53 protein-coding genes (2 of these 53 cut by a window edge) are annotated in these 55,620 nt (G+C 68.3%); 26 read left to right on the forward strand and 27 right to left on the reverse strand.

The window, feature by feature from the left end; genetic code table 11:
- The 4 genes from nagZ to AC1DSZ_RS03115 all read right to left on the reverse strand — a co-directional run.
- Window positions 1–788, reverse strand: partial view of a beta-N-acetylhexosaminidase gene (gene nagZ / locus AC1DSZ_RS03100; RefSeq protein ID WP_476836912.1) — the 5' portion only. 232 nt of this gene lie to the left of the window's left edge; only the first 788 of its 1,020 coding nucleotides appear in the window; the start codon lies at window positions 786–788; the stop codon falls past the left edge of the window.
- Window positions 789–903: 115 nt separating this feature from the next.
- Entirely contained in the window at window positions 904–2,421 is a 1,518-nt protein-coding gene (locus tag AC1DSZ_RS03105) for an SPOR domain-containing protein (RefSeq protein ID WP_476836913.1), read from the reverse strand.
- A gap of 151 nt (window positions 2,422–2,572) precedes the next feature.
- Window positions 2,573–4,330 (reverse strand): arginine--tRNA ligase, encoded by a 1,758-nt coding sequence (argS, locus tag AC1DSZ_RS03110; RefSeq protein WP_476836914.1) that lies wholly within the window; start codon window positions 4,328–4,330, stop codon window positions 2,573–2,575.
- Window positions 4,331–4,683: 353 nt separating this feature from the next.
- A complete protein-coding gene (locus tag AC1DSZ_RS03115) occupies window positions 4,684–5,895 on the reverse strand; it encodes a deoxyguanosinetriphosphate triphosphohydrolase (RefSeq protein ID WP_476836915.1) in 1,212 nt (403 codons plus the stop codon).
- A gap of 154 nt (window positions 5,896–6,049) precedes the next feature.
- Between AC1DSZ_RS03115 and erpA the strand changes: the two genes are divergently transcribed.
- From erpA to AC1DSZ_RS03150, 7 genes are all read left to right on the forward strand, one after another.
- Complete coding sequence (gene erpA, locus AC1DSZ_RS03120) at window positions 6,050–6,391, forward strand: iron-sulfur cluster insertion protein ErpA (RefSeq protein WP_188519657.1); 342 nt, start codon at window positions 6,050–6,052, stop codon at window positions 6,389–6,391.
- 79 nt (window positions 6,392–6,470) lie between these two features.
- Entirely contained in the window at window positions 6,471–7,364 is an 894-nt protein-coding gene (locus tag AC1DSZ_RS03125) for a sugar kinase (RefSeq protein ID WP_476836916.1), read from the forward strand.
- A 105-nt stretch (window positions 7,365–7,469) separates the two neighbouring features.
- The gene (locus tag AC1DSZ_RS03130) at window positions 7,470–9,434 is read left to right on the forward strand and encodes a hypothetical protein (protein WP_476836917.1); all 1,965 of its coding nucleotides are present in this window, start codon (window positions 7,470–7,472) and stop codon (window positions 9,432–9,434) included.
- A 501-nt stretch (window positions 9,435–9,935) separates the two neighbouring features.
- The gene (locus AC1DSZ_RS03135; protein WP_476836918.1) at window positions 9,936–10,763 is read left to right on the forward strand and encodes a tetratricopeptide repeat protein; all 828 of its coding nucleotides are present in this window, start codon (window positions 9,936–9,938) and stop codon (window positions 10,761–10,763) included.
- Window positions 10,764–11,148: 385 nt separating this feature from the next.
- Window positions 11,149–11,865, forward strand: a complete 717-nt coding sequence (locus tag AC1DSZ_RS03140) for a DUF1028 domain-containing protein (protein ID WP_476836919.1) — start codon at window positions 11,149–11,151, stop codon at window positions 11,863–11,865.
- A complete protein-coding gene (locus AC1DSZ_RS03145; protein ID WP_476836920.1) occupies window positions 11,862–12,587 on the forward strand; it encodes a DUF1028 domain-containing protein in 726 nt (241 codons plus the stop codon). Before AC1DSZ_RS03140 ends, AC1DSZ_RS03145 begins: the two co-directional genes overlap by 4 nt.
- A 93-nt stretch (window positions 12,588–12,680) precedes the next feature.
- Window positions 12,681–14,039: a PQQ-dependent sugar dehydrogenase gene (locus tag AC1DSZ_RS03150; RefSeq protein WP_476836921.1), complete on the forward strand. Its 1,359-nt coding sequence runs from the start codon at window positions 12,681–12,683 to the stop codon at window positions 14,037–14,039.
- Window positions 14,040–14,320: 281 nt separating this feature from the next.
- Here AC1DSZ_RS03150 and AC1DSZ_RS03155 read toward each other — a convergent pair whose 3' ends face one another.
- Together AC1DSZ_RS03155 and AC1DSZ_RS03160 are read right to left on the reverse strand one after the other, a co-directional pair.
- A complete protein-coding gene (locus AC1DSZ_RS03155; protein ID WP_476836922.1) occupies window positions 14,321–16,498 on the reverse strand; it encodes a xanthine dehydrogenase family protein molybdopterin-binding subunit in 2,178 nt (725 codons plus the stop codon).
- Between the two features lie 9 nt (window positions 16,499–16,507).
- Window positions 16,508–16,963, reverse strand: coding sequence for a (2Fe-2S)-binding protein (locus AC1DSZ_RS03160; RefSeq protein WP_476836923.1), 456 nt, complete (start codon window positions 16,961–16,963; stop codon window positions 16,508–16,510).
- 219 nt (window positions 16,964–17,182) lie between these two features.
- Here AC1DSZ_RS03160 and AC1DSZ_RS03165 point away from each other — a divergent pair, with 219 nt between their 5' ends.
- Entirely contained in the window at window positions 17,183–17,968 is a 786-nt protein-coding gene (locus AC1DSZ_RS03165; RefSeq protein WP_476836924.1) for an SDR family NAD(P)-dependent oxidoreductase, read from the forward strand.
- Window positions 17,969–18,132: 164 nt separating this feature from the next.
- On the opposite strand, the gene AC1DSZ_RS03170 is transcribed toward AC1DSZ_RS03165, so the two are convergent.
- The 8 genes from AC1DSZ_RS03170 to AC1DSZ_RS03205 all read right to left on the reverse strand — a co-directional run bounded on the left by AC1DSZ_RS03170 (window position 18,133) and on the right by AC1DSZ_RS03205 (window position 26,095).
- Window positions 18,133–18,420 carry a DUF3072 domain-containing protein gene (locus AC1DSZ_RS03170; protein WP_476836925.1) on the reverse strand — a complete coding sequence of 96 codons (288 nt, stop codon included), beginning with the start codon at window positions 18,418–18,420 and terminating at the stop codon, window positions 18,133–18,135.
- Window positions 18,421–18,502: 82 nt separating this feature from the next.
- Window positions 18,503–19,531: an SIS domain-containing protein gene (locus tag AC1DSZ_RS03175; RefSeq protein ID WP_476836926.1), complete on the reverse strand. Its 1,029-nt coding sequence runs from the start codon at window positions 19,529–19,531 to the stop codon at window positions 18,503–18,505.
- Window positions 19,524–20,477, reverse strand: coding sequence for a carbohydrate kinase family protein (locus AC1DSZ_RS03180; RefSeq protein WP_476836927.1), 954 nt, complete (start codon window positions 20,475–20,477; stop codon window positions 19,524–19,526). Before AC1DSZ_RS03180 ends, AC1DSZ_RS03175 begins: the two co-directional genes overlap by 8 nt.
- Window positions 20,474–21,535: an ABC transporter ATP-binding protein gene (locus AC1DSZ_RS03185; RefSeq protein WP_476836928.1), complete on the reverse strand. Its 1,062-nt coding sequence runs from the start codon at window positions 21,533–21,535 to the stop codon at window positions 20,474–20,476. Before AC1DSZ_RS03185 ends, AC1DSZ_RS03180 begins: the two co-directional genes overlap by 4 nt.
- Window positions 21,535–23,046, reverse strand: a complete 1,512-nt coding sequence (argH, locus tag AC1DSZ_RS03190; RefSeq protein ID WP_476836929.1) for an argininosuccinate lyase — start codon at window positions 23,044–23,046, stop codon at window positions 21,535–21,537. The genes AC1DSZ_RS03185 and argH overlap by 1 nt, the downstream gene beginning before the upstream one ends.
- A gap of 4 nt (window positions 23,047–23,050) precedes the next feature.
- Window positions 23,051–23,887: a carbohydrate ABC transporter permease gene (locus AC1DSZ_RS03195; protein ID WP_476836930.1), complete on the reverse strand. Its 837-nt coding sequence runs from the start codon at window positions 23,885–23,887 to the stop codon at window positions 23,051–23,053.
- On the reverse strand, window positions 23,887–24,813 hold the full coding sequence (locus AC1DSZ_RS03200) for a carbohydrate ABC transporter permease (RefSeq protein WP_476836931.1): 927 nt from the start codon (window positions 24,811–24,813) through the stop codon (window positions 23,887–23,889). Before AC1DSZ_RS03200 ends, AC1DSZ_RS03195 begins: the two co-directional genes overlap by 1 nt.
- A gap of 13 nt (window positions 24,814–24,826) precedes the next feature.
- Window positions 24,827–26,095: an extracellular solute-binding protein gene (locus AC1DSZ_RS03205; protein WP_476836932.1), complete on the reverse strand. Its 1,269-nt coding sequence runs from the start codon at window positions 26,093–26,095 to the stop codon at window positions 24,827–24,829.
- A gap of 232 nt (window positions 26,096–26,327) precedes the next feature.
- Here AC1DSZ_RS03205 and AC1DSZ_RS03210 point away from each other — a divergent pair, with 232 nt between their 5' ends.
- From AC1DSZ_RS03210 to uxuA, 7 genes are all read left to right on the forward strand, one after another.
- Window positions 26,328–27,101 carry a ferredoxin--NADP reductase gene (locus tag AC1DSZ_RS03210; RefSeq protein WP_476836933.1) on the forward strand — a complete coding sequence of 258 codons (774 nt, stop codon included), beginning with the start codon at window positions 26,328–26,330 and terminating at the stop codon, window positions 27,099–27,101.
- 266 nt (window positions 27,102–27,367) lie between these two features.
- The gene (locus AC1DSZ_RS03215) at window positions 27,368–28,360 is read left to right on the forward strand and encodes a TRAP transporter substrate-binding protein (RefSeq protein ID WP_476836934.1); all 993 of its coding nucleotides are present in this window, start codon (window positions 27,368–27,370) and stop codon (window positions 28,358–28,360) included.
- Window positions 28,361–28,567: 207 nt separating this feature from the next.
- Window positions 28,568–29,068: a TRAP transporter small permease gene (locus tag AC1DSZ_RS03220; RefSeq protein ID WP_476836935.1), complete on the forward strand. Its 501-nt coding sequence runs from the start codon at window positions 28,568–28,570 to the stop codon at window positions 29,066–29,068.
- The gene (locus tag AC1DSZ_RS03225; protein WP_476836936.1) at window positions 29,068–30,345 is read left to right on the forward strand and encodes a TRAP transporter large permease; all 1,278 of its coding nucleotides are present in this window, start codon (window positions 29,068–29,070) and stop codon (window positions 30,343–30,345) included. Before AC1DSZ_RS03220 ends, AC1DSZ_RS03225 begins: the two co-directional genes overlap by 1 nt.
- 7 nt (window positions 30,346–30,352) lie before the next feature.
- Entirely contained in the window at window positions 30,353–31,057 is a 705-nt protein-coding gene (locus AC1DSZ_RS03230) for a GntR family transcriptional regulator (RefSeq protein ID WP_476836937.1), read from the forward strand.
- A complete protein-coding gene (locus AC1DSZ_RS03235; protein ID WP_476836938.1) occupies window positions 31,054–32,547 on the forward strand; it encodes a mannitol dehydrogenase family protein in 1,494 nt (497 codons plus the stop codon). The genes AC1DSZ_RS03230 and AC1DSZ_RS03235 overlap by 4 nt, the downstream gene beginning before the upstream one ends.
- Before the next feature lie 29 nt (window positions 32,548–32,576).
- Window positions 32,577–33,773: a mannonate dehydratase gene (gene uxuA / locus AC1DSZ_RS03240; RefSeq protein WP_476836939.1), complete on the forward strand. Its 1,197-nt coding sequence runs from the start codon at window positions 32,577–32,579 to the stop codon at window positions 33,771–33,773.
- 163 nt (window positions 33,774–33,936) lie between these two features.
- Here uxuA and AC1DSZ_RS03245 read toward each other — a convergent pair whose 3' ends face one another.
- Window positions 33,937–34,932, reverse strand: coding sequence for a DnaJ C-terminal domain-containing protein (locus AC1DSZ_RS03245; RefSeq protein ID WP_476836940.1), 996 nt, complete (start codon window positions 34,930–34,932; stop codon window positions 33,937–33,939).
- Window positions 34,933–35,091: 159 nt separating this feature from the next.
- Entirely contained in the window at window positions 35,092–35,550 is a 459-nt protein-coding gene (locus AC1DSZ_RS03250; RefSeq protein WP_476836941.1) for an RT0821/Lpp0805 family surface protein, read from the reverse strand.
- 81 nt (window positions 35,551–35,631) lie between these two features.
- Here AC1DSZ_RS03250 and pdxH point away from each other — a divergent pair, with 81 nt between their 5' ends.
- The 4 genes from pdxH (at window position 35,632) to AC1DSZ_RS03270 (ending at window position 38,123) form a co-directional block, all read left to right on the forward strand.
- The gene (pdxH, locus tag AC1DSZ_RS03255) at window positions 35,632–36,234 is read left to right on the forward strand and encodes a pyridoxamine 5'-phosphate oxidase (protein WP_476836942.1); all 603 of its coding nucleotides are present in this window, start codon (window positions 35,632–35,634) and stop codon (window positions 36,232–36,234) included.
- A gap of 77 nt (window positions 36,235–36,311) precedes the next feature.
- Window positions 36,312–37,064, forward strand: a complete 753-nt coding sequence (locus AC1DSZ_RS03260) for an SDR family NAD(P)-dependent oxidoreductase (protein ID WP_476836943.1) — start codon at window positions 36,312–36,314, stop codon at window positions 37,062–37,064.
- A complete protein-coding gene (locus tag AC1DSZ_RS03265) occupies window positions 37,045–37,527 on the forward strand; it encodes an NUDIX hydrolase (RefSeq protein ID WP_476836944.1) in 483 nt (160 codons plus the stop codon). Before AC1DSZ_RS03260 ends, AC1DSZ_RS03265 begins: the two co-directional genes overlap by 20 nt.
- Window positions 37,524–38,123, forward strand: a complete 600-nt coding sequence (locus tag AC1DSZ_RS03270) for a TIGR02301 family protein (RefSeq protein ID WP_476836945.1) — start codon at window positions 37,524–37,526, stop codon at window positions 38,121–38,123. Before AC1DSZ_RS03265 ends, AC1DSZ_RS03270 begins: the two co-directional genes overlap by 4 nt.
- On the opposite strand, the gene AC1DSZ_RS03275 is transcribed toward AC1DSZ_RS03270, so the two are convergent.
- Entirely contained in the window at window positions 38,120–39,619 is a 1,500-nt protein-coding gene (locus tag AC1DSZ_RS03275; protein ID WP_476836946.1) for an NAD(P)H-hydrate dehydratase, read from the reverse strand. The genes AC1DSZ_RS03270 and AC1DSZ_RS03275 overlap by 4 nt on opposite strands.
- A 205-nt stretch (window positions 39,620–39,824) precedes the next feature.
- On the opposite strand from AC1DSZ_RS03275, the gene AC1DSZ_RS03280 reads away from it, so the two are divergent.
- On the forward strand, window positions 39,825–40,163 hold the full coding sequence (locus AC1DSZ_RS03280; protein WP_476836947.1) for a P-II family nitrogen regulator: 339 nt from the start codon (window positions 39,825–39,827) through the stop codon (window positions 40,161–40,163).
- Window positions 40,164–40,246: 83 nt separating this feature from the next.
- Window positions 40,247–41,656 carry a type I glutamate--ammonia ligase gene (gene glnA / locus AC1DSZ_RS03285; protein ID WP_476836948.1) on the forward strand — a complete coding sequence of 470 codons (1,410 nt, stop codon included), beginning with the start codon at window positions 40,247–40,249 and terminating at the stop codon, window positions 41,654–41,656.
- Window positions 41,657–41,940: 284 nt separating this feature from the next.
- On the opposite strand, the gene AC1DSZ_RS03290 is transcribed toward glnA, so the two are convergent.
- Window positions 41,941–42,141, reverse strand: coding sequence for a hypothetical protein (locus AC1DSZ_RS03290; RefSeq protein ID WP_476836949.1), 201 nt, complete (start codon window positions 42,139–42,141; stop codon window positions 41,941–41,943).
- 142 nt (window positions 42,142–42,283) lie between these two features.
- Here AC1DSZ_RS03290 and parE point away from each other — a divergent pair, with 142 nt between their 5' ends.
- The 3 genes from parE (at window position 42,284) to AC1DSZ_RS03305 (ending at window position 45,418) form a co-directional block, all read left to right on the forward strand.
- On the forward strand, window positions 42,284–44,383 hold the full coding sequence (gene parE, locus AC1DSZ_RS03295) for a DNA topoisomerase IV subunit B (RefSeq protein WP_476836950.1): 2,100 nt from the start codon (window positions 42,284–42,286) through the stop codon (window positions 44,381–44,383).
- Window positions 44,384–44,548: 165 nt separating this feature from the next.
- Window positions 44,549–45,085 (forward strand): cytochrome b, encoded by a 537-nt coding sequence (locus AC1DSZ_RS03300; protein ID WP_476836951.1) that lies wholly within the window; start codon window positions 44,549–44,551, stop codon window positions 45,083–45,085.
- A gap of 81 nt (window positions 45,086–45,166) precedes the next feature.
- The gene (locus AC1DSZ_RS03305) at window positions 45,167–45,418 is read left to right on the forward strand and encodes a hypothetical protein (RefSeq protein ID WP_476836952.1); all 252 of its coding nucleotides are present in this window, start codon (window positions 45,167–45,169) and stop codon (window positions 45,416–45,418) included.
- Here AC1DSZ_RS03305 and AC1DSZ_RS03310 read toward each other — a convergent pair.
- The gene (locus tag AC1DSZ_RS03310) at window positions 45,415–46,170 is read right to left on the reverse strand and encodes an alpha/beta fold hydrolase (protein WP_476836953.1); all 756 of its coding nucleotides are present in this window, start codon (window positions 46,168–46,170) and stop codon (window positions 45,415–45,417) included. The two genes, AC1DSZ_RS03305 and AC1DSZ_RS03310, sit on opposite strands and share 4 nt — an antisense overlap.
- 198 nt (window positions 46,171–46,368) lie before the next feature.
- Between AC1DSZ_RS03310 and AC1DSZ_RS03315 the strand changes: the two genes are divergently transcribed.
- Both AC1DSZ_RS03315 and AC1DSZ_RS03320 read left to right on the forward strand, forming a co-directional pair.
- Entirely contained in the window at window positions 46,369–47,916 is a 1,548-nt protein-coding gene (locus AC1DSZ_RS03315; protein WP_476836954.1) for a DEAD/DEAH box helicase, read from the forward strand.
- 140 nt (window positions 47,917–48,056) lie between these two features.
- Window positions 48,057–49,061 (forward strand): GGDEF domain-containing protein, encoded by a 1,005-nt coding sequence (locus AC1DSZ_RS03320; RefSeq protein ID WP_476836955.1) that lies wholly within the window; start codon window positions 48,057–48,059, stop codon window positions 49,059–49,061.
- Window positions 49,062–49,085: 24 nt separating this feature from the next.
- Here the strand turns inward: AC1DSZ_RS03320 and AC1DSZ_RS03325 are convergent, their stop codons facing one another.
- The 8 genes from AC1DSZ_RS03325 to AC1DSZ_RS03360 form a co-directional block, all read right to left on the reverse strand.
- Window positions 49,086–49,442, reverse strand: a complete 357-nt coding sequence (locus AC1DSZ_RS03325) for a TfoX/Sxy family protein (RefSeq protein ID WP_476836956.1) — start codon at window positions 49,440–49,442, stop codon at window positions 49,086–49,088.
- A 13-nt stretch (window positions 49,443–49,455) separates the two neighbouring features.
- Window positions 49,456–49,836, reverse strand: coding sequence for a HesB/IscA family protein (locus tag AC1DSZ_RS03330; protein ID WP_476836957.1), 381 nt, complete (start codon window positions 49,834–49,836; stop codon window positions 49,456–49,458).
- A 130-nt stretch (window positions 49,837–49,966) separates the two neighbouring features.
- The gene (locus AC1DSZ_RS03335) at window positions 49,967–50,335 is read right to left on the reverse strand and encodes an SUF system Fe-S cluster assembly protein (protein WP_188518295.1); all 369 of its coding nucleotides are present in this window, start codon (window positions 50,333–50,335) and stop codon (window positions 49,967–49,969) included.
- Window positions 50,336–50,352: 17 nt separating this feature from the next.
- A complete protein-coding gene (locus AC1DSZ_RS03340; RefSeq protein ID WP_476836958.1) occupies window positions 50,353–51,591 on the reverse strand; it encodes a cysteine desulfurase in 1,239 nt (412 codons plus the stop codon).
- Window positions 51,592–51,791: 200 nt separating this feature from the next.
- Entirely contained in the window at window positions 51,792–53,114 is a 1,323-nt protein-coding gene (sufD, locus tag AC1DSZ_RS03345) for a Fe-S cluster assembly protein SufD (RefSeq protein WP_476836959.1), read from the reverse strand.
- 7 nt (window positions 53,115–53,121) lie between these two features.
- On the reverse strand, window positions 53,122–53,871 hold the full coding sequence (gene sufC, locus AC1DSZ_RS03350; RefSeq protein WP_476836960.1) for a Fe-S cluster assembly ATPase SufC: 750 nt from the start codon (window positions 53,869–53,871) through the stop codon (window positions 53,122–53,124).
- A gap of 98 nt (window positions 53,872–53,969) precedes the next feature.
- Window positions 53,970–55,439, reverse strand: coding sequence for a Fe-S cluster assembly protein SufB (gene sufB, locus AC1DSZ_RS03355; RefSeq protein WP_476836961.1), 1,470 nt, complete (start codon window positions 55,437–55,439; stop codon window positions 53,970–53,972).
- Between the two features lie 56 nt (window positions 55,440–55,495).
- Window positions 55,496–55,620, reverse strand: the 3' end of a protein-coding gene (locus AC1DSZ_RS03360; RefSeq protein ID WP_476836962.1) for a cysteine desulfurase family protein. Its footprint extends 1,078 nt past the window's final position; the window shows 125 of its 1,203 coding nt (coding positions 1,079–1,203); its start codon lies off the right edge, out of view — the gene reads right to left on this strand; it ends in the stop codon at window positions 55,496–55,498.

Here is a 55,620-nt window from a genome sequence, read left to right on the forward strand (position 1 = left end):
CCGCTCAGCGCCTTCATGGAGATGTCGTCGCTCATCACCAGCCCGTCATAGGCCAGCGCGCCGCGGATCACCTGCTCGAACACGATTGGCGACGTGGTGGCGGGCGCATCCGGGTCGATGGCCGCATAAACAACGTGGGCGGTCATCGCCATTGGCATGTCGGAGAGGATCTCGAAGGGCGCGAAGTCGCGCCCGGCGAGATCGTGCAGCGCCGTCTCCACGGTGGGCAGCGCCTCGTGGCTGTCCGCCCGGGCGCGGCCATGGCCAGGCATGTGCTTGATCACCGGCAGCACGCCGCCCGCCATCAGGCCCTCGGCGGCGGCGCGGCCCAGCACCGCGATGGTCTCCGGGTCCTGCGCGTAGGCGCGGTCGCCGATGATGCCGTGCGCACCCGGCACCGGCACGTCCAGCACGGGCAGGCAATCCACCGTGATGCCGACGGTCAGGAGGTCATGCGCGATCAGCCGGCCGGCGAGCCGCGTCAGCTCGCGCCGGGTCAGCGGGTCGTTGGCGGCGAGTTCGCCGAGGCGCCGGGCCGGCGGGTAGGCGCGCCAGTGCGGCGGCCCCATGCGCTGCACGCGCCCGCCCTCCTGGTCGATCAGCACGGGCGCGTCGGCGCGGCCCACCGCATGGCGGAACTCCGACGTCAGCGTCAGCAGCTGCTCCGGGCTCTCGACGTTGCGCCGAAACAGGATCAATCCCCACGGGTTCGCCTCGTGAAAGAACGCGATCTCGTGCGGGGTCAGGACCGTGCCGGCGCAGCCGGCGATAAAGGCGCGAATGCTCATGCGCCAAGGGCTAATGGCGGGTCACGAGCCGGTCAACCCGGCCCATCATTGCATCCGCTCCAAAAGCAAAAAGCCGCGGCGAACCGCGGCTTTTCACGTTGAAGTCGAGAAGAACTCAGTTCTTCGCCACGAAGCACTGGCCGCCGGCGCCCTGCAGCTTGGTGCACAGCGCGGTGGCGTCGTCCTTGGAGAGGCCGCCGACGCGGACGCGGTAGATCGTCTTCCCGTTGACGTCGGCCTTGCGGACGCCGGGCCGCATCCCGCTGAGCTCGTCGGCGAAGCGCTTCTGCAGCTTGGAGATGGCGTCCTTGGCCTCGCCCTCGCTCTGCGGCGCGGCGAGCTGCACCGCATAGCCGCCCGAAGCGGGCTCGGCGATCGAGGACGTGGCGGCCGGCGTCGTGGCGGGCTGCACGGATGCGACCTGCTGGCGCGGCGCGGCCGGCGCGGGCCGGGGCGCGGCCGGAACGCTCGCCGTGGTGGCGGCCGAGGCCTCCTCGATGGTGCGGGGCTTGGGCGCCGGCGAGGTGGTGGCGGTGGTCAGCGGCGAAGCGGGCTTCGGCCGGGCCGCCGGCATCGGCGTCGCGCCCGTGGAGGTCGGCGTCGAAGGCGCGACCGTCGGCGCGACGGCGCCGAGCGAGGCGACGCGAGTCGGCACCGGCTCGGAATCGATGATGGTGCCATCGGGACGAACCGACACGGTCTTGACGCGCCGGGGCTCGCCCAGCTGCGGCAGGCCGGACGCCGGAGCCGGCGGCTTGGGCGCCGAAACGCCGCCCGTTGTCGTGGTGGCGGCGACGGTGGCGGGCGCCTCGGCCGGAATGTCGCGCCGGGTCACCTGCTCCACGTCGAGCGGCTGCTCGGTGCGGCCGGAGATCTTCACGGTCTTCAGGTCCTCGGGGGCCTGCGCCTTGTCGTAGATCCGGCGATCCTGGTTCGGCACTTCGAGGCCGCCCGGGTTCGCGGGCTGAATCTTGGAGGGGCCGGTCTCGGCCTTGATCAAGGGCGGCGCGCCGCCGGCCATCTTCAGGGGCGAGTTGCCGCCCTTCCACGCATAGGCGCCGCCGCCGACCACCACGAGGCCGGCCGCCACCGCGGCGAACATCGCGATCTTGCTGCGCTTGCGGGGCGGCTCCTCGAAATTCTCCTGGTGCGGCGGCAACTGGCCCTGCGGCTCGTAAACCGGCTCGGCTTCCGCCTGGGCGTACCGCTCGTCATAGATGCTGTGAGCGGCCGGGGCCTCGCGCTCGTCGGCGGCCGTGCGGGCGTCCCAGCGCTGCTCGTCGGCGTCGTGGGCGGCGGGTTGGCGCAGCTGGTACGGCAGGTTGCCCCGGTACGCGCCCTCGGTCTGATAAGCGGCGAGCTGCTCGTCGAACGACTGGGCGCTCGACTGCGGGACGGCCTGCATGGAGGGCTCGACCCGGCCGGCGCCGTCACGGCCGTTCCAGAGCGACTTGAAGGGATCGTCCTGGCCGACGATGCGGGCCAGCTCGGCGAGCGGGTCGTCGTTGCGCTGCGGCTGCGAGGCCACGGGCTCCTCACGCGCCGAGTTGCGCGGACCAGCGGCTTCCCGCAGCTGGCGCTCGAGCTCGTCGAGGTCGATCACCGGCCGCTGCTGCCTGTTCAACTCGTTCATGGACACACCCGCTTTAACCCGCACCGATTGGCTCATGCGCCATCGGGCTCCCCGCGCGAGATCGCCGGGCCGCGTCTGAATGGTGTGATCCATTCTGGCACGATACAAGTCCGTCCGAAGACGGATGCAGTGCCGCCACGAGCCCCGCGCGCTAGCGCATTTCGTCCGGCGCGGTCACCCCGAGGATGCCGAGTCCGGCAGCAAGAACCGACGTCACGGCGTCAACCAGCGCCAGCCTTGCATAGGACGAATTTCGATCAGTCTCGATAACAAAGCGTAAATGCGGCGCTTCTTTGCCTCTGTTCCACAAGCCGTGGAAGTCACTTGCCAAGTCATACAGGTAAAAAGCGACCCGATGCGGCTCATGCGCCAGAGCTGAAGCTTCCACGATCCGCGGAAATTGGGAGAGGCGCCGAATCACGTCCAGCTCGGCCGCGTCGGTCAGGACCGAAAGATCGGCGTCGCGCAGCGCGTCCCGCTCGAAAGACGCGCCCGGGAAGGCCGTTTCGGCCTGCCGGAACACCGACCGGCAGCGCGCATGCGCGTACTGGACGTAGAAAACCGGGTTTTCCTTGGACTGCTCGATCACCTTGGCGAGGTCGAAGTCCAAAGTCGCGTCGTTCTTTCGAAACAGCATCATGAAGCGGACAGGGTCGCGACCCACTTCTTCGATCACGTCGCGCAGCGTCACGAACTCGCCGGAGCGCTTCGACATCTTCACCGGCTCGCCATTGCGCAAGAGCCGCACGAGCTGGCAGAGCTTGACGTCCAGCGCGCCCTTTCCGCCCGTCACGGCCTTCACGGCCGCCGCCATGCGCTTCACGTAGCCGCCATGGTCGGCGCCCCAGACGTCGATCATCGTCGTAAAGCCGCGATCGAACTTCGACGCGTGGTACGCGATGTCCGAGGCGAAATACGTGTAGGAGCCGTCCGACTTCAGCAACGGGCGGTCCACGTCGTCGCCGAACGCGGTGGCGCGAAACAGCGTCTGCTCGCGATCTTCCCAGTCCTCCATCGCCGCGCCCTTGGGCGGCGGGAGACGGCCCTCATACACGAGGTCGCGGGCGCGCAGATCCTCGATCGTGGCCTTGATCTGGTCCGGCGCAGACGACAGCGACCGTTCGGAGAAGAACACGTCGTGGTGGATGTCGATGGCGGCGAGATCATGCCGGATCATATCCATCATCATGTCGATCGCGACCTGGCGTACGGTGGGCAGCCATTCGGCTTCCGGCTTGCCGAGCAGTGCGCGCCCGTGATCGGCCGCGAGCTTCTGGCCGACCGGCACGAGGTAGTCGCCCGGGTAGAGCCCCTCGGGTATTTCGCCAACCTCTTCGCCCAGCGCTTCGCGGTAGCGAATGAAGGCGGAGCGGGCGAGCACGTCCACCTGCGCGCCGGCGTCGTTGATGTAGTATTCGCGGGTAACGTCCGCGCCCGCAAAGGCCAGCAGGTTGGCGAGCGCGTCGCCGAACACGGCGCCGCGACCGTGGCCGACATGCATCGGGCCCGTCGGATTTGCCGAGACGTACTCGACATTCACCTTCTCGGGCGCCGCATGAACGATCTGTCCGAAAGCCCTGCCGGTGCTTACGATTGCGCGCACGACCTCCTGGTACAGCGAGACGTCGAGGCGGATGTTGATGAAGCCCGGCCCGGCGATCTCGACGCCCGTGACGCCCGGCTCCTTGGCGAGCTCGGCCTGGATCAGCGCCGCAACCGCGCGCGGGTTCGACTTCGCTTCCTTGGCGAGCACCATGGCGGCGTTGGTGGCGAGGTCGCCATGCTGCGGGTCGCGCGGCGGCTCCACCACCACCTTGGCGGCGTCGAGGCCCGCCGGCAGCGCGCCCTCGCTCCCGAGCCGCGCGATGATGGCGGCGAGCCGGCGCTGGAAGTCGTCGAAGATGTTCATGGCCGTCCGAACTCTATGGGCCGCGTCTGCGCGCCCCCGTGATCTCTTGGCGCGCCTCCTATCACACCGGCGCGCCGCATGGCCACTCACAGCCGTTTCGAGGCCCGGCAGGCCCTCACCCTGTCCCTCGTGAACAAGTGGCGACGCTCTCTCCGCCAAGCCCCTCATCCTGAGGAGCAGGCCCGCTTGGGCCTGCGGTCTCGAAGGACGAGGGAGTCCAGAAGGCTGAACCATCGGGCGCGCTGGAGTCCCTCGTCCTTCGAGACGCATCGCCAAGCAGCGATGCTCCTCAGGATGAGCGTTATTGTTGCGATCAGATGATGCTGCGGAGGAATTCCGGACTTCTTGAACGCCTACCGCAGCTCCGGCGTCGTCTCGAAGAGCCGACGGAGCTCATTCAGCGCGTAGCCGTCCGTCATGCCGGCGATGTAGTCGGCGACGCGGCGGGCGCGACGGGGTTCGTCGGCGGCGTCGAGGTCGTCTCGCCATTCGCCGGGCATGAGCGAGGGCGTCTCGAAGAACCGGCCGAACAGGTCGCGCACCACCTGGTCCGCCTGTCGGCGCACCGCCACCACGCTGGGCGCCCGATACATGTTCGGGAAGAGGAAGCCCTTGATGGCCCGGTCCGCCTCCGCCATCGCGGGCGAGAAGCACACCACCGGAGCGGATGCCAGGCGGATCGCGTCGGCGTCGGCGGGTTCGAGCGCCGCAATGCGGCGTTCGCTCTCGGCGATGCCATCCTCGACGAAGCGCGTGATGATGCGGCGGCCAAGCTCGTGAATGACGCGGCTGCGCTCCAACCCCGGCCAGCGCGCCTCGATCTCGTCCAGCAAGGCTGCCAGGAAAGGGACCTGCCGCAGCGCTTCCAACTCGAAAAGGCCGGCGCGCAGGCCGTCGTCGATGTCGTGGGCCCCATAAGCGATGTCGTCCGCGATCGCGGCTGCCTGCGCCTCGCCGCTCGCATGCGTGTCGAGCCACAGATCATGCCGGGCGTTGTATTCCAGGATCGCGCCCGGGATGCCGCGACGCTGATAACGTGCGGTGGGCCGGCCCTCCCCGTCCATCAACGGCCCGTTGTGCTTGACCAGCCCTTCCAGGGTCTCCCAGGTCAGGTTCAGCCCATCGAAATCGGCGTAGCGCTTCTCCAGCCGGGTGACGATGCGCAGCGCCTGGGCGTTGTGGTCGAACCCGCCATAGGGCGCCATGCAGTCTTCCAGCGCGTCCTCGCCGGTGTGGCCGAAGGGCGTGTGGCCAAGGTCGTGCGACAGAGCCAGCGCCTCGGCGAGGTCCTCGTCCAGCCCCAGCGCGCGGGCCAGCGCGCGGGCGATCTGCGACACCTCGATCGTGTGGGTGAGGCGCGTGCGGTAGTGGTCGCCCTCGTGGAACACGAAGACCTGCGTCTTGTGCTTCAGCCGCCGAAACGCCGAGGCGTGGATGATGCGGTCGCGGTCGCGCTGGAAATCACTGCGCGTCGGCGAGGACGCCTCGGGATAGAGCCGCCCGCGCGTGGCGGCGGGATCGGCCGCATAAGGCGCGCGCCAGCGATCGAAGCGGCTTTGCGACACCGGAACTCCCCATGCGTGAGGCGGCGCCCTGCCCGGCCGTTGAAACAACCGCCCGCGCCCCTTACGTTTGCAATGCGATATACAGCACGGCGACGATTTCGCCAGCGTCCCGCGCCTTTACGGGACGCCGCTCCAGAAAGATGCCGCGATGACCATGGTCGATGCGCCAACCGCCCCCTTCGCCGTCACCGAACGCGCCGCCCGGCGCATCGGGAAGGTGCTCGCCGGCGAGCCCCAAGGCGCCATGCTGCGCCTCGCCGTGAACGGCGGCGGCTGCTCGGGCTTCCAATACGACTTCTCGTTCGACACCGCCCGCGCGCCCGACGACCTCGCGATAGAGCGCGACGGCGTCACCGTGCTGGTCGATTCGGTGTCCCTGCCCTTCCTGGAAGGCGCCACGCTGGACTTCGTCGACGACCTCATGGGCCAGTCGTTCAGGGTGGAAAACCCCAACGCCACGGCGGCCTGCGGCTGCGGCACGAGCTTCTCGATCTAGGCGGCGGCGGGGGCGGGTTCGCCCCGATCTTGCCCGGCGCAGGCCGCTCGCCGATGATGCGGGCTCGCAGGAGCACCGCATGGACGCGCTTTTCATCGGCCAGACCTATATTGACGTCACGTTTCTGGCGGACCACATGCCCAGCGGCGACGACAAGACCGTCGCGCGGGACTACGCCGTCTCGTTCGGCGGCAACGCCGTCACGGCCGCCTTCTGCTGCGCCAAGCTGGGCGTGGTTCCGGATCTGCTCACATCGCTGGCTGACGACTGGCTCGGCCGCATGTTTCTCGACATGGCGGCCAAATACGCCATTCCGGTGCATGGCCGGAAGGTGCGCGAGAGCTCGCTCTCCTTCGTGCTGCCCAACAATGGCAAGCGCGCCATCATCCGCTGCCGGGACGACGATTATCTCCACCCCTTCCCGATGCTGAACACGGCCGGCTGTCGCGCCCTGCACCTCGACGGCCACCAGGGTGACGCTGCCCTCCACTACGCCCGAGCCTGCCGCGAACGCGGCGTGATGACATCGCTGGACGGCGGAGGCCTGCGTGACAACACGCACGAGCTTCTGGAATTCATCGACATCGCGATCTGCGCCGAGCGCCTCGCCGAGCAGCTCGAGGTCACGCCCGAATCGCTGCTCGACCTTCTGAAGCAGAAGGGCGTCCGCATCGGCGGCGTCACGATGGGCGACCGCGGCATGATTTGGTACGACGAGACCGGCGAGGTGCGTCATCAGCCGGTGCTGAACGTGCCCTCCTCGGTGATCATCGACACCAGCGGCGCCGGCGACGTGTTCCATGGCGCCTATGTGGCGTCCTATCTGCAGCGCCCCGGCCTGTCCTGGGCCGAGCATTTCGACTTCGCGCGCGCGGCTTCGACCTTCAAGATCCAGCACCTCGGCAACGAGGCCGGGCTGCCGAGCCAGGCCGACATCGCGGCCATCCGCGACCGTTTCGCCGAGGCCGCGTGAACCCGCGCGCAGGTTTCGCCACGCGCGAATAGCGGTTTCGACATCTTTGGCGAGTAACAACGACGGCAAGGCCCGAAACCGGGCCACAGGGATGCGGAGGCCGACATGAGGCGTGGACACCACTGGATGGCGCTGGCGGGCGGCGTATCGCTCGTCGCCGTGACGGCCCATGTCGCGCTTCACCGCGCCATGGTGGGCGAGGCCCGGCAGGCCATTGCGACCTTCGCCCCAGACGCCCGGATCGACGCGGATCCCTGGTCCGGCCGCGTCACCCTGCGCGACCTCGCCTGGACGAGCCCGTCCGGCGTGACCCTGTCGGTCGGCCGCGTCGCCTTATCGGGCGCTCGCGCGCTGGTGTCGCCCGCCCATGCGGCCGATACGATCACGCTGGAGAACGTCACCGTCGAGGGCGGCGGCGCCACCTATGCGATGAAGCGCATCGACGTCACGGGCGCGAGCGTCAGCCGCGATGACGTTGCGGCGATCTTCGACAAGACCGCCGCGACGCCCATCGCCGAGCGCCTCGCCCGCATCACGGCCGAGCAGATCGCGATCCCCGAGATCGCGGTGGCGCAGAAGAAGTTCAACACCGCCAGCGCGGCCACCTATCGCGACCTGCGCCTCGTAGGCGTCGATAAGGGCGTGGTGAAGAGCTTCGCGGCCTCCGGCGGCGCCTTCGACACGCGTGGCGAAAAGGAAGGCCTGAAGGGCACCGTCGGCCCCATGGCGGGCACGAACGTGGACGCGCCGCTGATCGCCCGCATCTACACCGACAAGGCCGGCCCGAACGAGACGGAGCCCCGCACGGCCTATGGGCTCTTCACGATCGACGCCGTGTCGGCCACGGCCGACAAGGGCGGCGGCTTCGACATCGGCCGCATCACGGTGAAGAACTTCAAGGCGAGGCCAACCAAGGAGCCCATGCTGGCCTTCATGGAGGAGTTCGCCGGAAAGGGCGACGTCGCCAAGCTGCCCGGGCCCGAGCGCGCCCGCTTCGTCAACGGCATCGCGGACATCCTCGAGGCGTTCTCGGTGGAGCTCATGGAAGCCACCGACATCACCGCCAAGGCGCCGCCCGCCGACCGCGACAAGGCCGCCGTGAAGATTGCGCGCATGAGCTATTCGGGCGCGGCGATGGGCCGGCCCAACGACATGCGCCTGGAGGGCCTCGACGTCACGGCCGCACGGGGCTATGGCCGCATCGGCGCGATCTCGCAGACCGGCTGGTCGTTCAAGTCGACGCTGGACGCGCTGCGGGCCACCGTGGGCGACCCCGACAACGACCTGTCGGCGATCGACCCGCGCGTCTTCATCCCGGATCTCGGCACGTTCGCGGTGCGCGACGTCGACCTCAACGTGCCCGACGAAAAGAACAAGGATCCCAAGGCGCCCAACATCAGGGTCGGGTTCAGGAGCTTCGAACTCGCGACCGCCGCTCCGCTGAAGGGCGTGCCCACCGCGCTGCGCGTCGGGCTGGACCGGCTGACCATGGCGATCCCGCCCAACTCGCCCGAGACCGGTTTCCGCGACCTTCTGTCGATGGGCTACCGCGACCTCGATCTCACCTTCGGCCTCGACAGCCGCTGGGAGGAGAACGCCGCCGAGTTCCGCATTGGCCAGCTGGCGCTGCAGGGCGTCAACATGGGCGCGGTGACCCTCAAGGGCGTGATGGGCAACGTCACCCGAGACGTGTTCGCCGGTGACCCGACCGCCGCCCAGGTCGCGCTGCTCGGCGCCACGGTCAAGCAGGTCGGATTCACGCTGGAGAACAAAGGGCTCGTCGAGAAGCTGCTCGACCGCGAAGCAAAAAAACAGAAGAAGAGCGTCGACCAGCTGCGCAAGGAGCTCGGCGGCATGGCGCAGGTCGGCATCCCGGCGATGCTGGGCGGCGGCGCCAACGCCAAGGCGCTCGGCTCGGCCGTGGCGCGCTTCCTGGTGAAGCCCGGCCGCCTCGTCATTTCCGCCTCGGCGCGCGACCCCGGCGGCCTCGGCCTCGCCGACTTCGCGATGGCGCAAAGCGATCCTATGTCGCTCCTCGAGCAGGTGACGCTCACGGCGACGGCCGAGTAAGCAGGCGCGGAATTCTCCGTGGAGTCGCGCGCCGTCACACATGACGGCGCAGCAAGCCATCGGGGCGGCGGGCTCCTCAGCCCGGCGTCCGCATCGCTCAGCTTTTTGCTCGCAAGAATTGCAAGGCGTAGGGCAAGCGACCGCATCTTTGTTGCTGGCCCGCCACAGTCACAATCCAACTGCAGGACTCCATGGGGCTGGCGCGAACGCGCCCAGAAGCCGCCATAAACCGCGCCGAAACATAGCCAACTGCAATGAACTGAATTTGCTTTCGTTTTCCTTGGCGGTGACGTCGTTAACCGACAAACCGTAAGCTCTGAACGCGTGATCCTGCGATGTTGCTTGCCGCCCAGAAGGCGTGGCACACAGCGCGAGCTTCACCGGCGATCGGGCAGGCAGGTCGAAGTGATGGATGGGCGCGTGAACAAGACGACAAACAAGCCGGGCCGGCGCCAGAACGGGCGCAGCCGGGTCCTTTGCCTGGCCCGGACCATCTGAGCCATGAGCCCGCGCATCACCCTTTGCATCGGCCTGACGGCGTTCTGCGCCACGGTCGCGGCCAGCCCGGCCCTGGCGCTCGACCCCAAGGCGCAGGGCCAGATCACGGCCGCCATTCCGCTCGAAGCCTTCAAGTCCACCAGCGACGCGCTGCGCTCCGGCGTGAAGGACTACAACGCCGGCGACAAGCTCGGCGCCGTGAAGGCGCTGGAATACGCCGCCCAGCAGGGCCACGCTCTGGCGCGCTGGAAGCTCGGCCGCATGTATGCGGACGGCGATGGCGTGCCGCAGAACGACCTCAAGGCGTTCCAGTATTTCTCGCGCATCGCGGACGAGAACGCCGACGAGAGCCCCGAATCGCCCAGCGCCCGCGTGGTCGCGACCGCCTTCGTGGCGCTCGGCTCCTACTTCCTCGACGGCATCCCGAATTCCGAGGTGAAGCCCAACGCCGCCCGCGCCCGCGACATGTTCCAGTACGCGGCGAGCTACTTCGGCGACCCGGACGCCCAGTACAACCTCGCCCGCATGAGCATCGAGGGCCAGGGCGGCCCCAAGGACCCGCGCCAGGCGATCCGCTGGCTCAGCCTCGCGGCCGACAAGGGCCACGTTCCCTCGCAGGCGCTGCTCGGCCACATGCTGTTTTCCGGACAGGCCGGCTCCCGCCAGAAAGCCCGCGGCCTCATGTGGCTGACCATCGCGCGCGACGCCTCCAACCCCGAGCGCGACGCCTGGATCACGGAACTCCACGACAAGGCTTTCGCGGAAGCCGCCGACACCGACCGCCAGGCCGCCATCGTCTACCTCGACCAGCAGACCCGCCGCCGTCCCTGAGGGGACTTTTTTCTTCACCGGCGAACAGCGAGCGAGCGATATAGACCATCTCGCCGTCATCCCCGGCGGCGCGCAGCGCCGGGAAGGGGATCCAGGAGTGAGCGCCTTTGCTCTGGTTCCCCTTCCCGACCTGCTGCGCAGGTCGCCGGGGATGACGGCGTCGTGTGAGCACAGCATCGAGTTGCTTGCCCGCATTCCCTGCGCCACCCTCCCCGTCATCGCGAGCGACAGCGAAGCGATCCAGTCTAATGGCCGGGCCGGTAGACGGGATTGCTTGGTCTTCGGCTCGCAATGACGGCGAGGCCAGCCCGCATGACGAAACGGTTGCGGCGGCAGCGCGCGATGGTGTCCAATCCGGGCCTGAAATCACGCGGAGGAATGTCGCTTGACCTGGTCCATCGTCGCCAAGGATCCGCAGACCGGCCATTACGGCGTCGCCGTCGCGACCCGTTTCTTCGCCGTGGGGGCGCTGTGCCCGCATGGGTCCGGCGGCGTCGGGGCCCTCGCCACGCAGGCCTTGATCAATCCGCTTTATGGCTACAAGGGCCTGCGCATGCTGGCCGACGGCATCCCGGCCGAGCAGGTCGTTGCGGCGCTCACCGCGCAGGATGACGGCCGCGACCAGCGGCAGTTGCACGTCATCGACCGGCAAGGGCGCAACCACGCCTGGACGGGCTCGGCTTGCGTCGACTGGTGCGGCCACAAGCTGGCGGACGGCGTCTCGGTCGCGGGCAACATGCTGGCCGGTCCCGCCGTGGTGGCGGATACGCTTTCAGCCTATCAGAACAACATGGACAAGCCCTTGGCCGAGCGCTTCATCCTGGCGCTGGAGGCCGGCGAGGCGGCGGGCGGCGACAAGCGCGGCAAGCAATCCGCCAACCTGAAGATCTGGACCACCGAGGAATACCCCATCCTCGACCTGCGCGTGGACGATCACGCCGACCCGCTGGCCGAGCTGCGCCGGCTCTGGACCGTCGCGCATGAGCGCTACATCCCGTTCTCGGCCGCCTTCGCGACGCGCGAGAACCCGGCCGGGATCACCAGCCGGCCCGAGATCGACAGGCTGATCGAAACATTCCACGCGGGGCGAGCAGACGCATGACCTGGTCCATCGTCGCGCGCGATCCCGCCACCGGCGCCTTCGCGGTCGCGGTCACCACCTGCGCCTTCGCGGTCGGGGCGCGCGTGCCCTACGGATGCGGCGGCGTCGGCGCGATCGCGACGCAGTCGGTCGTGAACCCGTTCTACGGCGTCGATGGCCTGCGCTTCCTGCAGGAAGGCCGTTCGGCCGAGGACGTCCTCGCGATCCTGGTCGCCGCGGACCCCGGCGCGGCGTTGCGCCAAGCCCATGTGATCGATCGGGACGGCCGAATCGCGGTCCACACGGGCGCGGGCTGCGTCGGCTGGGCCGGCTCCGTCGCGGGCCCCGACGTTTCCGTAGCCGGCAACATGCTGGCCGGGCCGGCCGTGGTGGAAGACACGCTCGCAGCCTATCTCGGCCATGAGAGCCTCGACTTCGACGACAGGCTCATCACGGCGCTGGAAGCCGGCCAGCAGGCGGGCGGCGACAAGCGCGGCAAGCAATCCGCAGCAATCAGGATCTGGCGGACGGAGCCCTACCCGGCGATCGACATCCGCGTCGACGATCACGCCGAGCCGCTGGTGGAGCTGCGCCGGCTCTGGCGCAAGGCGCACCAGCGCTACATCCCGTTCCAGGCCGCCGCCGCAACGCGCTCCCGGCCGGGCGGCGAGCTCGATCCCGAGCGCCTCGACGCCACCTGCGCTGCCTACACGGACGGCTGGAACCGGCGGCATCCGGAATAAACCGCTGTCGCTGCGCCCTCGTGCCGCACGATTGGACGCAACGAACCCGCGATCCCGCGATTGCATGGAGCGAAGCCCGATCGAGGTCCGCCCATGTCCAAGCTCACCCTCTCCGCCCCGCGCGCCCGCCTCTTGGCCAGCGCCGCCGCGCTCTCGCTGCCGCTCGCCCTGGCGGCCTGCGGCGACAGCTCCAAGATCCCGGCCGAGCAACAGTTCGGCTCCAATCCGACCCTGCCTGCCCCCAACGCGTCGCTGATCCCCACCATCCAGGTCGCGGACGCCAAGGGCTGGCCGGAAGGCGGAAAGCCGACGCCGGCCGCCGGCATGACCGTGCAGGCCTACGCCACCGGCCTGCAGCACCCGCGCACCGTCCGCATGCTGCCCAACGGAGACGCCATCGTGGCCGAGAGCGATGCACCGCCGAAGCCGGACGACGGCAAGGGCGTGAAGGGCTTCTTCATGCACATGTTCATGAAGAAGGCCGGCTCCAACAGCCCGAGCGCCAACCGCATCACGCTGCTACGCGACAAGGACGGCGACGGCGTAGCCGAGACCCGCTCGGTGCTGCTGTCTGGCCTGAACTCGCCCTTCGGCGTGGTGCTGTCGGGCGAAACGCTCTACGTCGCCAACACGGACGCCGTGTGGGCCTACCCCTACAAGGAGGGCGACACCACGATCTCGGCCCAGGGCCGCAAGGTGGCGGACCTGCCGGCCGGCACCATCAACCATCACTGGACCAAGGACATCACGGCGAGCCCGGACGGGACGAAGCTCTATGTGACGGTCGGCTCCAACAGCAACGTGGCCGAGAACGGCCTCGACGCCGAGAAGGACCGCGCCGCCGTGCTGGAGATCGATCCCGCCACCGGCAAGAGCCGCGTCTTCGCGTCCGGCCTGCGCAACCCCAACGGCATCACGTACAACCCGGTGACCAAGGAGCTCTGGGTCGCCGTGAACGAGCGCGACGAGATCGGCTCGGACCTCGTGCCCGACTATATGACGTCGATTCGCGACGGCGAGTTCTTCGGCTGGCCGTTCAGCTATTACGGCAACCACGTCGACACGCGCGTGAAAGAGCAGCGGCCGGACCTCGTCGCCAAGGCGAAGATGCCGGATTATGCGCTCGGCACGCACACGGCCTCGCTAGGCCTCGTGTTCAACACCGGCGAGGCTTTCCCGCCCGACTACAAGAACGGCGCTTTCGTGGGCCAGCACGGCTCGTGGAATCGCAAGCCGCCGAGCGGCTACAAGGTGATCTTCGTGCCCTTCGTGGACGGAAAGCCCTCCGGCCAGCCCCGCGACGTGCTCACCGGCTTCCTGAACGACAAGGGTGAAGCCCAGGGCCGGCCCGTCGGCGTCGCCATCGACAAAGCCGGCGCCTTGCTGGTGGCCGACGACGTCGGCGGCGCGATCTGGCGGGTGACGCCGTCCGCCAAGGTCGGGATGAACTAAACGGAGGGCGTTGAGCCTCGCGCTTGCCGCTTGCAGATACCCTCTCCGTCATGGCCGGGCTCGTCCCGGCCATCCACGCGCGAGCCCAGCACGTTGATCCCGGGTCAAACCCGGGGATGACGGGGGAGCGAATGCGCCAGAGCGCAAAAAGGCAGTGATCGTTACCGCCACCCTCCCGTCATTCCGAGCGACAGCGAAGCAATCCAGTCTGATGCCTGGCATACAGGCTGGACTGCTTCGCCTCCGGCTCGCAATGACGGCGAGGCGCTGAACCCTCCGCCTCACACCCGGCGGAGGTCGTCCGTCTTGATCGGCATGTTGCGCAGGCGCTTGCCGGTCGCGGCCGCGATGGCGTTCAGCACGGCCGGGGCGGCGACGAAGATGGTGGGCTCGCCCACCCCGCCCCAGAAGCCGCCGGACGGCATCAGGATCGTCTCCACCCGCGGCATCTCGGCCATCCGGATCACCGGATAGGTGTCGAAGTTTTCCTGCTCGACCTTGCCGTCCAGGATGGTGATCTCGCCATGCAGGGCTGCGCTGAGCCCATACGCGAAAGAGCCCTCGATCTGCGCCGCGACCTGCTGCGGGTTGACGATGTGCCCGGGGTCCGTCGCCGCCACGATGCGCAGCACCTTCACGGAGCCGTCCGCCTCGACGCGGACCTCCGCGCAGGCCGCCACGTAGCTGCCATAGCCCATGTGCTGCGACAGGCCGCGGAAGACGCCCGCCGGCGCCGGCGTGCCCCAGCCGGCCTTCTCGGCCACGGCGTTCAGCACGGCGAGATGCTTGGGGCTTTTGGCCAGCAGCGCACGGCGGAACTCAAGCGGGTCTTTGCCGGCCGCGCTCGCGAGCTCGTCGACGAAGCACTCCAGGTAGAGCGCGTTCTGGTTGTTGTTGACGCCGCGCCAGAAGCCCGGCGGGATCGGCGGGTTGCGCATGGCGTGGTCGATCAGCAGATTCGGCACGGAATAGCCGAACACGCCTTCCGCCCCGCCCGAGTTGAGCCCCTGGAAAGCCGCCGGATCCTTGCCGTTCTGCAGCCCGGCCGGGTTGATGGAGGCCAGGATCGACTGCCCGGCCAGCCGCATATGGAGGCCGACGAGGTTGCCGGACGCGTCCAGCGCGCCCGTCATCTTCGCCATCGTGATCGGGTGGTAGCGGCCGTGGAGCATGTCCTCCTCGCGCGACCAGATCAGCTTCACGGGCGTGCCCGGCATTTCGCGGGCGATCAGCACCGCCTGGCGCACGAAGTCGTGGCTGGACGAGCGCCGGCCGAAACCGCCGCCGAGATGCAGCCGGTGCACGTCGCATTTCTCGATCGGCAATGCGGCGGCCTGCACGGCGGTCGCGAGCGCCGCCTCGGCGTTCTGCGTGGCGGTCCAGACCTCGCACTTCTCCGGGCTCCAGAGCGCCGTGGCGTTCATGGGCTCCATGGTGGCGTGGTGCTGGTAGGGGAAGCTGTAGGTCGCCTCCACCACCTTGGCCGCGCCCGCGAAGGCGGCCTTCACGTCGCCCGCTTGGTTGCCCACGAAGGCCTGCTCGGCCGTGAGCCCTTCCTTCAAAGTCTCGGCGATGGCGGCGCTTGAAAGCTTGGCGTTTGGCCCCTCGTCCCACACCACCGGCAGGGCGTCGAGCGCGCTTTTCGCCCGCCACCAGGTGTCGGCGATCACCGCCACGCCGGTGTCGCCGACGCGTACGACTTTCCTGACGCCCGGCATGCCCTCGACCTTGGCGGCGTCGAAACTCTTCAGCTTGCCGCCGAAGATCGGGCAGTCGCGGATGGCGGCGTTCAGCATGCCGGGCAGCTTCACGTCGATGCTGTAGACCTGACTGCCGTTGAGCTTGCCGGCCGTGTCGAGCCGCTTGAGCGGCTGGCCCGCGATGGTCCAGTCCTTGGGATCCTTGAGCGGCGGATCCTTGGGCGCCTCAAGCCGGCCCGCCGCCTCCGCGACCTTGCCGTAAGTGACGCTGCGGCCGGAGCCCACGTGGGTGATCACGCCCTTCTGCGCCCGGCACTCGCCGGCGGGCACGCCCCAGTCATTCGCGGCGGCCTGCACCAGCATCATGCGCGCGGCCGCGCCGCCCTTGCGGACATAGTCCTGCGATTCGCGGATGCCACGGCTGCCCGCGGTGGAGAAATTGCCCCACACGCGCTTGCGGGCGAGGTTCTGCCCCGGGGTCGGGTATTCGGTGGTCACCTTGGACCAGTCGGCCTCGAGCTCTTCGGCTGCGAGCTGGGCGAGGCCCGTCAACGTGCCCTGCCCCATCTCGACGCGAGCGATGCGGATCACCACCGTGTCGTCGGGTTTCACCACCACCCAGGCGTTCACCTCGGGCGGGGCGGACTGCGCCAAGGCCTCGCCGACAAGCGGCACATGGAAGCCGAGCGTCAGCCCGGCGGCGGTTGCGGCGGAGCCGGCGAGGAACCCGCGGCGGGACGTCTTGAAAATTGTTGTCATGGTCGCCCCTCAGCCGGTGATGCCGGCGGCCTGCCGGATGGCGGCGCGGACGCGGTTATAGGTGCCGCAGCGGCAGATGTTGGTCATCTCGGCCGCGATCTCGTCGTCGGTGGGCTTGGGGTTCGAGGCCAGCAGCGCGGCCGCAGCCATCAACTGGCCGGACTGGCAATAGCCGCATTGCGGCACGTCGTGGTCGAGCCAGGCTTTCTGGAGCGCGTGCGACGAATCCGGCGACAGCCCCTCGATGGTGAGGATGTTCTGGCCCGCCTTCACCTCGCTCACCGGCAGGGAGCAGGAGCGTGTGGCGACACCGTCGATGTGCACCGTGCAGGCCCCGCAGGCGGCGACGCCGCAGCCGTATTTGGTCCCGGTCAGGCCCACCTGCTCGCGCAGCACCCACAGCAAAGGCGTATCCGGCTCGGCGTCGACCTCGCGCACGGTCCCATTCACGGTCAGCCGCAGCATCAGCATCCTCCGTCGCCCTTGCTCCGCCCCTGGCGGGCGGTTGGCCGACATCAGACAAGACCCATCAACCAGACGCAAGCCACCGGCTTAATCACATTGGCGCGACGGCGCAGGCCGATCGACGCAGCCCTGTCGCGCAAGCGCCCGGGGGTGACGGCGGCCGCGACGGCGGGCTAGCGTCTGGCGACAACGACGCGACCGCCTAGCAGGAGAACACGCATGCAGAACGCCACGCCCAAGGTCGCGTTGGTCACGGGCGCGGCCCGCGGCATCGGCCTGGCGATCGCGAAGCGGTTCCTTGCAGATGGCTGGAGCGTCGGCCTCCTCGACATCGACGCCGACGGGCTCGCCCGCAGCGTGGCGTCGCTCGGAGAGCTGGACCGGGCTGTCGCCCTGCCCTGCGACGTGTCCGTCGCCGCGCAGGTGAATGAGGCTGTCGAGACGATCAAGTCGAGGTTCGGCCGGCTCGACGCGCTGGTGAACAACGCCGGCGTCGCGGTGTTCAAGCCGCTGATGGACACCACCGAGGCCGAATGGAACCGCGTGCTGGCCGTGAACCTCACGGGTCCATTCCTCACCGCCCAGGCGGCCGTGCCGCTCATGGCCGAGACCGGCGGCGCGATCGTCAACATCACGTCGATCTCGGGCCTGCGCGCATCGACGCTGCGCGTGGCCTACGGCACCAGCAAGGCCGCGCTGGCCCATCTCACCAAGCAGGAAGCCGCAGAGCTCGCCGGCCTCGGCATCCGCGTCAACGCGGTCGCGCCGGGCCCGGTCGACACCGCCATGGCCAAGGAGGTGCACAGCCCCGCCATACGGGCCGACTATCACGACGCCATTCCGCTCAACCGCTACGGCCTGGAGGAGGAGATCGCCGAGGCGGTGTTCTACCTCTGCGGCGACAAGGCCTCCTACATCACCGGCCAGACGCTGGCCGTGGACGGAGGCTTCGACGCCGTCGGCATTGGCCTTCCCACGCTGCGCGGGCAAGGGCGGAATGGTTGAAGGAAGGCGCTTTTCCCGAGAGAGAACGCTCGGCAAGCCCACTCCGTCATCCCCGGCGGCGCGGAGCGCCGGGAAGGGGATCCAGGGCCGAGTGTTTTTGCTCTGGATCCCCTTCCAGACCTGCTTCGCAGGTCGCCGGGGATGACGGCGAGGCGGTTGGGGCGCTAGAGCCCGGCCTTCTCCTTCAGGGCGTCGATGCGCTTGGAGGCTTCGGCCTTGTCGAGCTTCGGGTCGAAGGCCTCCGGCTCATGCGCCTCCTCTGAGAGCGTCTTCAGATAGGACGCTTGAGCGCCCGTCATGGGCTCGCCGCCCGAGACCCAGTCGTCCGGGTCCTTGATCTGGTTGGAATTGGGCGGCGCGGCCTCGCTGGGCATCTTCGGGTTCTCACCCGTAAACGGCGCGTCCTGGGGATTGCGGCTGTGCGTATCGCGCGGCGACGGCTTCGATGACATGTGTGCGTTCCTCTTTCGTTCGCAAGAGAAACGTCGGGCGGGAGGGGAAGTTCCGAGGAGGCGGCGAGCCGCGAACGCGCACCTACACCGTCTGCGTCACCTTGCGCAGATGCGGGGGATTATCCGGGTCCAGTCCGCGCGCCGCCGCCAGGGCGGCGATACCGCCGTAAAAAGCGCGAGCCTGCATCAGGGGCGCGAGCGCTGCGGGGGCCGATGACGGCAGCGGTAGCGGGCGGCCGGGGCAGCCGGGCGTGAAGCCGGCGTAGCGAACCTCGGCGCCGAGCGACACGAGCGTTTCGGCGATCGCGCAGGTGCTCGCCGAGCCCTCGTCGGCCGGGTCCAGAACCAGCGCCGGAAAGCCAGGGCCGGCGAGCGCCATGGGGCCGTGCTTCACCTCGGCGGCGCTGAAGGCCTCGGCGTGAATGCGGCAGGTCTCCTTGAATTTCAGCGCCATCTCCTGCGCGACGCCGAGGCCGAGGCCGCGGCCGATCACGAAGAGGTTCGCGGCGTCCTTCAGCGACAGGAGCTCCGGGCCCCAGTCGCACGCGCCGGCCTCGTCCAGCAGCGCCGGACCGCGGCGCGCGGCGTCGAGCAGCTCGGCGTCGTCGCTCCAGACGGCCGCGAGATGCAGCAGCGCGAAGCAGGTCCCCAGAAAGCTCTTGGTGGCTGCGACGCTGCGCTCCGGGCCGGCGTGCAGCGGCAGTACCACGTCGGCCAGCGCCGCCAGCGGCGACGCCTCGTCGTTCACGATCGCGACCACGAGCGCCCTGCCCCGCTTGGCCGCTTCGGTGAGCCGCAGCGCGTCGGGGCTGCGGCCGGACTGCGACGCCGCGATGAAGAGCGAGCCGGAGAGGTCCGGCTCGCCCCCATACACGGAGGCGAGGCTCGGCCCCAGCGAGGCCACGGGCAGCCCGAGCCAGCGCTCGATCAGGTACTTGCCGTAAAGCGTTGCGTGGTCGGATGAGCCACGCGCGCAGGTGGATACGAAGCGGGGCCGCTCGGCCCGCAGCCGGTCCGCGAGCCTGGCGATCGTCTCGGCGTTGCGGTCGAGCTGGCGGCGGGCGACGTCGCCGGCGTCGGCGGCCTCGCGGGTCAGAAGCGCTTCAACCATGGTCCGCCTCCCGCAGGATGTCTTGCGCCATAGCGTCGACCTCGCCCTGGTCGAGCCGCACCCCCGCGCCGCCGACGGCCCGGACCGACAGCGTGCCGCATGCGACGCCCCAGGCCAACGCCTCGCACGGCGGGCGGTTCTGCAAGCGGGCCGCCAGGAAGCCGGCGTTGAACGAATCGCCCGCCCCCGTGGTGTCGACGACGGGCCCGCCGCGGGGCGCCTTGAGGGCGAACTTCTCGCCGTCGGCGAACAGGATCGCCCCATCCGCGCCGGTCTTGATGACCACGGTGGGAAAGCGCGCAGCCAGGCGCCGCGCCGCCTCGCCGATGTCCTCGCAGCCCGCGATGGCGCGCGCCTCCGCGGCGTTGGGCAGGAACACGTCCACACCGGCGCAGCGATCGAGCAGGTCCGGCGAATGGATCAGGCTGTCGTCCCAGCTGGGATCCAGCGAAACGGAGAGGCCGGCGCCCGCAGCCATCGGCAGGAGATCCGCGATCTCGGCGACGGTGGCGAACTCGGCGACGTGGAGCCAGCGCGCGGTTGGCGACCTGAGCGCCGCTTCCAGCGTGGCGGGCCGGCCGGAGCCGGCCCGGCGGGACAGAAAAGCGCGTTCGCCGCCCTGCACCATCGCGACGGTGAGTTGCGGCCCCGCATCGGCGGCCCGCTCCAGATAGCGAAGGTCGACGGCGGACTGCTCGAGCGTCGGCGCGATCGCCTCCGCGAGGGGATCGAGCCCGAGCCGGCCGAGCAGCGCCGCAGAGGCGCCAAGGCTGGCCGCCCGTGCAGCGGTTATGAAGGCGCCGCCGCCAGCCGCCACGGCGAAGTCTTCGGCGAAACGCTCCTCGCCCAGGCGCGGCATCTCGCCGAAGCCGCGAAACACGAGGTCGCAGTAGATCCGCCCGATGCAGAGCAGCAGGCCCGCGTCTCCTCCGTTCGGAGGCGTCATAACGCCCGCTCGGTCGCGGCGTCGAAGAACTTCAGGGCGGCGGCGTCCGCGCCGATCCGAACCGCGCCGCCGACGCGCGGCGGGCTCTTGGCGGCCGCGCTGGCCAGCACGAGTTGTTCGCCGATCTCCACATGCACGAAGGTTTCGGGCCCCAGCGGCTCGACCACCGCCACGGTTCCGGCCAGCACGAGATCGGCCGGCTCGCCTTCGCCCAGCACGCGCAGCTCCTGCGGCCGCACTCCGACCAGCACGCGCGGCGGCGCGGGCTCGGCCAGGGCCAGCCGCACGGGCCTTTCGCCCAGCGCCAACGCGCCGCCCGAGACATCGGCGGGAAGGATGTTCATGGTCGGCGAGCCGATGAAGCGCGCCGTGAACACGTCGGCCGGGTTCTCGTAGAGGTCCATCGGGCTGCCGACCTGGAGGATGCGCCCGTCGCGCATCACCACGATGCGGTCGGCCATCGTCATGGCCTCCACTTGGTCGTGGGTGACGTACACGATGGTGGCCCCGAGCCGCTGATGCAGCCGCTTGATCTCCAGCCGCATTTGGGCGCGCAGCTGCGCGTCTAGGTTGGACAAGGGCTCGTCAAACAAAAACGCGGCCGGATCGCGCACCATGGCGCGGCCGATGGCGACGCGCTGGCGCTGGCCGCCCGAGAGCGCCGAGGGGCGACGCTCCAGCAGGGCTTCGAGCCCGAGGATGCGGCCGACCTCCTCGACCTTGGCGCGCTTGGCGGCCTTGTCGAGCTTCGACGTGTAGAGCCCGAACGCGATGTTCTCGCCCACGCTCATATGCGGGTAGATGGCGTAGTTCTGGAACACCATCGCGATGTTGCGGTCCTTCGGCTCCAGCCGGTTGACCACGCGGTCGCCGATGCGGATCTCGCCGCCGTCGATGTCCTCAAGCCCGGCGATCATCCGCAGCGTCGTGGACTTGCCGCAGCCGGACGGGCCGACGAACACCACGAACTCGCCGTCCTGAACCGTCAGGTCGATGCCGTGCACGACCTGCGTCGCGCCGTAACGCTTCACGAGATCCTGGATCGCGATGCCGGCCATCAACCCTCCTCCGCCAGCGCCGTGAAGGCCGCCTGCAATTCATCCCGCGCCTTGCTCTCATGCAAGGCGATCCGGTGCGCTTCATTCGCTGCGTCCGCCAGCTTGGCGCGATAGCCGCCCAGCGCGGCGTCCAGCGCCGCCGGCGCCGGCCCGCCGAAGCGGCTGCGCACGGCGACGAAGTGCTCGGGCGACACCGCCTCGGCGAAGCCCGCCGGATCGAGCCCGGGCTCACGCCCCACATGCTGGCGGAACGCCGCCGCGAAGGGCGCGTAGCCGTCGCGCGGCAGGTCGCCGTCCGCAGCCACCACGGCGCGGGCGACGTCGGCCGCGATCTCGTGCGCCTGGCGGAACGACAGCCCCTCCCCGCGCACCAGCGTGTCGGCGAGCTCCGTGATGGTAATGCAGGAACGGCGGATGTTCTCGGCCACGCGCCGGTCGTCGACCTGCAGGGCCGGCAGCAGCGCGGCGAGCAGATCCAGCACGCGCCCGCCGGTCTCGAAGCACTGGTAGCCGGCCTCGTGCGTTTCTCCTTCGGCGTCGTTCATGTCCGTGAACGGCGTGTTGTGGATCACGTCCCGGATGGTGCGCGCCCGGCCCATGGCCTGCGAGGCGAGATGGCGCAGATGCTCGATCGGCACCGGATTGCGCTTCTGCGGCATGATCGAGGAGATCTGCACGAAAGCGTTCGGCACATAGATCTGCCCAACCTCGAAGGCCGTCCAGAACTGCAGGTCCTGGATCACCCGCCCGAGATGCAGGAACACGAGCTCGATGGCGCTGAAGGTCGCGGTGACGTAGTCCACGGCCGCGATGCAGCCATACGAGTTCTCCAGCGGCGCCGAGAAGCCCAGGAGGTGCGCCACGCGATGACGGTCCAGCGGAAAGCCCGATGTCGTGATCGCGGCCGCCCCCATGGGCGACAGGTCCAGCAACTCCCGCGCCTGCATCAGCCGCGCATGGTCGCGCAACATCACCTCGATGGCGGCGCCGAGATAGTGCCCCAGCGTCGAGGGCTGGGCCGGCTGGCCATGCGTGTAGGCGACGATCAGCGTCCGGCGCTCGCGCTCAGCCAGGGTGAGCGCCGCCGCGATCAGCGCGCGCAGCTTGCCCGCGAGCGCATCCACGCGCGGCTTCAACGCGAGCTTGAACAGCGTGTGGTCGATGTCGTTGCGCGAGCGGCCGGTATGCAGCCGCCCGGCCTCATCCGGCCCGAGCCGCGCCTTCAGCTCGGCCTCGATGGAGAAGAAATAGTCCTCCACCGCGCCGGTGTACTCCATGGCGGCGGGGTCCAGCGCCCGGTCGATGTCCGCCAGCGCACGGGCGATCCGCGCGGCGACGTCGCGCGGCAGGATGCCGGTCTCGGCCAGCATCACGAGATGCGCCCGGTCGACGGCGCGGAAGCCCTCGACGTGGTGGGTCTTCGCGCCGTCGAAGAGCGGCCGGAGCACCGTCTCCTTGTAGACGGGATCCGGGAAGGTCGTGCGGTCGTGCAGGCGGGGGTCTTGCGTCATCGGTTCAGCCCTTCAGCCCGGCCAGCACGACGCCGCGCACGATGTAGCGCTGCAGCACCAGGAACACGAGCAAGGTCGGCAGCGTCGCCAACGCGGCGCCGGTCATGATCAGCTCCCACTGGATCTGCTGTTCCACGGCGAAGCTCGAAAGCCCCACCGGCAGCGTGTAGAGCTCCTTGCTGGTGGTGACGATCAGCGGCCAGATAAACGCCGTCCAGTTGCTCAGGAACGTGAAGATCGCCAGCGCCGACAAGGCCGGCGTCACCAGCGGCAGCGCGATGCGCCAGAAGATCGCGAACTCGTTCAGCCCGTCGACGCGCGCCGCTTCCAGGAAGTCGTTCGGCACGGTCTCGAAGAATTGCTTCATCAGGAAGGTGCCGAAGGCCGTCATCATGCCGGGGAACATGATGCCCCAATAGGTGTCCAGCCAGCCGAAATTGCGGGCCATCACGTACCAGGGGATCACCAGCATCTCGGTCGGGATCATCAGCGTTGACAGGATGGCCAGGAACACGATGTAGCGGCCGCGGAACTCGAACTTCGCAAGCGTGTAGCCGACCAGACTGTCGAAAAACACGTTCGACAGCGTTACCACGATGGCGACGCCCATCGAGTTGGCGAACCAGCGCAGGAAGCGCCCGTCGGACAGCACCGTGACGTAGTTGTCGAGCGTCGGATGCGCGGGAAGGAGTCTCAGATCATAGACTTCCGACGCGTCCTTCAACGATGTCGAGAACATGAACACGAGGGGCAGGATCATCGCGAGCCCGCCCGCCAGCAGCAGGACCCACGCCACCGCGCGGCCAAAGCCGGCCCGCGGCCCAACGGCGGCGACGCTCATCAACGATCCCTCAGAAGACGCAATTGCACGAGCGACACGGCCAGCAGCGCCAGGAACAGCACCACTGTCTGGGCCGCCGCATAGCCCATGTCGAAGGACGAGAACGCCGTCTGGTAGATCATCAGCACCAGCGGCTTGGTGGCGTTCAGCGGCCCACCTGGGTCGCCCGACGTCATGTTGTAGACCTGGTCGAAGATGCGCAGGAAACCGATCGACGAGAACACCACCAGGAAGATGATGGTCGGCCGCAGCAGCGGGATGGTGATGCGCCGCAGGATCGTCCAGTCCGACACGCCGTCGATGCGCGCGGCCTCGTAGTATGTCGTCGGGATGGCCCGCAGGCCCGCCAGGAAGATCACCACCTGGAACCCCAGCCCGGCCCAGATCGCGGGCGCGAGCACGGAGGGCAGCGACTGCGTGGTTGAACGCAGGAACGGCTGCTGCGGAAACCCGAATGTCGACAGGACCTGATTGAACAGCCCGATCGGCACCGGCTGGTAGAACCACCGCCACACCCACGCCATGGCGGCGGCGGTGGTGAGGAAGGGCAGGAAATACAGCGCCCGGATGAACCCGTGCATGAAGCGCACGCGATCGAGGTGGTACGCGATCGTGAAGGCCAGCAGCAGGCTCACGGGCGTGCCGATCAGCAGGTACAGCACGGTGTTGCGGAACACCTGCCAGAACACCGGGTCGCCGAGCAGGCGCTTGAAGTTCGCCAGCCCGACGAAGCCCGGCTTGGTCAGCAGGTTCCAGTTCGTGGTCGAAATGTAGAACGCCTCGCCGGTCGGGTAGAACCGGATCAGCGCGTAGAACAGGATCGGGACGGCCAGGAAGCCCCAGGCCCAGACCACCTGTTTCCGGCGCAGGCTCAATCCGCGCCAGAAACCGCCGGGTGCGGCGTGGTCCAGTGCCTGGTCCGTCATGACGCCCGTCCGCTCACTTCTTGGCGTAGAAGCGGTCGAGGATGGCCTGCTCGGCCTTCGCGGCCTCGGCCAGCGCCGCCTTCGCGTCCTGATTCTGGATCAGCACGCGGTTGGCGAGGTCGAGCGCCACCTGGCGCTGACCGGCCTCGTCCACGAACACGGTCGCGTTGGAGTAGTTCAGCGCCTTCAGGAACGGCCCGTAGATCGGGTGGGCGAGGTTCTTGTCAGTCTCGGCCGCGGCCTTGCGGGCCGGCAGCTCGCCCACGGTGTCGAGCCACACCTGCATGGCCTCAGGCGTGGTCACGAAGGCGAGGAACTTCTTGGAGGCCTCCAGCTTCTCGCCGGTCGCCTTTGTGGTGATGGCGTTCACCCAGTAGCTGGCGAAGTTGAAGCGCTTGCCGTCCGGCCCGGCCGGCAGCTCGGTCACGCCCCACTCGAAGCCCTTGATGTTGCCGAAGGCGCCGAGGCGGAAGCTGCCGTCGATCGTCATGGCGGCGCGGCCGGCGCGGAACGCCGCCTGCCCCTCGTCCATGAAGCCCGCCTGGCCCACCTTGTGGACCTTCTGCAGGTCGGCGTACCAGGTCAGCGACTTGGCGCCCGCCTCGCTGTCGTAGGTCACCTTCTTATTGTCGTCGCTGTAGGGCGCGCCGCCGTTCTGACGCAGCAGCACCTCGCGCCACCAATGATAGTCCTGGCCCGGGAAATCGAGGGTGATGCCTTCGGACAGGAGATTGCCCGCGCCGTCACGCTTCACGGTCTTCTTGGCGGCTTCCAGCAGCTCGTCCGTGGTCTGCGGCGGCTTGGCCGGGTCGAGGCCCGCCTCCTGGAACAGCTTTTTGTTGTAGAACAGCGCCAGCGAGCGCACCGCCGTCGGCAGGCCGTAATACTCGCCGTCGCGCTTCATGGCCGAGACGATCGGGTAGAAATCCTTCTCGATCATGGCCGGCGGGAACGCGTCCTTTGGCAGCGGCTGGATGAACTTGGCGGCGACGAAGTTGTCGAGCCAGCCATAGAACAACTGCACCACGTCGGGCCCCTGCCCGGCCGGCAGCGCAGCCGCGATCTTGGTCTGGTAGTCGGCATACGGGAAGGTCGTGTGCTTGACCTTGATGTTCGGATTCGCGGCCTGGAAGCGCTTGATCAGCTCGTCCATTGCCTTGATGCGGGCGTCGAATACGTACTGCCAGTACTCGATCTCCACCGTCTGGCTCTGCGCCTGCGCGCCGGAGATCACCCCGACCGAGACCGCCAGGCCGAGCAATAATCCTCGAAAGCCGCGCATCGCTTCACTCCTCTTGTTGATTGGCGCGCCTCCCCGGCGCGGCAACCCATGCTTGTACGTCGTCCCAACCCCTGTCAAACGATGCGCCGGGTTTCGCGGTCCCGGGTAGCGGGCGTGGAACAAACAACGCCGAGCCGCCCCGGCCGTTTCAATTTGCCTCCGGGCGCCGATGGCTTTATTCGCAGGTGCGAAATGGGAGCCCGGCGGCTCCGGACCCGCTTCAGAGGGCATCATGGCGGCTTTCGACTTCGAGCGCGTGCTGCTGGTCGAGCATTGGACCGACCGGCTGTTCAGCTTCCGCACGACGCGCAATCCGACGCTGCGCTTCGAGAACGGCCAGTTCGCGATGATCGGCCTCAAGGTCGACGGCCGCCCATTGCTGCGCGCCTACAGCTTTGCGAGCGCGAACTACGAGGAATATCTCGAGTTCTACAGCATCAAGGTGCCGGACGGCCCGCTCACCTCGCGCCTCCAGCACATCAAGGTCGGCGACGAGATGATCGTCGGCCACAAGCCGACGGGCACGCTGATCCAGAGCAACCTCTTGCCCGGCAAGCGCCTGTTAATGTTCGCCACCGGCACCGGTCTGGCGCCCTTCGCGAGCATCATGCAGGACCCGGAGGTGTACGACCGCTACGAAAAGATCGTGATGGTCCACGGCTGCCGCGAGGTCGCCGAACTCGCCTATGGCCAGCGCCTCGTCCGTGGCCTGCCCGAGAACGAGTATTTCGGCGACGTCGTGAAGGACAAGCTCGTCTACTACCCCACCACCACCCGCGAGCCCTTCGTCCACATGGGCCGTGTGACCGACCTCATCCAAAACGGCAAGCTCTTCGCCGACACGGGCCTGGCCCCCCTCGACCCCGAGCACGACCGCGTCATGCTTTGCGGCAGCCCCCAGATGCTCGCCGACCTGCGCGTGATGCTGGACGCCATGGCGTTCACCGAGGGCAGCACCAACACGCCTGGCAGCTACGTCATCGAACGGGCTTTCGTGGACAAGTAAGCCGCCTGCCACCAAGGAGGCGAGCATTGGGCGGCTATCCCCGTCCTTGCGAGCCGAAAGCGAAGCAGTCCAGCCCACAGCCCGCCTAGCAGGCTGGATGAGTTTTCCTGCTGCTCACGACGATCGCGTGCCTGCTAGGCCGACGAACATCCGCAAGCCTGCACAAAACCTAACTTGTCGACTAGTCATCTAGTCTGATCTGGGCTAGCGTCCGGCTGCGATACTGGAACGCTGAAGCCAATCGGCGGCATCCCGGAGGAAAGCGAATGTCGAACATGCGTCTCACCCGCCGTGCGCTTGGCGCCGGCCTGGCCCTCGCGATGGGCCTCGGGCTGTCCGCCCCCGCCTTCGCACAGGCGAAGGTCACCCTCAAGCTCGGCCACCTCGGCAACGAGGACAATGTCTGGCACAAGGCCAGCCTGCGTTTCGCCGAGGAAGTCGCCAAGCGCACCAATGGCGAGATCGAGGTCAAGATCTTCCCGAACGAGCAGCTCGGCAAGGAAACCGACCTGATCAAGGGCATCCAGCTCGGCACCGTCGACTTCACCATCACGGGCGAGTCGCTGCAGAACTGGGCTCCCTCCGCCGCGCTGCTGGCCGTGCCTTATGCGATTCGCGACCTCGACCATCTCGACAAGGTCGTGTCCGGTCCGGTGGGCGCCAAGATCGCCCAGAACATCGACGACAAGACCGGCCTCAAGGTCCTGACCTACTTCGCCCGCGGCCCGCGCGAGCTGACCTCCAACCGTCCGATCAAGTCGCCGGCCGACCTCAACGGCCTGAAGCTGCGCGTGCCGAACGTGCCGCTCTTCGTGAAGTTCTGGGAGGCGCTCGGCGCCAAGCCGACCCCGATGGCCTTCTCGGAAGTGTTCACCTCGCTGCAGAACTCCACCATCGACGCCCAGGAGAACCCGCTGGCTCTCATCAAGTCGGCGAGCTTCAACGAGGTCCAGAAATACGTGAACCAGACGGATCACGTGCTGAGCTGGATCTACCTCGTCGGCGGCACCAAGAAGATGGCCCGCCTGACGGACGCCCAGCAGAAGGCCATCATGGAAGCCGCCAAGGCCGCCCAGGGCTACGAGCGCGGCCTGTTCACGGCCGACGAGAAGCAACTCGAGGCCGACCTGAAGGCCAAGGGCATGGAATTCGTCCAGGTCGACAAGGCCGCCTTTGCGGCCAAGGCCAAGGACGCCGTCACCGCCGCGCTCCCGGCCGAGATCAAGCCCCTCTACGACGAGATCGTCGCCACCAAGTGAGCGCATTCTTCTCCCCGGCACGGGGAGAAGGTGGCCGAGCGCAGCGAGGCCGGATGAGGGGCTTCTTCCCCTCACCCCAGCCCTCTCCCCGGTCCGGGGAGAAGGGGCCCACCGCGCGCTGAACGGCCAAAGCCTCACATCCGCCGGCCCGGCCCTCCCGCCGGACCGGCGCCATTTCAAACTGACCCGCTTCACGCGAGGACACCCATGCGCAACGCCTTTGCCGGCCTGGTGGCCGCCCTGGTGAGCGTCTGCCGCTACGGCACGCTCGCCGCCTTCTCAGTGCTGATCGGCGTGGTCGCCATCCAGGTGCTCGGGCGCATCCCGGGCTTTCCCTCGCCGTCCTGGACCGAGGAGGTCGCCCGCTTCGCGCTGGTCTACCTCGTCGCCTTTTCGTGCGGGCTGGCGGTGCTGCGTTCCGAGCTCGTGAACGTCGACCTCTTCATCACGCCGCTGCCGCCCGCAGCGCGGCGCTTCGTGGAGCGGATCGTCGACGTGATCATGATCGTGTTCTCGATCGCGATCCTGCCCGGCGCCTGGGACTACGTCGCCGGCAGCCTCGGCGAGCGCGCCCGCTCGCTCGATGTGCCGATGATCGCCATCTACGTCGTAATGCTGATCATCCCCGCCTCGCTCGCCTTCTTCTCCCTCGCGCGCTTCCTTGGCTTCGGCCAGACGCCGCCCGCAAGCCACGGGGAACTCGTCTGATGCTCGTCACCCTGCTGTTCGGCACCTTCGCGGTCTGCCTCATCCTCGGCACGCCCATCGGCGTGGCGCTCGGCCTCGCCTCAGCCGTGTATCTGTTCGGCGCCGGCATCGATCTGTCGGTTGTGCCGCAATACATGTTCGCCGGCATGGACTCCTTCGTCCTGCTCTGCATTCCGGGCTTCGTGCTCGCCGGCAACCTCATGAACGGCGGCGGCATCACGGACCAGATCGTCCGCTTCGGCAACGCCATCGTGGGCCACATCCGCGGCGGCCTTGGCCTCGCCAACGTGGTCGGCTCCATGATCTTCGCCGGCATCTCGGGCACGGCAGTGGCCGAGACGGCTTCGATCGGCTCGGTGATGATCCCGGCCATGCGCAAGTCGGGCTATGACGCGCCCTTCGCGGCGGCCGTCACGGCGGCCGCTTCAACGGTCGGCCCGATCATTCCGCCCAGCGTGCCGATGATCATCGTCGGCACCCTCACGGGCCTCTCGGTCGGCAAGATGTTTCTGGCCGGCGCCGTCCCGGGCGTGCTGATGGGCATCGGGATGATGATCACGGTCTACATCATCTCGCGCAAACGCGGCTATCCGAAGGGGACCTGGCAGGGCTGGGGCCACGTGGTGCGCACCAGCAAGGCGGCCTTCTGGGCCATCCTGATGACGGGCGTGATCTTGTTCGGGATCGTGGGCGGCTACTTCACCCCCACCGAGGCCTCGGTGGTGTCGGCGCTCTACGCCTTCGTGGTGGGCCTCTTCGTGTATCGCGGCTTCAAGGTGTCGGCGCTGCCCAACATCCTGATCGAGAGCGCCATCGGCTCGGGCGCGCTGGTGCTGCTGGTCGGCCTCGCCAATGTGTTCGGCTGGATCCTCACGAGCGAGCAGATCCCGCAGGCGATCGCGGCTTCCATGCTGGCGCTGACCACCAACAAGTACCTGATCATCCTTCTAATCAACATCCTGCTGCTGATCGTCGGCACCTTCATGGAGACCATCGCGGCGCTGATCATCCTGTTCCCGCCGCTGCTCGCCGTGGCCGTGAAGGTGGGCATCGACCCGATCCACTTCGCCACTTTCGCGGTGATCAACCTGATGATCGGGCTGACCACGCCGCCCGTGGGCGTGTGCCTGTTCGTGTCGGCCAACATCGCCAAGATCTCGCTGGGCGCGATCAGCAAGGCCATCTGGCCCTTCCTGGTCTGCAACATCCTGGTGTTGTTCCTGGTCTCCTACGTGCCGCAGATCTCGCTCTGGCTGCCCAGCCTGTTCTACAAGTGAGGCGCGGATGAGCTTGGATCGCCAGATCGGCCAGACGCCCCCGACCGTGCGCGCCATCCATGCGGCGCTGCGCCAGGATGTCGTCAGCCTGCGGCTGCGGCCCGGCGAGCGGCTCTCCGAGAACGAGCTCGCGCTGCGCTTCGGCACCAGCCGCGCGCCAGTGCGGGAGGCCCTGATCAGGCTCGTCGAGGAAGGCTTGATCGACGTGAGGCCCCAGCGCGGCAGCTTCGTCAGCCGCATCTCGCTGGCCGCGATGGAGCGGGCCCGGTTCGTTCGCGAGGCGCTGGAACTGGCTGCTGTGCGCCGCGCCGCCGAGCGGGGCGTGTCGCCCGGCTTGCTGGCCCGGGCGCGCGGCGCGATCGCCGAGCAGGAACGGGCGCAGCGCGACCCCGAGCGCTTTACCCAAGCCGACGACGCCTTTCACCACACCCTCGCTGACGCCAGCGGCGTCGCCCAGCTCTGGGCCGTGATCGAGCGTGAGAAAGCGCAATTCGACCGCGTCCGGTTTCTCAGCCTTCCGGCGGCGACTCCGGTGGAGGTTCTCATCGCCCAGCATCGCGCTATTCTGGCCGGCATCGAGAATCGCGACCCTGCCGCGGCCGAGGCCGCCATGCGGACGCACATGTCCGAGGTGCTCAAGATCGCCCATACCCTCGCGGTCGAGCACCCCGATCTCATCAACGACGATCTTGGAGCGGACGTGCAGCCATGACCGTCCCCGCGGACCTTCCCCGCCTTTCCCCCGCCACGCTCGCGCAGCTGAAACCGGGCGTCGCCCTGCCGGGCTACGACCGCGACCGCCTGCGTGTCGGGATCGTGCATCTTGGCCTCGGCGCCTTCGTGCGCGCACACGGCATGCTCTACACGGACGACGCGCTCGCGCAGGATTTCGCTGCCTGGGGCTATGCGGGCGTGAGCCTGAAAAGGCCCGACCAGCGCGACCGCCTCGCCCCGCAAGGCGGCCTCTACACGGCCCTCCAGCGCGACGGCGACGGCGTGAAGGCCCGCATCGTCGGAAACCTCAGGGCCACCCTGGTCGCGCCCGAGGATCCCGACGCCGTGGTCGCCATGATGGCGGACGCGGCGGCCCGCATCGTCAGCCTCACGGTCACCGAGAAGGGCTACTGCCACGACCCCGCGACCGGCCAACTGGACGAGCATCACCCCGACATCCGCCACGACCTGGAGAACCACGACGCTCCGCGCACCGCCGTGGGCATTATCGTGGAGGCGCTGGAGCGGAGGCGCGTCAACGGCATCGCGCCCTTCACGGTGATGTGCTGCGACAACCTTCCCCACAACGGCCAGCTCGTGTCCGGCCTCGTGCGTGACTTCGCGGCATTACGCGACACCGGCCTCGCGGCATGGATCGAGGCGCACGGCGCCTTCCCGTCCACAATGGTGGACCGGATCGTGCCGGCGACCACGCAGGCCGACATCGACGCCGCCGCCGAGGCTACTGGCCTCTACGACGCCGCGCCGGTCACGCACGAGCCGTTCCGGCAATGGGTGATCGAGGACGCCTTCGTGGATGGCGCCCGGCCCGCCTGGCACAAGGTCGGCGCGCAACTGGTGACCGATGTCGCCCCCTACGAGCACATGAAGCTGCGGCTGCTCAACGGCTCCCATTCGGCGCTCGCCTATCTCGGCTATCTGGCCGGATGCGAAACCGTGGTGGACGCAGTCTCCAACCCCACCCTGCGGGCCTTCGTGACGGCGCTCTGGCGCGAGGAGATCATCCCGGCCGTGCCCGCCCCGGCAGGCGTTGACCTCGCCGGCTACGCGGACGACCTGCTGGAGCGCTTCTCCAACCCGTCGATCCGGCACCGTACCTGGCAAATCGCGATGGACGGCTCGCAGAAGCTGCCTCAGCGCATCCTGTCCACCATTCGCGACCGCCTGGACGCCGGCCTGCCCTTCCCGCGCCTTGCCCTCGCGGTGGCCGCTTGGATCCGCTACGTGGGCGGGGTCGACGAGCAGGGCCAACCCATCGACGTGCGCGACCCCATGGCGCAGAAGCTCCGCGAGGCGCTGGACCAGGCGGGCCAAAGCCCTGCCGCGCGGGTCGCCGCCATTCTCCGCCAGGACGCGATCTTCGGCGCCGACCTGCCGCACGCCCCGGCCTTCGTCCAGGCGGTGACGGACGCCTTTGCGGCCCTGCTGGCGCGTGGCGCCGTGGCGGCGGCCGGCGCGGCGACCTGATTCCAACGAAAATATTGCGAGGAAAACCCATGGAACAGACCTGGCGCTGGTTCGGCCCCGACGACGTGGTCCCGCTGCACGCGATCCGGCAGGCTGGCGCCAGCGGCGTCGTCACGGCGCTCCACCAGATCCCCTACGGGGTGGTGTGGACCGTGGAGGAGATCGAGGCCCGCAAGGCGCTGATCGCCGCCGATCCCAGCCTCGGCCTGCGCTGGAGCGTGGTGGAGAGCCTGCCCATCCATGAGCGGATCAAGATCGGCGAAGGCGACCTCTCGGAGCTGTTCGACAACTACCGCCAGTCGATGCGCAACCTCGCGGAATGCGGGGTGACGACCATCTGCTACAACTTCATGCCGGTGCTCGACTGGACCCGCACGGAGCTCCACCATCCGCTGCCCGGCGGCGGCACGGCGCTGCGCTTCAACGCGCACGAATACGCCGCCTTCGACTGCTTCATGCTGGAGCGCCCCGGTGCGCAGGACGAGGTCTCGCCCGAGGTCCTCGCCAAGGCGCGCAGCTGGTTCGACAAGGCTTCGGAGAGCGACAAGGAGAGGCTGCTGGCCAACATCATGGCGGGGCTGCCCGGCGCCTTCGACCGCTACGACATCCCGGGCCTGCGCCGCCATCTGGCGCGCTACGCCGGCATCGACCGCGCCGCCCTGCGCGACAAACTCGCCCGCTTCCTGCGCGAGGTGATCCCCACGGCCGAGGAGGTCGGCATCCGCATGGCGATCCACCCGGACGACCCGCCGCGCTCGCTGATGGGCCTGCCCCGCATCGTGTCGTCGGCCGACGACCTCGACTTTATCACGAAGGCCGTGGACTCGCCCGCCAACGGGATCACGTTCTGCACCGGCTCGCTCGGGGCCGGCGCGCACAACGACCTGCCCGCCATGGCGCGGCGCTTCGCCCACCGCATCCATTTCGCCCACCTGCGCAACGTCGCCAAGGAGCCGGACGGCTCCTTCATGGAAGCCGACCACCTCGGCGGCGACGCCGACATGGTGGCGGTCGTGGAGGCGTTGCTGGATGAGCAGAACCGCCGCAAGCGGGCTGGCGACGCCCGCTGGCGCATCCCCTTCCGCCCCGACCACGGTCATGAGCTGCTGGACGACAAGGGAAAGGGCAGCTTCCCGGGCTACTCGGCGATCGGCCGCCTCAAGGGCCTCGCCGAAATCCGCGGCGTCATGACGGCCGTGTCGCAGCTGAAGGGCCTGCCGCTCTAGGCGCCATCGACGACCCTGGCCGTCATTGCGAGCGCAGCGAAGCAATCCAGAAGCTGGGCCTGGCGCGCGCGCCCCAGGCAAGAGCCTCACGCCCCGTGCCTGGATTGCTTCGTCGCTTTGCTCCTCGCAATGACGGCAGGGTGGCTCCGGCGCAGCGACCCTCTTAGAGATCCTTGCGGGGATCGAAGGTCTGCGTCTCGGACCAGCGCTTCATCAGCGCCTCCAGCTCGGCGTCCTTTTCGGGCGGGAGCACCACCTCGACGGTGACCAGCAGGTCGCCGGCGCCGTCGGCGGCCGGAAGGCCCTTGCCGCGCAGGCGCAGGGTGCGGCCGCTGGAGGAGTGGGACGGGATCGACATTTCCACCGCGCCGTCCAGCGTCGGAACGCGGACCTTGGCGCCCAGCACGGCTTCGTCGAGCCGCAGCGGCAGACGCAGGCGCAGATCCTTTCCTTCGACGGTAAAGCGCCGGTCAGGCCGCACCCTCACATTGACCAGAAGGTCGCCATTGGCGCCGCCCCAGGCGCTCGGGTGACCCTGCCCTTTCAGGCGGATGACCTTGCCGTCCGTGACGCCGGCCGGCACCGAAATCTCGACCTCCTTGCCGGAGGGCAGCACGACGCGCGCCTTGGAGCCCTTCGCGGCCTCGGCGAGCGTCAGCGCGATCTCGGTCTGGGCGTCCTCGCCAGAGGGCCGCTTGCCGCCCGTGCGACCCGCGCGCTGGCCGCCGGCCGCCCCGCCGCCCGCGAACAGGTCGGCGAAGATGTCGCCCGGGTCGAAGCCGCCCGGCCCCGTGCGGGCGCGGTAGCCGCCGGCAGCGCCGCCCGGCTCAAAGCCGAAATTGAAGCCCTCGAAGCCCGCCCCTCGCCCGGCCCCGAAGCCCGCGCCTGCGCCAGGACCACCGCCGTGGTGGAAACCCTCGAAGCCGCTGAACCGCGGCTTGCCTTCGGCGTCGATCTCGCCGCGATCGAACTGCTTGCGCTTGGCGTCGTCGCCCAGGATCTCATAGGCGTTGGTGAGCTCGGAAAACTTCTCTCGCGCCTTCGGGTCGTCGGGATTTCGGTCCGGATGCAGCACCTTCGCGAGCTTGCGATAGGCCTTCTTGATGTCCGCCTCCTGGGCGGAGCGCGGCACGCCCAAAATCTCGTAGGGATCGCGCATCGTGGTTCAACTCCTGCGGGTGATTGGAGGCGCGGCCCGCGCCTCGTCCCGAAGCCGGCGATCCCACGCGTCGACGCGCCGGAAATCGCCAGCTCTCCTGTTCGCTCCTGATGTGGTGAGACTGTTGCCGATTCGCAACGGCGCCTCATCGCGCCGCCATCATACCGCGTTGGCGGCCGGCTTCACCTTCTGCACCGTCCAGTCGCCCGCGCCCAGCCTGCAGGCCACGCCGATGAGCTTGTCCTCGCGCCCCTGGGTCTTCACCGCGGCCGAAAACGAGCGGCAGACCTGATCGTTGCGCACATAGGCCTGGCCGTTGGCCGTGAAGCTGCCCGAGCCGCCCGTGTCGGCGTTGCTCCAGGACGCGCCCGGGCCCTTGTGCAGGGGGTCAAGCGCCTGGGCGAGAACCGGGCTGGCGACTTTCCAGTCGACATCGTCGATCGCGGGCGCGAGCGGCGAACCCGCGGGCGTGATGGAGGCGGTGGTCTCGGGATCAGCCAGGCTCATGCCCGGCAGCACCATGGAGCAGCCGCACAGCGCGAGCGCGACCGTGGAGGCGACGCCCACGCGCACCAGCTGCGCCGCCGCGCCACTTTGTAGAAGACGGCGATGTCCCATATAAGTCGATAGGTCGGCTCGGCGGGACAATGGCGATCCTCGTTACGCTTGTACGCCGACATTCAACCAACGGAAACGTTAATGGCTGGTGACTTCGCCGGGTCCCGCGACCCCTTCGCCCTCTTCGCCGACTGGTTCGCCGAGGCCAAGGAGTCCGAACCCAACGACCCCAACGCGATGGCGCTCGCCACCGTGGACGAAACCGGCCTGCCGGATGTCCGCATGGTGCTGCTGAAGGGCTACGATTCCGACGGCTTCGTGTTCTACACCAACACGGAGTCCGCCAAGGGGACCGAGCTGGCCGGGACGCCCAAGGCCGCCGTCGTGTTTCATTGGAAGAGCCTGCGCCGCCAAGTTCGCGTGCGCGGCCCGGTGGAGCGCGTGACCGACGCCGAAGCCGACGCCTATTTCGAGAGCCGGCCGCGCGACAGCCGCATCGGCGCCTGGGCGAGCCAGCAGTCCCGTCCGCTCGAGAGCCGCTTCGCGCTGGAAAAGGCGGTCGCCACCTATGCGGCGAAATACGCCATCGGGACAGTCCCGCGCCCGCCGCACTGGACGGGGTTCCGCATCCGCCCAGTGCAGATGGAGTTCTGGATGGACAAGCCGTTCCGGCTTCATGACCGCATGGTGTTTCGCCGCCCGCAGCCCGAGGGCGAATGGGCCAACGAACGCCTGTATCCTTGATTCAGTTTGCGTTGCTATGACGAGCTAACCTTGCAACGGCGCGGCCGCCGGTCGCCCGACCCCGAACAGGACGCCGAATGCCCAACTCCAACGCCAACGGCCAACGAAAGGCCATGCTGCTGACCGGCGCGAGCCGCGGCATCGGCCACGCGACCGTGAAGCGGTTCTCCGCCGCGGGCTGGCGCGTGATCACCTGCTCGCGCCACCCCTTCCCGGAAAACTGCCCCTGGGAGATGGGCCCCGAGGACCACATCCAGCTCGACCTCGCCGACCCGGCCAACACCACCGAGGCGATCGAGGAGGTGAAGAACCGGCTGGAGGGCGGCCGCCTGGACGCGCTTGTGAACAACGCCGCAATCTCGCCCAAGGGCGAAGGAGGTTCGCGGCTGGGCACGCTCGAAACCTCTGTGGCGGACTGGCAGAAGGTGTTCCAGGTAAACTTTTTCGCGCCCGTGATGCTGGCGCGCGGGCTGATGAACGAGCTCAAGGCCGCCAAGGGCTCGGTGGTGAATGTCACCTCGATCGCGGGCTCGCGCGTGCATCCCTTCGCGGGAGCCGCCTATGCGACGTCCAAGGCCGCGCTGGCGGCGCTGACGCGCGAGATGGCGGCCGATTTCGGCCCGCACGAGATCCGCGTGAACGCGATTTCGCCGGGCGAGATTGACACCGCCATCCTGTCGCCCGGAACGGACAAGATCGTGGCGCAGATCCCGATGCGCCGACTCGGCACGCCCGAGGAGGTCGCCAAGGCGATCTATTTCCTGTGCACCGACCAGTCGAGCTATGTCCACGGCGCTGAGATCCACATCAATGGCGGCCAGCACGTCTGACCTGATCGGGGCCGAGGCTCAGCAGGCCGATCCCCGGCTCTACCCGTCGCGGCCCTTTCTGGCCGCCAGCGTTGCGGTGTTCCGCGATGGCAAGGTGCTGCTGGCCACGCGCACCAAGCCGCCGGCCGCAACGCTGTTCTCCTTGCCCGGCGGGCTGGTGGAGCCCGGCGAGACGCTGGAGCAGGCGGCCCTGCGCGAGCTTATGGAGGAAGTCGGCGTGGTCGCCGAGGTGGTAGGCTTCGTGCGCCACACGCAGGTGATCGAGCGCGACCCGGATAACCGCGTCGTGCGGCATTTCGTGATCGCGACCTTCGCGGCGCGCTGGGTGTCGGGTGAGCCCGCGCCAAGCCCTGAGGCCGGCGAGGTCCTGTTCGCCGAGCCCGGCGCCATTGGCGGGCTGGCGGCGACCCACGGACTTGCGCGGATCGTCGCCGAGGCCGCAGCCGTGCTGGCCGCCGCATGAGCACGCCCAAGCGCATCGCCGCTACAATGCTGGCGCTCGTTGGGCTGGCCGGCGCGGCAGAGCCCGCAGCGGCGCAATTTTACTGGCCGTGGGAAACGCCGCCTCGGCCGGCGCCGCAAATCATCATCCAGCGTCCGCCGCGGCATCTGCCGCCGGCAGCCTCGCCCGCGCCGCGGTCGCACACCCGCCCAGGAGCCCGCGGCGACCAGGCGGCGCGCCCGCCGAAACCGGCCGACGCCAAGCCGGCGGAGCAAAAGCCCACCGAGGCCGCCCAACCCGCGCCCGAGGGGCCACCGCCGCCCTACGAGCCGCAGATGCTGCGCCTCTCCGAACTCATGGGCGCGCTGGCCTTCCTGCATCCGCTCTGCGGCGGCGAGGGCGAGGCAGAGTGGCGCGGCCGCATGACGGCCCTGATCAACGCCGAGGCGCCTCCGCCCCAGCGCCGCGAGCGTCTGGCCGGCGCCTACAACCGGGGCTATCGCGAGTATTCAGTGACCTACCGGCGCTGCACGCCGGCGGCCGAGACCATCATCAGCCGCAGCCTCAACGAGGGCGGGCGGCTGACGCGGGAGCTCGCCGGGCGCTTCGGCGGCTAGTCAGCCTCGCGCCCGAAATTGGCCCGCAGCACGGCCGGCAGCGCCTCCGGCAGATCCTCGGCGATCAGCCCGGGGCCGATCGTCCGCCCCGCCTCCGCGTGCAGCCACACGGCCGCACAGGCTGCCTCGAACGCCGGCACGGACTGCGCCAGCAGCCCGCCCGCTATGCCGGCGAGGCAATCGCCCGACCCGGCCGTGCCCAGCCATGGCGTTCCGTTCGCGCTCACCGCCGCCCGGCCGTCCGGAGCGGCGATCACGGTGTCGGGCCCTTTCAGCACCACCACCGCGCCCAGGGCCGCGGCTGCGCGGCGCGCGGCGGCAAGTTTAGATTCCGCGCCAACGATCTCCGGCTGGTTGCTGAACAGCCGCGCGAACTCGCCCGCATGCGGGGTCACGATCACGCCGCGCTCTGGGCGGGCGCCGACCAGCGCGGCCAGCGCAAGCGCGTCGCCCTCGTGGCTCGTGAGCGCATCCGCGTCCAGCACCGCATGCGCGCCGGACCGCAGCGCCGCCGCCGCCATGTCTCGCGTTGCTGCGCCCACGCCCAGCGCGGGGCCGAGCACCACGGCATTGCGGCGCTTGTCGGCCAGCAGCCCGGCAACCCCCGCCGCGCCTTCGCTTTTGCGCACCATCACGGCCGTGAGCGCCGCCGCGTGGATCGGCAGCGCCTCGCCGGGCGACGCCACCGTGACGAGCCCTGCCCCGATACGGAGAGCCGCCCGGGCCGCGAGCCGCGGCGCGCCGGTCCCCTCGATTCCGCCCGAAACCACCACCGCGTGCCCGCGGCCATATTTGTGGCCCTCCTCGTCCAGCGCGCGAAACGCCGCGCCGAACACGCCAGGCCCGTTGCGCCGCGCCAGCGGGCGGATCGCGTCGAGCACGGACGCCGGGATGCCGATGTCGGCGACCCGCACCGGGCCGCACAGGCGTCGACCGGGATACAGCAAATGCCCGGGCTTCAGCCGGAAGAACGTCACCGTTTCGGAGGCCCGAACCGCCGCGCCGCGCACCCGCCCGGTGTTTCCGTCCAGCCCCGAAGGCACGTCCACGGCCACAACGGGCCTGTCCGACGCATTGATGCGCTCCACCAACGCCACCGCGTCGCCGTCAAGACCGCGCGCCAGGCCAGCGCCGAACAGCGCGTCCACCACCAGGTCGGCGGCGGCCGGATCGCAGTCCCGCACCGCCGCTACCGGTCCGCTCCACCTGGCAGCCGCGCCCGCTGCGTCGCCCTTCAGCGCGGCGCGCTCGCCCAGAAGGGCGAGCTCCACCCGGTAGCCTCGCGCCGCCAGGATGCGCGCCGCCACGAAGCCGTCGCCGCCATTGTTGCCCGGGCCGCACGCCACGAGCACCCGCGCGCCCGTCGGCCGCGTCCGGCAGACCGCGTCCGCCACGGCCGCGCCGGCGCGGTCCATCAGAGTCGCGCCCGCGATGCCACCTTCGCCGGCCAGCCTGTCGGCCTCGCCCATCTCGCGGGTTGTGAGAAGCTCGTCCATCGCGCGGTCCTTGTGATCAAATCATAGGCGGATCGCACAAGCTTTGGGCGAAACACGTTCAAGGCTCGCCCACCCTGCCCGTTTCACGCCCAAACCGCCCCGATGCCGCCAAGATCGCGGTGGCGCGCCGCCCCCTCGATCTGCTAAGAGCCGGAGTGTGCTTCCCGAAAGGCCGCGACGCCATAGCCGAGGATCCGGGTCACCGATGAAGAAGATCGAAGCGATCATCAAGCCGTTCAAGCTCGACGACGTGAAGGAGGCCCTCCAGGAGGTCGGCCTCCAGGGCATCACGGTCACGGAAGCGAAGGGCTTCGGCCGCCAGAAGGGCCACACCGAGCTCTACCGCGGCGCCGAATACGTGGTCGACTTTCTCCCCAAGGTGAAGATCGAGATCGTGCTGCCCGACGAAATGGTCGAGAGCGCCGTGGACGCCATCCGCAAGGCCGCCCAGACCGGGCGCATCGGCGATGGCAAGATCTTCGTGTCCCCCGTCGAAGGCGCGATCCGCATCCGCACCGGCGAGACCGGCCTCGACGCGATCTGATCCGCCCCGACGTTCCCGCCCCCCTCGATTCCGCCTGCCCTCGCGAGACCCCGCGTCCCGCTCTCCAGAAGAGGAAACGACCCATGAAGACCGCCAAGGATGTCCTGAAGGCGATCAAGGACAACGACGTGAAATACGTCGACTTCCGGTTCACCGACCCGCGCGGCAAGTGGCAGCACGTCACCTTCGACGTCTCGATGGTGGACGAGGAGATCTTCGCCGAAGGCACCATGTTCGACGGCTCGTCCATCGCCGGCTGGAAGGCGATCAACGAGTCCGACATGACCCTGATGCCGGACCCGGCCACCGCCCAGATGGACCCCTTCTTCGCGGCCTCCACGATGTCGATCGTCTGCGACATTCTCGAGCCGACCACGGGCGAGCCCTACCCGCGCGATCCACGCGGCATCGCCAAGAAGGCCGAGGCCTACCTCCAGTCCATTGGCGTGGGCGACACCATCTTCGTCGGCCCCGAGGCCGAGTTCTTCGTGTTCGACGACGTCCGCTTCTCGTCCGAGCCCTACAACACGGGCTTCAAGCTCGACTCGATCGAGCTGCCGACCAACGGCGACACCGAGTATGAGGGCGGCAACCTCGGCCACCGCATCGCCACCAAGGGCGGCTACTTCCCGGTGCCTCCGCAGGACAGCGCCCAGGACATGCGCGGCGAGATGCTGGCCGCCATGGCGGCGATGGGCGTCAAGGTCGAGAAGCACCATCACGAGGTCGCTTCCGCCCAGCACGAGCTCGGCATGAAGTTCGACACGCTGACACTGATGGCCGACCAGATGCAGATCTACAAGTACTGCATCCACAACGTCGCGCAGAGCTACGGCAAGACGGCGACGTTCATGCCCAAGCCCATCTTCGGCGACAACGGCTCGGGCATGCACGTGCACCAGTCGATCTGGAAGGGCGGCAAGCCCCTCTTCGCCGGCAACAAGTACGCCGACCTGTCGCAGGAGTGCCTGTACTACATCGGCGGCATCATCAAGCACGCCAAGGCGCTGAACGCCTTCACCAACCCGTCGACCAACTCGTACAAGCGCCTGGTCCCGGGCTATGAGGCTCCCGTGCTGCTGGCCTACTCGGCCCGCAACCGCTCCGCCTCCTGCCGCATCCCCTACACGTCCTCGCCCAAGGCCAAGCGCGTGGAAGTTCGCTTCCCCGACCCGATGGCGAACCCCTACCTCGCCTTCGCGGCCATGCTGATGGCCGGCCTCGACGGCATCCAGAACAAGATCGATCCGGGCGCGGCCATGGACAAGGATCTCTACGACCTGCCCCCGCGCGAGCTGAAGAAGATCCCGACCGTCTGCGGCTCGCTCCGCGAGGCGCTCGCCAATCTCGACCGCGACCGCGGCTTCCTGAAGTCCGGCGGCGTCTTCAACGACGATTTCATCGACAGCTACATCGAGCTGAAGATGCAGGACGTCATGAAGTTCGAGATGACCCCGCACCCGGTCGAGTTCTCGATGTACTACTCGTACTGAGGCTGGACGGCGGCTCCGGCCGCCGCTCCCTATACTCGACGGGGCGCCTCAGGGCGCCCCGTTTGCATTGGCGAACACCGCGGTGGTACTTCGCGCCAACGCTTGACCTGCAACCGCCCCTTGGACAGCCCTCCCCGTCATTGCAAGCGCAGCGAAGCAATCCAGGCGCCGGGCATGAAGCGGGCGCAGCTCAGCCCTACGCCCAACCTCTGGATTGCTTCGCTGCGCTCGCAGTGACGGGAGGGCGTCGCGACCACTTCGCCCAACGCCAGCGGCACCGCCGATCAGGCGCCGAGCTGCCTCGCGACCCAGCCCGCGAACCCGACCACAACAGCGGCGGCGCCCATGGCGATCCAGCGCTGGTCCGGCCTGGGCTTGCGCCGGGCTTCCGCCGCGGCTGCGTGCTCGTCGAACGCAAAGGCGGCTCCCGCCACGGCGGCGACATGGTCGAGGGATACGGAACGGAGAGGCGCGGTCTTGATCATGGGATCGAGCCTAACCAGCCTTGGTTAACACCAGGATGACAGGACGATCGCGGTGGACGGACGTTTCCGGTCCGTTCCGCTGGCGCCCATCCGCGTGCCATACTAGGGGCAGAGCGAATCAGCGTGAGGCGGCGGAAGCGGCATGGCGAACACAGGCGATCTTTTCGGCGGCGGCGCGGCGCGCAAGCTCCCCGACGGCGACGCCGGGCCTGAGGCGGCGCCTGTTGTCGGCAAAGCCGCCGGGAAGGCCGTTCGCAAGACCGAGTTGGCCGCCGTGCCGACGCAGGGCACGCCCGGCGAAGCCGGGTACACGGCCGCCTCGATCGAAGTGCTGGAGGGTCTGGAGCCGGTGCGCCGGCGCCCCGGCATGTATATCGGAGGCACCGACGAGAAGGCCTATCACCACCTCTTCGCCGAGGTGATCGACAACTGCATGGACGAGGCCGTCGCCGGCCACGCCACCTATATCGAGGTCACGCTCGCGGAGGACGGCACGCTCACGGTCACCGACAACGGCCGCGGCATCCCGATCGACCCGCATCCCAAGTTTCCCGGCAAGTCGGCGCTCGAAGTGATCATGACGACGCTGCACGCCGGCGGCAAATTCGACTCCAAGGTCTACGAGACGTCGGGCGGCCTGCATGGCGTCGGCATCTCGGTGGTAAACGCGCTGTCGGACCGGCTCGAGGTCGAGGTGGCGCGCGGTCAGGTGTTGTACCGGCAGGTGTTCTCACGCGGCCACGCGATGGGACCGATCGAGAAGGTCGGCGAAGTCCGTAACCGCCGCGGCACCCGGATCAGCTTCCACCCGGACGCGCAGATCTTCGGCGAGGAGGCGCGCTTCTCGCCCAGGCGCCTGTTCAAGATGGCGCGCTCGAAGGCCTACCTGTTCGGCGGCGTCGAGATCCGCTGGTCCTGCGCGCCCGCGCTGCTGGACGGAACCGACAAGGTGCCGCCGGAGGCGGTGTTCCGCTTCCCTGCCGGCCTGAAGGATTATCTGGCCCGCGAGATCGAGGGCAAGACCACCGTCACGGAGCAGATCTTCGCCGGCAAGGTGGAGAAGCCCGGCGGCCATGGCTCGCTCGAATGGGCCGTGAGTTGGCTTGGACCGGGCGAGGACGGCTTCGTCAACTCCTACTGCAACACCATTCCGACGCCGGAGGGCGGCACGCACGAGTCCGGCCTGCGCATCGCGTTGCTGCGAGCGCTGAAAGATCACGCCGAGCGCATCAATCAGGGCAAGCGGGCCGCCACGCTCACGACCGACGACGTGATGCTGTCCTGCGCCGCCATGCTGTCGGTGTTCATCCGCGAGCCTGAATTCCAGGGCCAGACCAAGGACAAGCTCGCCACGCTGGAAGCCTCGCGCATCGTCGAGAACGTCGTGCGGGACGCTTTCGACCACTGGCTCGCGGCCGCGCCAGCGCAGGCCACCAAGCTGCTCGACTGGTCAGTGGAGCGCGCCGAGGAGCGCATCCGCCGGCGCGCCGAAAAGGAGATCCTGCGCAAGACCCCGGTGCGCAAGTTGCGCCTGCCGGGCAAGCTCGCGGACTGCACGGCCGCGGGGGCGGCGGGCTCCGAGATCTTCATCGTCGAGGGCGACTCGGCCGGCGGCTCGGCCAAGCAGGCGCGCGACCGCAAGACCCAGGCCGTGCTGCCGCTGCGTGGCAAGATCCTGAACGTCGCCAACGCCACGCGCGACAAGCTCTCGCAGAACCAGCAGCTTTCCGACCTCATCCAGGCGCTCGGCTGCGGCTCCGGCGCGCATTTCAAGGACGAGGACCTTCGCTACGAGAAGGTCGTGATCATGACGGACGCCGACGTGGACGGCGCCCACATCGCCTCGCTGCTGATCACCTTCTTCTACCGGCTCACGCCGCGCCTGATCGACAACGGCCACCTTTACCTGGCGGTGCCGCCGCTCTACCGGCTCACGCATGGCGGCAAGACCGTCTACGCCCGCGACGACGCCCACAAGGCCGAGCTGCTGCGCACGGCCTTCAAGGGCAAGGCGAATGTCGAGGTCGGCCGCTTCAAGGGTCTCGGCGAGATGATGCCCGCGCAGCTCAAGGAGACCACGATGGATCCGGCGCGCCGCACGCTCCTGCAGGTGCGCGTCGTGTCCGAAGACCGGCCCGACACCTCCGACGCCGTGGAGCGCCTGATGGGCAACAAGCCGGAGGCGCGCTTCGCGTTCATCCAGGAACGGGCCGCCTTCGCGACCGAGTTGGTGGATATCTGAGCGCGCAGGGCGTTTCGGGTTGGGTTGGCTTCTAGCCTCGCCCTGCCTCTCCTTACGAGAATGTCACGTCGCCGCCACGTTTAAGCCAATCCGGGCCGGCTATACCCACAGCGTCAGGCCGGCTCTCCCCCGCGCGAGCCTGGGTTCGAGCACAAAGAGGCGATCATGGGGACTTATCCGAACCCGCAATCCTACGACGCGCTGTCGCGGTTCTTTCACTGGACGATGGCCGCGCTGATCCTGGTCGTTTTCCTGATGGGGCTCACCGTGGACGTGCTGCCGCGCGCCATGGAGCAGACCTACGTTAATCTCCACATGGTGCTGGGAACGCTGATCCTCGCGCTCTACGCCGCCCGCCTCGCCTGGCGCTTTCGCCACAAGCTGCCAGCTGCGGATCCCACGCTGGGGCGGTTCATCGACGTCACGTCGCGGTGGGGCCATGTCGGGCTTTGGGCGCTGATGCTGGCCGTCCCCCTCATCGGCGTCGCCGTGATCTTCTTTCGCGGTCGCGGCATCGATTTCTACCTGTTCCAGATCCCCTCCCCGCTGGCGGCCAATCGCGCCGTGGCGCGCCCGATGAAGGAAGCGCATGAGCTTGCCGCCTATGCGCTGGTCGGGCTGGCGGCCGTCCATGCGGCGGCAGCCCTGTGGCACCATTTTATCCGCCGCGACGGCGTGCTGCGCCGCATGCTGCCGGAGTGACCCGCCGCGGCAACGCTTGGTTAACCATGCGGGCGTAAAAATCCCTCGCGCGCCGTTGGGCGCGCGCAGGGGGCTTTTGCGATGTTTGGAGAATCAGGGGGCCGGCTGTTTGGGGCGACGCTCCTGGGGGCCGCCGTTCTCACCGCAGCCTCGATCGGAGCCGTTCAGTACTTCGCCAACAACGCCACCGCGCCCATTCAGGTCGCCCGGGCTGCGCCCGTGAAACAGTCGATCGCGGGGCTAAAATCGGTGCTCGACCCGCTCACGACCGGCTCGGTGCCGCGCAACGCCTCGATCATCCTCGATCCTTGCACGGGCGCGCGCAAGAGCTAGCCGGCTCCCACCATGGCGGCATCCGGCGCGCGACCATGCGGAACGTCCTCCTCCGGGATCCGCGCCAGCCAGGCCGCCAACGCGTCATAGACGCGCTCCGGCTGCTCGAGGCTGCTGAGGTGGCCAGACTGGGGAACCACCACCAGCTCGGCTTCGGGCAGCAGCCCGTGCATCTCCTCGGCCTGGACGAGAGGCGTGATCGCGTCCTGCTCGCCTACCAGCACCAACGCAGGCTGCGTCACGCTCTTCAGGAAAGGGCGTGAATCCATGCGGCCGATGATGGCCCGCTGCTGGCGCATGAAGGCCGTCGGGCCCACCTCCAGCATCATTTCCCTGACAGTCGCCTCCAGGGCCGCGTCGCCGAGGTGGTCCGGATGAACGAGCCTCGGCCAGAGCGCGGGATGGACATCCTCGAAGGCGCCGGTCTCGGCCATTTCAATCAGTTGCAGCCGGCGTTGCACCGCCTCTTCGGAGTCAGGTCGCGCATTGGTGTCCATCAGCGCCACGCCGGCCACCCGGTGGGGTGCGAGCCGCAGCAGCTCCAGCGCCACGTAGCCCCCCATGGACAAGCCCGCGAGCGCGAAACGCGCCGGCGCGTCGGCCAACAGCCGGCCCGCCATGGCCGAAATGGTGGCGTCCTGCGTGGTGTCGGCGAAGATCACCAGGCGCTCCTCGCGGAGGCGAGCGGCCTGGGGGGCAAACAACGCCGGGGTGCAATTCAGGCCGGGAATGAAGACCAGGGGGGTGGTCATGTGCAGGCGGGTCCTTGATCTTTCTGGCCCCCTGGGGAGGGGCGCGGACGATTACCGAATTGACTCGATTCGAAATAGCTCTATGTATCGCCTCATCCTTTGCGGGACGGCCTGCGACTTGGCTTCGACGCATCTGTCGCGCCGTTCCCCATCAACGCGCAACTGCGTCGATCGCCGCGCCGTGAGGCGGCCTGAAGAATGAATTTTTCTGATCTCGGCCTTAGTGACAAGGTGCTCGAAGCCGTTACGGCTTCCGGCTACACCACCCCTACGCCTATTCAGGCGGAGGCCATTCCGCATGCCCTGGCGCGCCGTGACGTGCTCGGCATCGCCCAAACCGGCACCGGCAAGACGGCGGCGTTCACGCTGCCCATGCTGACCATGCTGGAACAGGGCCGCGCCCGGGCGCGCATGCCCCGGACGCTGATCCTCGAGCCGACGCGCGAACTCGCCGCGCAGGTCGAGGAAGCCTTCGTGAAATATGGCGCGAACCAGCGCCTCAACGTGGCGCTGCTGATCGGCGGCATGTCGTTCGGCGACCAGGACGCCAAGATCATGCGCGGCGTGGACGTGCTGATCGCCACGCCCGGCCGCCTGCTCGACCATTTCGAGCGCGGCAAGCTGCTGCTTACCGGCATCGAGATCCTGGTGATCGACGAAGCCGACCGCATGCTCGACATGGGCTTCATTCCGGACATCGAGCGCATCTGCCGCATGGTGCCGTTCACCCGGCAGACGCTGTTCTTCTCGGCCACTATGCCGCCCGAGATCCAGCGGCTCACCGAAACCTTCCTGCATAACCCGGCCAAGATCGAAGTGGCGCGCCAGGCCTCCACGGCCAGCACGATCACGCAGCGGCTGGTGGGTTCCGGCCCCGAGCCCCACGACAAGCGCGACGTGTTGCGCCAGCTCATCCGGCAGCAACCCGACTTCAAGAACGCGATCATCTTCTGCAACCGCAAGCGCGACGTGCAGACGGTGTACAAGTCTCTTGAGAAGCACGGCTTCAGCGTCACGGCGCTGCATGGCGATCTAGACCAGCGCGCCCGCATGGCGGCGCTGGACTCGTTCCGGAACGGCTCGATCCAGCTTCTGGTCGCCAGCGACGTCGCGGCCCGCGGCCTCGACATCCCGGATGTGAGCCACGTCTTCAACTACGACGTGCCGCACCATGCCGAGGATTACGTTCACCGGATCGGCCGCACCGGCCGCGCCGGCAAGAGCGGCGTCGCGATCTCGATCGTGACCGGCGAGGACAAGAAAAATCTCGCCGCGATCGAGCACATGATCGGCGCCACCATCGAGTGGCAGGGCGAGATGCCGGCCGCCGGCGATGGCGAGGGTGAGCGCCGCCGTCGTCCGGGTGGACGCCGCCCCGCAGGGCGCGACCGGTCCGAGCGCTCGGATTGTCCGCGTCGTGAGGAGAGCAGCCCTGCCGCCGCCGAGGCGCAGCCGCGCCGCGAGCGCTCCAGGTCGCCCCAGCGTGAAGCCGCCCCCGAGCGTGACGCCGCGCCTGACCGTGAAGCCGCGCCAGAGCGCGAGGCTCGCCCCGCGCGCGAGCGTGCGCCCGAGCGGGAGCGCGCCCCGGCCGAGGCGAGGCCGCCCCGGCGGGACCGCCAGCCGCCGGGCGAAGCGCGCCAGGAGCGGCCTCAGCGTCCGCCGCGCCGGCCCGATCCGGACGACGCGCCGGTCGTCGGCCTGGGCGACCACGTGCCGTCTTTCCTGCTTCGATCAGTGAAGCGCTGAGTTCTTTGCATCGGGGCCTTCGCTTTTAGCAATCCTTTAATCGGGCTTGTGCAACCTTAACGCCCATCGAAGATGGGAGTGACTTCATGGTTGCGTCGGGCCCCGATGACGCTCCAGCCACACGGCTGGCCGGGGAAACCATGCGTCAGATCGAGGTGCACGGTCCGTCTCCGGAACCGCGCGCCTACGAAGTCTGGTTCACTCATCTTGCGGGTCGTAACCGGCCCCTCAGCCGCGCTCTCACGGCGGAGCTGACCGAAACGCCGCGGCTCGAGCCGGCCGCGATCGACCGTCTTTACGACCAGTATCTCTCGCCCAACCGCATGGCGGCGCAGGCCGAAAAGGCCAGCCTCGGCGTCCTCGCCGAGATCGACTCGGTGATGGGCACCCTCGACGACGCCCTCGGGTCGACGACACGCTACGGCGACAGCCTTCAGGAGATCTCCAAGGACCTCGCCCCGGGCGTGGATCTGGAGCTGATCCGCAATGCGGTGAGCCGGCTCGTGGCGGCCACGCGCGAAACGGCCTCGGCCAATCGCGCGCTGGAGTCGCGGCTCAAGGAGACGCGCGGCGAGGTTCAGGACCTGCGCCAAGCTCTGGAATCGATCCGCACCGAGAACCTCACCGACCCGTTGACGACGCTGGCCAACCGCAAGCATCTCGATGCCACGCTGATCCAGGCCATCGACCATGCGGCGCTCAGCGGCGAGCCGCTGGCCCTGCTGATGATCGACGTCGACAAGTTCAAGGACTTCAACGACAACTGGGGCCACCTCACCGGCGACCAGGTGCTGCGGCTTGTGGCCATGTCGATCAAGGGCGCGGTGCGGCCCACCGATACGGCGGCGCGCTTTGGCGGCGAGGAATTCGCGGTGGTGTTGCCGCAGTCGTCCCTGAAATCCGGCGAGATCGTCGCCGAACGCATCCGCCAGACCGTGATGGGCCGCGAGCTCGTGAAGCGGTCCACCGGCGAGGCGCTGGGCCGCATCACGGTGTCGATCGGCGTCGCCAGCTTCATGGCCGGCGACAACGCCATGATGTTGATCGAGCGCGCCGACAAGTGCCTGCTGCACGCCAAGCGCACCGGCCGGAACAAGACGGTGTGCGAAGACGAGACGATCGACGCTTTCTCGGACGTCGCCTGACCGGATCAATCGACCAGGAAGCGATCAAGGCCCCTTGCGGGGCCTTTTGCTTTTTGGCGCCCTGCGCAGCGCCGCGCGCCGTGCGGCCTCACGAGCGAGGCCGGTCCACTCGAGCAGGATGTCGGGATCGTCGAACGCCGCTTCCGGGATGCGCCGGTATCCAAGCGCCTTGGGCTGGCCCTTCGCGACGTAGCTGAACGGCTCGAGCCCGGCGGCTTCAAACAGCGGCGCGGTCTCGGCGTCGACCTTGAGATAGACGACGCCTTGCGCGACGAGCGCGATCATCAGGCCCTCGTCGAATACGCCGAGCCCGCCGAACATGCGGCGCACGTCGAAATTCCCCGCAGGAGCGAACAGATCCTCGACGTCGCGTCTGTCCAACCCGCGGCCGCCGCTAGTGCGCGGCGGCGGCGGCCTGCTCGGGCGAGGCCGGCGTCAGCGCAACCGACTCGCCGCATCCGCAGGCGGAGGTCTGGTTTGGATTCTCGAACACGAACTGCGAGGCGAGCTTGGTGCTGCGGAAATCCATCACGGTTCCGAGCAGGAACAGCACGGCCTTCGGGTCGACCAGGACGGTGACGCCCTTGTCCTCGATGACTTCGTCGCCCGGCTTGACGCTATCGGCGTATTCCATCGTGTAGGACATGCCGGCGCAGCCGCCGTTGCGTACGCCGACACGAACGCCGACCAGCGGCGTGTCGGAGTTGGCCATGATGTCCTTGACGCGCGACGCCGCCGCATCCGTCAGCGACATCACCTTAAACTTGGGAAGCATTCCCATTATGTGCGTTCTCCCTGGCGGCCGGGTTCAAGGCCCGGGCAGGATCGAATATCAGTTCCTAATGTAGCGTTTGCCGCGCCGCATTCAAAGTGGCGCGGCGCAATTGCTTTGCATGCATTTGCGCTCACCACATGTCGAGCGCGACGCGCGCCTCGTCCGACATCCGGCTCTGGTCCCATGGCGGATCGAACACCATCGCGACCTTCACGGCCTGGACGCCGGGCACCGACGCGACGGCGTTCTCGACCCAACCAGGCATCTCGCCCGCCACCGGGCAGCCCGGCGCGGTCAGCGTCATGTCGATCGCGACATTGCGGTCGTCATCCACGTCGACCTTGTAGATCAGGCCGAGCTCGTAGATGTCGGCCGGGATCTCGGGGTCGTACACTGTCTTCAGCGCCGCCACGATGGCGTCGGTGAGGCGGTCGATCTCCTCCGGCGGCAGCGCCGACGGCAGATCGATGGCCGGCGTGTTGGGGGAAACATCATTCATCGCGGGTGCGCTTTCATTCAGCCAAACAGAGCTTCGGCCTTTTGCAGGGCCTCGGCAAGCCGGTCGACTTCCTCGACGGTGTTGTAGAACGCAAACGACGCGCGGCAGGTCGACGTGACGCCGTAGCGCGCCAACAGCGGCTGCGTGCAGTGAGTGCCGGCCCGCACGGCGACGCCTGAGCGATCGATCACGGTCGCGACGTCATGCGCGTGCGCGCCCTTGAGCTCGAACGACACGATCGCGCCGCGTTCGCGCGCGTGGCCGAAGATGCGCAGCGAGTTCATCGCCCCGAGCCGCTCCAGCGCGTAGTCGCGCAGCGTGTTCTCCTGCTTCAGGATGGCGTCGCGGCCGATCGACATCATGTAGTCCACCGCGGCGCCGAGCCCGATCGCCTGCACGATCGGCGGCGTGCCGGCCTCGAAGCGGTGCGGCGGGTCGCCATACGTCACGCCGGCCTCGGTGACGTCCTTGATCATCTCGCCGCCGCCGTTGAATGGCGGGAGCTTCTCCAGCCACTCACGCTTGCCGTAAAGCACGCCGATGCCGGTCGGCCCATAGACCTTGTGGCCCGTGAACACATAGAAGTCCGCATCCAGCGCCTGAACGTCCACCGGCAGGTGCACCGCGCCCTGGCTGCCGTCCACCATCACCGGAATGCCGCGCGCATGGGCGAGGCGGATGATCTCCCGGATCGGCGTGATCGTGCCCAGCATGTTGGACATGTGGGTGATCGCCACGATGCGGGTGCGATCCGTCAGCAGCTTCTCGAATTCGTCGAGCAGGAAATTGCCGTCATCGTCCACGGGCGAGAACCGCAGCACTGCGCCCTTGCGCTCGCGCAGGAAGTGCCAGGGAACGATGTTGGAGTGGTGCTCCATGATCGAGATTACGATCTCGTCGCCCTCCCCGACCGCGAGCTGGCCGAAGCTGGACGCCACGAGGTTGATCGCCTCCGTGGCCGAGCGCGTGAAGATGATCTCGTCGGTCGAGCCGGCGTTCAGGAAGCCGCGCACCTTCTCGCGCGCGTCCTCGAAGGCTTCCGTGGCCGCATTGGCGAGGTAATGCAGGCCGCGATGCACGTTGGCGTATTCGTGCTCATAGGCGTGCACCATGCGGTCGATGACCTGCCGGGGCTTCTGCGCCGAGGCGGCGTTGTCGAGATAAACGAGCGGTTTGCCGTAGACCTGCTTGGACAGGATCGGGAAGTCCGCCCGGATCGCCGCGAGGTCGAAAGGCCGTGTGGAAGCGTCGGTCATCGTCGTTGCATCCTGCCTGCCGTCGGGCGGCAGCGCCGCCCACCTCCCTTGCGCAGGAGGTCGGATCGCGAAGCGATCCGGAGGGGGTGACCCGCGCCCGGGAGAGCGCGCATGACCCTGCCTTGTTGTTCCGGCGACACCGTCCCTCCGCCGGGAGCCGGCGGCCCTCCCCTCGAGGGGAGGGCTGAGGCGCGTGCGCCTTACATGCGCGCCTTGAGCCAGCCCTCGACGACGCCTTCCAGCACGCCGCGGATGCTCTCGTCCTCGATCGTCTCGAGCGCCTGGCCGACAAAGGCCTGCAGCATCAGCGCTTCGGCGTCAGGCTTCGGCAGCCCGCGAGCGCGCAGATAGAACAGGAGGTCGTCGTCGAGCTGCCCGCAGGTCGCCCCGTGGGCGCAGACCACGTCGTCGGCGAAGATCTCGAGCTCGGGCTTGTTGTTCATCGTGGCGTTGTCGCCGAGCAGCACGGCCTGGCTCATCATCTGGCCGTCCGTCTTTTGCGCATAAGGCTGCACGATGATCTTGCCCTGGAACACGCCCGTCGATTCACCGTCCAGCACGTGCTTGTAGAGCTCACGGCTCTCGCAATGCGGCACGGCGTGGTTCACCACCAGCGTCGTGTCGGCGTGCTGGCGGCCGTTCAGCAGCGCGCCGCCGTTCAGCGAGATCTTGGAGTTCTCGCCCGCGAAATGGACAAAGATCTGCCGCCGCGACAGCGCCGGCGCGGTGGCAAGCGCGAAAGTGTTGAACAGGCACTCCGCGCCGAGCTTCACGCCCACGGTGGAGAGGTCGATCGATCCCTTGCCCTGGGTGTTCAACACCACATGCGACACGGTCGCGCGGTCGCCCGCCACGATCTCCAGCACGGCGTTGTCCTGGTGAGCGACGCCCGCCGGTCCCTCGCGGCTCTCGCCCAGAGTGAGGCTCGCGCCCTCCCCGACGACGACCAGCACGCGCGTATAGGTGGAGCGCGGCTCCGCGCCGATGCGCACGAAGCGCACGAACACGGGCGTGTCGACCTTATTGCCGGCCGCAACGCGCAGCACCACGCCATCGGTCATGAACGCCGCGTTGAGCGCCAGCACGGCGTCGTCCGCCACCGCGGCCTCGCCAAGATTGGCGACGGGCTGCGCCGCCCCCAGCGCGCCCGCAAGCCCGAGCGCCTCGACGCCGGCCGGCAGTGCGTCCAGATCCGACAAGGACGGCTCGAACACGCCGTCCACGATCACGAGGCTCGGGCCGAGCCCCGCGAAGGGCGACGGCTTGGCGCGGACCTCGCCGAGCAGGGCCGCGGAGGGAACATCCGCCAGCGGCGCGGCCTCGCGCAGCACGGCCCGTAGGTCGGTATATTTCCAGGCCTCGACGCGCCGGTGCGGCAGACCGCTCTGCACGAAGGCGTCATAGGCCTGCTGGCGCTCGGCAGATGCGCCGGGCAGGCGCGCCTTCACGGAAGGAAACAGCGCGAGAAGCTGGTTCTCGGCGGCCGTCCGCATCGGGGTGACGTTGGGGGTCAGGTCAACCATCTGCGCCTCAAGCCGCCTGCGAGCGGTAATCGGCGTAGCCATTGGCTTCGAGCTCCAGCGCGAGCTCCTTGCCGCCGGACTTCACCACCTGGCCGGACGACATCACGTGCACGGTGTCGGGCACGATGTAGTTGAGGAGGCGCTGGTAGTGGGTGATCACCAGAAACGAGCGCTTGGGGTCGCGCAGCGCATTGACGCCGTCCGCCGCGATCTTCAGCGCGTCGATGTCGAGGCCCGAATCGGTCTCGTCGAGGATGCAGAAGGTCGGCTCCAGCAGCGCCATCTGGAGGATCTCCATGCGCTTCTTCTCGCCGCCCGAGAAGCCGACATTCAGCGCGCGCTTCAGCATATCCTGAGGAATGTGAAGGCGTTCGGCGCCGGCGCGGACTCGCTTCATGAAGTCGGGCGTCGACAGCTCGTCGTCGCCGCGCGCCTTGCGCTGGGCGTTCAGGGCGGCCTTCAGGAACGTCATCGTGGCGACGCCCGGGATCTCGAGCGGGTACTGGAAGGCCAAGAACACGCCGGCGGCCGCGCGGGCGTCCGGCTCCATGTCCAGCAGGTTCTCGCCGTTCAGCAGGATTTCACCGTCCAGGACCTCGTAGTCGTCCTTGCCGGCGATGACGTAGCTCAGCGTCGACTTGCCGGAGCCGTTCGGCCCCATGATGGCGGCCACCTCGCCGTCGTGGACGGTGAGGGTGAGACCGTTGAGGATCTTCTTGTCCTCGATCTGGACGTGCAGGTTGCGGATTTCGAGCATGGTTCAGTTCCTGAAATTCGTGTTCGTCATGCCGACTTCGACGCGCGATGCGGAAGTCGTGGGCGGCCGGGCCCTGAGCCCGGCCAGGCCTGAAAGGATCAGCCGACCGAGCCTTCCAGCGAGATCGAGATCAGCTTCTGCGCCTCCACGGCGAACTCCATGGGGAGCTGCTGCAGAACGTCCTTGACGAAGCCGTTCACGATGAGGGCCGTCGCCTCCTCGGCCGACAGCCCGCGCTGCAGGCAGTAGAAGAGCTGGTCCTCGGAAATCTTCGAGGTGGTGGCCTCGTGCTCGAAGATCGCGCTGGCGTTCTTGGACTCGATATACGGCACCGTGTGCGCACCGCACTGGTCGCCGATCAGCAGCGAGTCGCAGTTGGTGAAGTTCCGCGCGCCGGTCGCCTTGCGGTGCGCCGAAACGAGCCCCCGATAGGTGTTCTGCGAGCGCCCGGCCGAGATGCCCTTGGAGATGATGCGGCTCGACGTGTTCTTGCCGAGATGGATCATCTTGGTGCCGCTGTCGACCTGCTGGTAGCCGTTCGACACCGCGATCGAGTAAAACTCGCCGCGCGAATTGTCGCCGCGCAGGATGCAGGACGGGTACTTCCAGGTGATGGCCGAGCCTGTCTCGACCTGCGTCCACGAGATCTTCGAGTTCGCGCCGCGGCAATCGCCGCGCTTGGTCACGAAGTTGTAGACGCCGCCCTTTCCCTGGGCGTCGCCCGGGTACCAGTTCTGGACGGTCGAGTACTTGATCTCAGCGTCGTCGAGCGCGATCAGCTCCACAACGGCCGCATGCAGCTGGTTCTCGTCGCGCTGCGGCGCCGTGCAGCCTTCCAGGTAGCTCACATAGGAGCCCTTGTCGGCGATGATCAGCGTGCGCTCGAACTGGCCCGTATCCTTCTCGTTGATGCGGAAATAGGTCGAGAGCTCCATCGGGCAGCGCACGCCCGGCGGCACGTAGACGAACGACCCGTCCGTGAACACGGCGGAGTTCAGCGTCGCGTAGAAATTGTCCGTCACCGGCACCACGGTGCCGAGATACTGGCGCACCAGGTCCGGGTGCTCCCGGATGGCTTCCGAGATCGAGCAGAAGATCACACCGGCCTTGCGCAGCTCGTCCTTGAAGGTGGTCACCACCGAGACGCTGTCGAACACAGCGTCCACCGCGACCTTGGAGGTCTGCACGCCCGCCAGAATCTCCTGCTCCCGCAGCGGGATGCCGAGCTTCTTGTAGGTCTCCAGGATGGCCGGATCGATCTCGTCCAGCGACATCGGGCCCACCTTGGTCTTGGGAGCCGCGTAGTAGTAGAGGTCGTTGAAGTCGATCTTCGGATATTCGACGCGCGCCCAGGTGGGCTCCTGCATGGTCAGCCAGCGCCGATAGGCGTCGAGACGCCACTCGGTCATCCAGGCCGGGTCGCCCTTCTTGGCCGAGATGAAGCGGACGATATCCTCGTTCAGGCCCTTGGGGGCCTTGTCCATCTCGATGTCGGTGATGAAACCGTACTTGTACTGGTCCACGTCGATCGAGCGGACCTGCTCGACGGTTTCCTGCACGGCAGGCATTGGCGTCTCCTTACCTCGACGGCTTCAAGGGCCGGGCGGTTGGCGGGGGATTCTGTTCAGGCGGCTGCGCGTCCCAGCCTCTGATGTAGGGTTTCTTTGAGGTTTGCGAAGGCCCCGACGAAGCGGATCACATCGTCTTCCCGGGAATTCCAGCCGAAACTGATGCGGATCGCGCCGGCGG

The organism is Alsobacter sp. P4_H11, from assembly GCF_056400925.1.

Coding starts and splice junctions, on each gene's coding strand:
- AC1DSZ_RS03225 (WP_476836936.1), top strand. CDS start 29,068: ATGCTCGTCACCCTGCTGTTCGGCACCTTCGCGGTCTGCCTCATCCTC.
- AC1DSZ_RS03175 (WP_476836926.1), bottom strand. CDS start 19,531: ATGGTTGAAGCGCTTCTGACCCGCGAGGCCGCCGACGCCGGCGACGTC.
- AC1DSZ_RS03145 (WP_476836920.1), top strand. CDS start 11,862: ATGACCTGGTCCATCGTCGCGCGCGATCCCGCCACCGGCGCCTTCGCG.
- AC1DSZ_RS03315 (WP_476836954.1), top strand. CDS start 46,369: ATGAATTTTTCTGATCTCGGCCTTAGTGACAAGGTGCTCGAAGCCGTT.
- AC1DSZ_RS03215 (WP_476836934.1), top strand. CDS start 27,368: ATGTCGAACATGCGTCTCACCCGCCGTGCGCTTGGCGCCGGCCTGGCC.
- AC1DSZ_RS03275 (WP_476836946.1), bottom strand. CDS start 39,619: ATGGACGAGCTTCTCACAACCCGCGAGATGGGCGAGGCCGACAGGCTG.
- sufB (WP_476836961.1), bottom strand. CDS start 55,439: ATGCCTGCCGTGCAGGAAACCGTCGAGCAGGTCCGCTCGATCGACGTG.
- argS (WP_476836914.1), bottom strand. CDS start 4,330: ATGAACATCTTCGACGACTTCCAGCGCCGGCTCGCCGCCATCATCGCG.
- AC1DSZ_RS03260 (WP_476836943.1), top strand. CDS start 36,312: ATGCCCAACTCCAACGCCAACGGCCAACGAAAGGCCATGCTGCTGACC.
- erpA (WP_188519657.1), top strand. CDS start 6,050: ATGGTCGATGCGCCAACCGCCCCCTTCGCCGTCACCGAACGCGCCGCC.
- AC1DSZ_RS03165 (WP_476836924.1), top strand. CDS start 17,183: ATGCAGAACGCCACGCCCAAGGTCGCGTTGGTCACGGGCGCGGCCCGC.
- AC1DSZ_RS03220 (WP_476836935.1), top strand. CDS start 28,568: ATGCGCAACGCCTTTGCCGGCCTGGTGGCCGCCCTGGTGAGCGTCTGC.
- AC1DSZ_RS03205 (WP_476836932.1), bottom strand. CDS start 26,095: ATGCGCGGCTTTCGAGGATTATTGCTCGGCCTGGCGGTCTCGGTCGGG.
- AC1DSZ_RS03305 (WP_476836952.1), top strand. CDS start 45,167: ATGTTTGGAGAATCAGGGGGCCGGCTGTTTGGGGCGACGCTCCTGGGG.
- AC1DSZ_RS03195 (WP_476836930.1), bottom strand. CDS start 23,887: ATGAGCGTCGCCGCCGTTGGGCCGCGGGCCGGCTTTGGCCGCGCGGTG.
- AC1DSZ_RS03265 (WP_476836944.1), top strand. CDS start 37,045: ATGGCGGCCAGCACGTCTGACCTGATCGGGGCCGAGGCTCAGCAGGCC.
- AC1DSZ_RS03280 (WP_476836947.1), top strand. CDS start 39,825: ATGAAGAAGATCGAAGCGATCATCAAGCCGTTCAAGCTCGACGACGTG.
- AC1DSZ_RS03170 (WP_476836925.1), bottom strand. CDS start 18,420: ATGTCATCGAAGCCGTCGCCGCGCGATACGCACAGCCGCAATCCCCAG.
- glnA (WP_476836948.1), top strand. CDS start 40,247: ATGAAGACCGCCAAGGATGTCCTGAAGGCGATCAAGGACAACGACGTG.
- AC1DSZ_RS03340 (WP_476836958.1), bottom strand. CDS start 51,591: ATGACCGACGCTTCCACACGGCCTTTCGACCTCGCGGCGATCCGGGCG.
- AC1DSZ_RS03300 (WP_476836951.1), top strand. CDS start 44,549: ATGGGGACTTATCCGAACCCGCAATCCTACGACGCGCTGTCGCGGTTC.
- AC1DSZ_RS03270 (WP_476836945.1), top strand. CDS start 37,524: ATGAGCACGCCCAAGCGCATCGCCGCTACAATGCTGGCGCTCGTTGGG.
- AC1DSZ_RS03320 (WP_476836955.1), top strand. CDS start 48,057: ATGCGTCAGATCGAGGTGCACGGTCCGTCTCCGGAACCGCGCGCCTAC.
- AC1DSZ_RS03150 (WP_476836921.1), top strand. CDS start 12,681: ATGTCCAAGCTCACCCTCTCCGCCCCGCGCGCCCGCCTCTTGGCCAGC.
- AC1DSZ_RS03250 (WP_476836941.1), bottom strand. CDS start 35,550: ATGGGACATCGCCGTCTTCTACAAAGTGGCGCGGCGGCGCAGCTGGTG.
- AC1DSZ_RS03185 (WP_476836928.1), bottom strand. CDS start 21,535: ATGGCCGGCATCGCGATCCAGGATCTCGTGAAGCGTTACGGCGCGACG.
- AC1DSZ_RS03290 (WP_476836949.1), bottom strand. CDS start 42,141: ATGATCAAGACCGCGCCTCTCCGTTCCGTATCCCTCGACCATGTCGCC.
- AC1DSZ_RS03155 (WP_476836922.1), bottom strand. CDS start 16,498: ATGACAACAATTTTCAAGACGTCCCGCCGCGGGTTCCTCGCCGGCTCC.
- parE (WP_476836950.1), top strand. CDS start 42,284: ATGGCGAACACAGGCGATCTTTTCGGCGGCGGCGCGGCGCGCAAGCTC.
- AC1DSZ_RS03310 (WP_476836953.1), bottom strand. CDS start 46,170: ATGACCACCCCCCTGGTCTTCATTCCCGGCCTGAATTGCACCCCGGCG.
- AC1DSZ_RS03130 (WP_476836917.1), top strand. CDS start 7,470: ATGAGGCGTGGACACCACTGGATGGCGCTGGCGGGCGGCGTATCGCTC.
- uxuA (WP_476836939.1), top strand. CDS start 32,577: ATGGAACAGACCTGGCGCTGGTTCGGCCCCGACGACGTGGTCCCGCTG.
- AC1DSZ_RS03200 (WP_476836931.1), bottom strand. CDS start 24,813: ATGACGGACCAGGCACTGGACCACGCCGCACCCGGCGGTTTCTGGCGC.
- AC1DSZ_RS03105 (WP_476836913.1), bottom strand. CDS start 2,421: ATGAACGAGTTGAACAGGCAGCAGCGGCCGGTGATCGACCTCGACGAG.
- AC1DSZ_RS03125 (WP_476836916.1), top strand. CDS start 6,471: ATGGACGCGCTTTTCATCGGCCAGACCTATATTGACGTCACGTTTCTG.
- AC1DSZ_RS03180 (WP_476836927.1), bottom strand. CDS start 20,477: ATGACGCCTCCGAACGGAGGAGACGCGGGCCTGCTGCTCTGCATCGGG.
- sufD (WP_476836959.1), bottom strand. CDS start 53,114: ATGGTTGACCTGACCCCCAACGTCACCCCGATGCGGACGGCCGCCGAG.
- pdxH (WP_476836942.1), top strand. CDS start 35,632: ATGGCTGGTGACTTCGCCGGGTCCCGCGACCCCTTCGCCCTCTTCGCC.
- AC1DSZ_RS03210 (WP_476836933.1), top strand. CDS start 26,328: ATGGCGGCTTTCGACTTCGAGCGCGTGCTGCTGGTCGAGCATTGGACC.
- argH (WP_476836929.1), bottom strand. CDS start 23,046: ATGACGCAAGACCCCCGCCTGCACGACCGCACGACCTTCCCGGATCCC.
- AC1DSZ_RS03230 (WP_476836937.1), top strand. CDS start 30,353: ATGAGCTTGGATCGCCAGATCGGCCAGACGCCCCCGACCGTGCGCGCC.
- AC1DSZ_RS03160 (WP_476836923.1), bottom strand. CDS start 16,963: ATGCTGCGGCTGACCGTGAATGGGACCGTGCGCGAGGTCGACGCCGAG.
- AC1DSZ_RS03135 (WP_476836918.1), top strand. CDS start 9,936: ATGAGCCCGCGCATCACCCTTTGCATCGGCCTGACGGCGTTCTGCGCC.
- AC1DSZ_RS03330 (WP_476836957.1), bottom strand. CDS start 49,836: ATGCTTCCCAAGTTTAAGGTGATGTCGCTGACGGATGCGGCGGCGTCG.
- AC1DSZ_RS03335 (WP_188518295.1), bottom strand. CDS start 50,335: ATGAATGATGTTTCCCCCAACACGCCGGCCATCGATCTGCCGTCGGCG.
- sufC (WP_476836960.1), bottom strand. CDS start 53,871: ATGCTCGAAATCCGCAACCTGCACGTCCAGATCGAGGACAAGAAGATC.
- AC1DSZ_RS03235 (WP_476836938.1), top strand. CDS start 31,054: ATGACCGTCCCCGCGGACCTTCCCCGCCTTTCCCCCGCCACGCTCGCG.
- AC1DSZ_RS03245 (WP_476836940.1), bottom strand. CDS start 34,932: ATGCGCGATCCCTACGAGATTTTGGGCGTGCCGCGCTCCGCCCAGGAG.